Source organism: Chryseobacterium sp. CFS2 (assembly GCF_036543225.1).
Classification (GTDB): Bacteria; Bacteroidota; Bacteroidia; order Flavobacteriales; family Weeksellaceae; genus Chryseobacterium; species Chryseobacterium culicis_A.
In genome coordinates this window covers 631,536-689,206 of record NZ_JAZHQU010000003.1, presented here as the reverse complement: position 1 = coordinate 689,206, position 57,671 = coordinate 631,536, and the positions used below count along the sequence as shown (strand labels likewise).

50 protein-coding genes (2 of these 50 cut by a window edge) are annotated in these 57,671 nt (G+C 36.7%); 24 read left to right on the top strand and 26 right to left on the bottom strand.

The features are described 5' to 3' along the window. Positions 1-984, top strand: the final stretch of a protein-coding gene (locus ODR02_RS10010; protein WP_309512334.1) for a patatin-like phospholipase family protein. Its footprint begins 1,380 nt before the window's first position; 984 of the gene's 2,364 nt are visible here — the last part of the coding sequence; its start codon lies beyond the left edge, outside the window; the stop codon is at positions 982-984. A 109-nt stretch (positions 985-1,093) separates the two neighbouring features. On the opposite strand, the gene ODR02_RS10005 is transcribed toward ODR02_RS10010, so the two are convergent. The 8 genes from ODR02_RS10005 to ODR02_RS09970 all read right to left on the bottom strand — a co-directional run bounded on the left by ODR02_RS10005 (position 1,094) and on the right by ODR02_RS09970 (position 13,514). Further along, complete coding sequence (locus ODR02_RS10005) at positions 1,094-2,173, bottom strand: cytochrome-c peroxidase (protein WP_309512345.1); 1,080 nt, start codon at positions 2,171-2,173, stop codon at positions 1,094-1,096. 67 nt (positions 2,174-2,240) lie between these two features. Continuing rightward, on the bottom strand, positions 2,241-3,755 hold the full coding sequence (locus ODR02_RS10000) for a DUF6850 family outer membrane beta-barrel protein (protein ID WP_309512333.1): 1,515 nt from the start codon (positions 3,753-3,755) through the stop codon (positions 2,241-2,243). 1 nt (position 3,756) lies between these two features. Beyond that, entirely contained in the window at positions 3,757-4,977 is a 1,221-nt protein-coding gene (locus ODR02_RS09995) for a DUF4876 domain-containing protein (protein ID WP_209784785.1), read from the bottom strand. A 21-nt stretch (positions 4,978-4,998) separates the two neighbouring features. After that, a complete protein-coding gene (locus ODR02_RS09990; protein WP_309512332.1) occupies positions 4,999-7,794 on the bottom strand; it encodes a TonB-dependent receptor plug domain-containing protein in 2,796 nt (931 codons plus the stop codon). Positions 7,795-8,096: 302 nt separating this feature from the next. After that, positions 8,097-10,058, bottom strand: coding sequence for a T9SS type A sorting domain-containing protein (locus ODR02_RS09985; protein ID WP_209784783.1), 1,962 nt, complete (start codon positions 10,056-10,058; stop codon positions 8,097-8,099). A gap of 159 nt (positions 10,059-10,217) precedes the next feature. Then, entirely contained in the window at positions 10,218-11,396 is a 1,179-nt protein-coding gene (locus tag ODR02_RS09980) for an acyl-CoA dehydrogenase family protein (RefSeq protein WP_105682628.1), read from the bottom strand. A gap of 128 nt (positions 11,397-11,524) precedes the next feature. Next, positions 11,525-12,313 carry an NUDIX hydrolase gene (locus ODR02_RS09975; RefSeq protein ID WP_309512331.1) on the bottom strand — a complete coding sequence of 263 codons (789 nt, stop codon included), beginning with the start codon at positions 12,311-12,313 and terminating at the stop codon, positions 11,525-11,527. Positions 12,314-12,329: 16 nt separating this feature from the next. Next, positions 12,330-13,514, bottom strand: a complete 1,185-nt coding sequence (locus tag ODR02_RS09970) for an MFS transporter (protein ID WP_309512330.1) — start codon at positions 13,512-13,514, stop codon at positions 12,330-12,332. A 176-nt stretch (positions 13,515-13,690) separates the two neighbouring features. On the opposite strand from ODR02_RS09970, the gene ODR02_RS09965 reads away from it, so the two are divergent. From ODR02_RS09965 to ODR02_RS09940, 6 genes are all read left to right on the top strand, one after another. Beyond that, positions 13,691-16,612 (top strand): SusC/RagA family TonB-linked outer membrane protein, encoded by a 2,922-nt coding sequence (locus tag ODR02_RS09965; protein WP_309512329.1) that lies wholly within the window; start codon positions 13,691-13,693, stop codon positions 16,610-16,612. Positions 16,613-16,623: 11 nt separating this feature from the next. After that, positions 16,624-18,183: a RagB/SusD family nutrient uptake outer membrane protein gene (locus tag ODR02_RS09960; RefSeq protein ID WP_209784779.1), complete on the top strand. Its 1,560-nt coding sequence runs from the start codon at positions 16,624-16,626 to the stop codon at positions 18,181-18,183. A gap of 3 nt (positions 18,184-18,186) precedes the next feature. After that, positions 18,187-19,611: a glycoside hydrolase family 30 protein gene (locus tag ODR02_RS09955; protein ID WP_309512328.1), complete on the top strand. Its 1,425-nt coding sequence runs from the start codon at positions 18,187-18,189 to the stop codon at positions 19,609-19,611. A gap of 9 nt (positions 19,612-19,620) precedes the next feature. Next, positions 19,621-21,843 (top strand): beta-glucosidase BglX, encoded by a 2,223-nt coding sequence (bglX, locus tag ODR02_RS09950; protein WP_309512327.1) that lies wholly within the window; start codon positions 19,621-19,623, stop codon positions 21,841-21,843. A gap of 82 nt (positions 21,844-21,925) precedes the next feature. Then, on the top strand, positions 21,926-22,735 hold the full coding sequence (locus ODR02_RS09945) for a glycoside hydrolase family 16 protein (protein ID WP_309512326.1): 810 nt from the start codon (positions 21,926-21,928) through the stop codon (positions 22,733-22,735). 40 nt (positions 22,736-22,775) lie between these two features. After that, positions 22,776-24,215 (top strand): glycoside hydrolase family 30 protein, encoded by a 1,440-nt coding sequence (locus tag ODR02_RS09940; RefSeq protein WP_309512325.1) that lies wholly within the window; start codon positions 22,776-22,778, stop codon positions 24,213-24,215. 153 nt (positions 24,216-24,368) lie between these two features. Here ODR02_RS09940 and ODR02_RS09935 read toward each other — a convergent pair whose 3' ends face one another. Together ODR02_RS09935 and ODR02_RS09930 are read right to left on the bottom strand one after the other, a co-directional pair. Further along, positions 24,369-25,178, bottom strand: a complete 810-nt coding sequence (locus tag ODR02_RS09935; protein ID WP_034697597.1) for an enoyl-ACP reductase FabI — start codon at positions 25,176-25,178, stop codon at positions 24,369-24,371. A gap of 120 nt (positions 25,179-25,298) precedes the next feature. Beyond that, positions 25,299-25,598, bottom strand: coding sequence for a hypothetical protein (locus ODR02_RS09930; protein ID WP_047384507.1), 300 nt, complete (start codon positions 25,596-25,598; stop codon positions 25,299-25,301). Between the two features lie 139 nt (positions 25,599-25,737). On the opposite strand from ODR02_RS09930, the gene ODR02_RS09925 reads away from it, so the two are divergent. Further along, positions 25,738-26,298 carry a DNA-3-methyladenine glycosylase I gene (locus ODR02_RS09925; protein ID WP_209784774.1) on the top strand — a complete coding sequence of 187 codons (561 nt, stop codon included), beginning with the start codon at positions 25,738-25,740 and terminating at the stop codon, positions 26,296-26,298. A gap of 251 nt (positions 26,299-26,549) precedes the next feature. Next, on the top strand, positions 26,550-27,827 hold the full coding sequence (locus tag ODR02_RS09920) for a hypothetical protein (protein WP_209784773.1): 1,278 nt from the start codon (positions 26,550-26,552) through the stop codon (positions 27,825-27,827). Positions 27,828-27,904: 77 nt separating this feature from the next. On the opposite strand, the gene ODR02_RS09915 is transcribed toward ODR02_RS09920, so the two are convergent. Continuing rightward, positions 27,905-28,171: a hypothetical protein gene (locus ODR02_RS09915; protein ID WP_209784772.1), complete on the bottom strand. Its 267-nt coding sequence runs from the start codon at positions 28,169-28,171 to the stop codon at positions 27,905-27,907. 162 nt (positions 28,172-28,333) lie between these two features. Between ODR02_RS09915 and ODR02_RS09910 the strand changes: the two genes are divergently transcribed. Continuing rightward, positions 28,334-28,762 (top strand): MarR family winged helix-turn-helix transcriptional regulator, encoded by a 429-nt coding sequence (locus ODR02_RS09910; RefSeq protein WP_209784771.1) that lies wholly within the window; start codon positions 28,334-28,336, stop codon positions 28,760-28,762. Then, positions 28,759-29,520: an NAD-binding protein gene (locus ODR02_RS09905; protein ID WP_209784770.1), complete on the top strand. Its 762-nt coding sequence runs from the start codon at positions 28,759-28,761 to the stop codon at positions 29,518-29,520. The genes ODR02_RS09910 and ODR02_RS09905 overlap by 4 nt, the downstream gene beginning before the upstream one ends. Positions 29,521-29,819: 299 nt before the next feature. Here ODR02_RS09905 and ODR02_RS09900 read toward each other — a convergent pair whose 3' ends face one another. Both ODR02_RS09900 and ODR02_RS09895 read right to left on the bottom strand, forming a co-directional pair. After that, entirely contained in the window at positions 29,820-30,674 is an 855-nt protein-coding gene (locus ODR02_RS09900) for a nucleoside phosphorylase (RefSeq protein ID WP_209784769.1), read from the bottom strand. A 27-nt stretch (positions 30,675-30,701) separates the two neighbouring features. Next, entirely contained in the window at positions 30,702-31,187 is a 486-nt protein-coding gene (locus ODR02_RS09895; protein ID WP_209784768.1) for a hypothetical protein, read from the bottom strand. Between the two features lie 229 nt (positions 31,188-31,416). On the opposite strand from ODR02_RS09895, the gene ODR02_RS09890 reads away from it, so the two are divergent. The 3 genes from ODR02_RS09890 to ODR02_RS09880 all read left to right on the top strand — a co-directional run bounded on the left by ODR02_RS09890 (position 31,417) and on the right by ODR02_RS09880 (position 36,742). Continuing rightward, a complete protein-coding gene (locus ODR02_RS09890; RefSeq protein ID WP_209784767.1) occupies positions 31,417-33,246 on the top strand; it encodes a cytochrome-c peroxidase in 1,830 nt (609 codons plus the stop codon). A gap of 384 nt (positions 33,247-33,630) precedes the next feature. Then, positions 33,631-35,784 carry an alkaline phosphatase PhoX gene (locus ODR02_RS09885; RefSeq protein WP_309512324.1) on the top strand — a complete coding sequence of 718 codons (2,154 nt, stop codon included), beginning with the start codon at positions 33,631-33,633 and terminating at the stop codon, positions 35,782-35,784. Between the two features lie 58 nt (positions 35,785-35,842). Further along, the gene (locus ODR02_RS09880) at positions 35,843-36,742 is read left to right on the top strand and encodes a leucine-rich repeat domain-containing protein (RefSeq protein WP_309512323.1); all 900 of its coding nucleotides are present in this window, start codon (positions 35,843-35,845) and stop codon (positions 36,740-36,742) included. Positions 36,743-36,744: 2 nt separating this feature from the next. On the opposite strand, the gene ODR02_RS09875 is transcribed toward ODR02_RS09880, so the two are convergent. Further along, positions 36,745-37,068: a translation initiation factor gene (locus tag ODR02_RS09875; RefSeq protein WP_309512322.1), complete on the bottom strand. Its 324-nt coding sequence runs from the start codon at positions 37,066-37,068 to the stop codon at positions 36,745-36,747. Between the two features lie 192 nt (positions 37,069-37,260). On the opposite strand from ODR02_RS09875, the gene gpmI reads away from it, so the two are divergent. The 5 genes from gpmI to ODR02_RS09850 all read left to right on the top strand — a co-directional run bounded on the left by gpmI (position 37,261) and on the right by ODR02_RS09850 (position 42,201). Then, positions 37,261-38,802 carry a 2,3-bisphosphoglycerate-independent phosphoglycerate mutase gene (gene gpmI, locus ODR02_RS09870; protein WP_309512321.1) on the top strand — a complete coding sequence of 514 codons (1,542 nt, stop codon included), beginning with the start codon at positions 37,261-37,263 and terminating at the stop codon, positions 38,800-38,802. A gap of 150 nt (positions 38,803-38,952) precedes the next feature. Then, positions 38,953-39,930 carry an acyl-ACP desaturase gene (locus ODR02_RS09865; RefSeq protein WP_209784763.1) on the top strand — a complete coding sequence of 326 codons (978 nt, stop codon included), beginning with the start codon at positions 38,953-38,955 and terminating at the stop codon, positions 39,928-39,930. A gap of 99 nt (positions 39,931-40,029) precedes the next feature. Further along, positions 40,030-40,461 carry a BT0820 family HAD-type phosphatase gene (locus ODR02_RS09860; protein WP_209784762.1) on the top strand — a complete coding sequence of 144 codons (432 nt, stop codon included), beginning with the start codon at positions 40,030-40,032 and terminating at the stop codon, positions 40,459-40,461. Between the two features lie 163 nt (positions 40,462-40,624). After that, positions 40,625-41,434: a type I methionyl aminopeptidase gene (map, locus tag ODR02_RS09855; RefSeq protein WP_309512320.1), complete on the top strand. Its 810-nt coding sequence runs from the start codon at positions 40,625-40,627 to the stop codon at positions 41,432-41,434. Next, complete coding sequence (locus tag ODR02_RS09850) at positions 41,434-42,201, top strand: class I SAM-dependent methyltransferase (protein ID WP_209784761.1); 768 nt, start codon at positions 41,434-41,436, stop codon at positions 42,199-42,201. Before map ends, ODR02_RS09850 begins: the two co-directional genes overlap by 1 nt. Before the next feature lie 54 nt (positions 42,202-42,255). Here ODR02_RS09850 and ODR02_RS09845 read toward each other — a convergent pair whose 3' ends face one another. The 3 genes from ODR02_RS09845 to ODR02_RS09835 all read right to left on the bottom strand — a co-directional run bounded on the left by ODR02_RS09845 (position 42,256) and on the right by ODR02_RS09835 (position 44,273). Next, entirely contained in the window at positions 42,256-42,966 is a 711-nt protein-coding gene (locus tag ODR02_RS09845) for a T9SS type A sorting domain-containing protein (RefSeq protein ID WP_309512319.1), read from the bottom strand. A gap of 140 nt (positions 42,967-43,106) precedes the next feature. Next, positions 43,107-43,439 (bottom strand): DMT family transporter, encoded by a 333-nt coding sequence (locus tag ODR02_RS09840; RefSeq protein WP_309512318.1) that lies wholly within the window; start codon positions 43,437-43,439, stop codon positions 43,107-43,109. A 270-nt stretch (positions 43,440-43,709) separates the two neighbouring features. Next, on the bottom strand, positions 43,710-44,273 hold the full coding sequence (locus ODR02_RS09835) for a Crp/Fnr family transcriptional regulator (RefSeq protein WP_105682607.1): 564 nt from the start codon (positions 44,271-44,273) through the stop codon (positions 43,710-43,712). Between the two features lie 226 nt (positions 44,274-44,499). On the opposite strand from ODR02_RS09835, the gene era reads away from it, so the two are divergent. Both era and ODR02_RS09825 read left to right on the top strand, forming a co-directional pair. Continuing rightward, entirely contained in the window at positions 44,500-45,375 is an 876-nt protein-coding gene (gene era, locus ODR02_RS09830) for a GTPase Era (RefSeq protein ID WP_047384549.1), read from the top strand. Positions 45,376-45,441: 66 nt separating this feature from the next. Further along, positions 45,442-45,870 carry a DoxX family protein gene (locus tag ODR02_RS09825; protein ID WP_105682606.1) on the top strand — a complete coding sequence of 143 codons (429 nt, stop codon included), beginning with the start codon at positions 45,442-45,444 and terminating at the stop codon, positions 45,868-45,870. A gap of 64 nt (positions 45,871-45,934) precedes the next feature. On the opposite strand, the gene ODR02_RS09820 is transcribed toward ODR02_RS09825, so the two are convergent. Then, positions 45,935-46,084, bottom strand: a complete 150-nt coding sequence (locus ODR02_RS09820) for a hypothetical protein (RefSeq protein WP_209784759.1) — start codon at positions 46,082-46,084, stop codon at positions 45,935-45,937. Positions 46,085-46,201: 117 nt separating this feature from the next. Here ODR02_RS09820 and ODR02_RS09815 point away from each other — a divergent pair, with 117 nt between their 5' ends. After that, a complete protein-coding gene (locus tag ODR02_RS09815) occupies positions 46,202-48,604 on the top strand; it encodes an alpha/beta hydrolase family protein (RefSeq protein ID WP_209784758.1) in 2,403 nt (800 codons plus the stop codon). A 169-nt stretch (positions 48,605-48,773) separates the two neighbouring features. On the opposite strand, the gene ODR02_RS09810 is transcribed toward ODR02_RS09815, so the two are convergent. Further along, positions 48,774-49,463: an HAD family hydrolase gene (locus tag ODR02_RS09810; protein ID WP_309512317.1), complete on the bottom strand. Its 690-nt coding sequence runs from the start codon at positions 49,461-49,463 to the stop codon at positions 48,774-48,776. 76 nt (positions 49,464-49,539) lie between these two features. Between ODR02_RS09810 and ODR02_RS09805 the strand changes: the two genes are divergently transcribed. Both ODR02_RS09805 and ODR02_RS09800 read left to right on the top strand, forming a co-directional pair. Continuing rightward, entirely contained in the window at positions 49,540-50,103 is a 564-nt protein-coding gene (locus tag ODR02_RS09805) for a Crp/Fnr family transcriptional regulator (protein ID WP_309512316.1), read from the top strand. 501 nt (positions 50,104-50,604) lie between these two features. Beyond that, the gene (locus ODR02_RS09800; protein ID WP_309512315.1) at positions 50,605-51,108 is read left to right on the top strand and encodes a GNAT family N-acetyltransferase; all 504 of its coding nucleotides are present in this window, start codon (positions 50,605-50,607) and stop codon (positions 51,106-51,108) included. Between the two features lie 101 nt (positions 51,109-51,209). On the opposite strand, the gene ODR02_RS09795 is transcribed toward ODR02_RS09800, so the two are convergent. The 7 genes from ODR02_RS09795 to ODR02_RS09765 form a co-directional block, all read right to left on the bottom strand. After that, a complete protein-coding gene (locus ODR02_RS09795) occupies positions 51,210-51,698 on the bottom strand; it encodes a hypothetical protein (protein ID WP_309512314.1) in 489 nt (162 codons plus the stop codon). 101 nt (positions 51,699-51,799) lie between these two features. Next, complete coding sequence (locus ODR02_RS09790) at positions 51,800-53,161, bottom strand: MATE family efflux transporter (protein WP_309512313.1); 1,362 nt, start codon at positions 53,159-53,161, stop codon at positions 51,800-51,802. A 100-nt stretch (positions 53,162-53,261) separates the two neighbouring features. After that, entirely contained in the window at positions 53,262-54,446 is a 1,185-nt protein-coding gene (locus ODR02_RS09785) for a sigma-54-dependent transcriptional regulator (protein WP_209784753.1), read from the bottom strand. Between the two features lie 56 nt (positions 54,447-54,502). Next, positions 54,503-55,162, bottom strand: a complete 660-nt coding sequence (locus ODR02_RS09780) for a YggS family pyridoxal phosphate-dependent enzyme (protein ID WP_309512312.1) — start codon at positions 55,160-55,162, stop codon at positions 54,503-54,505. 73 nt (positions 55,163-55,235) lie between these two features. Then, positions 55,236-56,102, bottom strand: coding sequence for a polysaccharide deacetylase family protein (locus tag ODR02_RS09775; protein ID WP_209784751.1), 867 nt, complete (start codon positions 56,100-56,102; stop codon positions 55,236-55,238). Positions 56,103-56,399: 297 nt separating this feature from the next. Further along, the gene (locus tag ODR02_RS09770; protein ID WP_209784750.1) at positions 56,400-57,128 is read right to left on the bottom strand and encodes a DUF72 domain-containing protein; all 729 of its coding nucleotides are present in this window, start codon (positions 57,126-57,128) and stop codon (positions 56,400-56,402) included. Positions 57,129-57,132: 4 nt separating this feature from the next. Next, positions 57,133-57,671 carry the end of a heavy metal translocating P-type ATPase gene (locus ODR02_RS09765; RefSeq protein ID WP_309512311.1) on the bottom strand. Its footprint extends 2,323 nt past the window's final position, so only the last 539 of its 2,862 coding nucleotides appear in the window; its start codon lies off the right edge, out of view — the gene reads right to left on this strand; it ends in the stop codon at positions 57,133-57,135.

The window sequence follows — 57,671 nt, the reverse complement described above, 5'->3', positions numbered from 1 at the left end:
GAACGTTTCAAAGCTAAACTTGCTTACCAGCAATTCTTAGACAGCGGAGAACGTTTGTGGCTGGATCTGGAAGCGAAGATGGTTCATCTTAAAAGTAATGATCTGAATTTCAGGCTTTATGATATCAGTGAAGATGGCGGAGATCGTTTCCCCAACCATATGTACCGTAATATAACCGGAAAGATTGCACTGAATTATAATGTCAGTCCAAACGCTTATGTATCGCTGGGAACAGAATTCAGTACAGAAAGAATGTACAGTTTACTGGATAAAGTAGATCAGTCGAAAGTGGATAATTACAGTAAGAAACTATACAACCATAGTAATTTCAATACTTTTCTGAAATTTGAGCAGAACAATCTTAATAAAAGATATTTTACTACAAAAGGGAATCATCTTCAGGTGAGTACAAGATTTTATTACGGAGATCAGTATGAACTTTATGATCTCAATACGGTGCAGCCTCTTCTTTATCTGATTCTTAACCCGAAAGAATCTTATTATTCCGAGCCTAAAAACCTTGTTTCATTCACATTAAATGAGAACTTTTTCTATCCCATCACAAGAAGGCTGACGGTAAAAGCCAATGTGTTTTTGGGGGCAAGCTTCGGTGCTAAGAAAGAGGATCAGGTTCCGTATCTATTCCTGAACCAAAAGTATAACCTGGGAGGAAGTGAATATAATTATGACCTGCTAAGCCCTGAATTCAATGGTCTTCGTCAGAAAGAGCTTCCTATGACTTCGGTTGCAAAGGCAGCGCTATCATTTCAGTACAGAATCATGAAAAAGCTTTACCTTACCCCTTCCTTCAGTTATGGAAAAGTGAGTGAAGAACTTTCTCCTTTTAATGACAGTTTCGATATGTTTGGGTATGGACTGAATCTTGGATATGAATCTCTTATTGGCCCTATCAATCTGAATATTTCCAGAAACAGCCAGCTTGATTTTTCAAGGATTTATTTCAGTATCGGGTTCAAGTTTTAAAAAATAATTAAGAGTAATCCAGAAGGTATTAAAAATCCTTTTATCTAAACCTTTACTTTAGATAAAAGGATTTTAGTGTATCAGGATCAATTATTTATTCTGTTTTAATCTATTTTCTGGGAATCTCCGGTCTGGGCATTTTATAATAACTTCCGGACATACTTTTTAAAAATGAAACAATAGCATCCATTTCCTGTTCATTCAAATCTAAAGGTTTTATCAGATGATCGGTTACCGGAAAATTAGGATCAGCTTTCTTTTCTTCGGGGGTAGGATTAATCATCTGCATGCCGCTGTTGTATAAGCTGACCACCCCATGCAGATCGTCCATCAGTCCATTGTGCATCCACGGAGCGGTATAATCAAGATCTCTCAGAGAAGGAGTTTTAAATTTTCCTGTATCATCTGAGTTTTTGGTGATATGATACAGCCCAAGATCCTCATATTCCCGTTTGTAGTAGGTAAGTCCTATATTGTGGAAGGATTCATCTGTAAGATTTTTTCCGTAGTGACAGTTCATACACCTTGCTTTAGTCCTGAATAGATGCATTCCGTAAATTTCCTTGTCACTCATCGCTTTATAATCACCTTTCAGGAATTTATCCAGTTTGCTGGGTTGGCTTCTGATTGTTCTCTGGAAAGTTGCCAGAGCTTTTGCTATTTTATCAAATGTAATTTTGTCAGATTGATATACTTCTTTAAACAGTTGCCTGTACTCTTTAAGTTTCGATAGTTTTCCGGCCAGCTTTTCCGGCTTCATATTCATCTCGTTATGAGCAGAAATAGGTCCTACAAGCTGTTCTTCCAATGTTTTAGCTCTTCCATCCCAGAAATAAGAATGACGGTCTGCAATATTATAAAGAGACTGTGTATTTCTTTTTCCCTGCAAATGGTCTGTTCCCAATGCTACTTCCTGGCCGTCTCCCCAACCCAGTTCAGGATTGTGGCAGCTGCTGCAGGATACCTGGCTGGATGATGACAGTTTAGGATCAAAAAAGAGTTTTTTTCCCAGTATTACTTCAGGGAGTTCCTGCGTGTCATAATAGTTGGAATCCCAGTCTATAGCCTCAAATTCTTTCCAGTTCACTTCTGCATCCACTGTGGGTTTTGGCCAGAATTTTACAGGCTTTTTATATTGTTCTACCGTTTCTCCATAATCAACCCTGTACTTTTGAAAAGTATGCTGCATAAAGAAAAGGGAAATTCCCCCGAGAGCTGCGACTAATTTAAGATCTGAAAATTTTATCATAATATGTTTAAAAAATACTTCCTATACTGACTGCCAATAAAGTATTGCTGCCAGTTTTAAAATTACTGTACATGATCTTGCCTCCTACAAAAGCATTTTTAACAACAGGAAAGCTGAAATGAAAATGAACATCAAGTTTTGCCTGCCAGAAATCTGAAGACTGAAAAGCATAGTTTTCCTGAAGCATACTATTGATGGCTGGTTTTACTGAATTATTGAACAGAGCATTCTTTTGATAAACATTGGTTGCTGAAAGCCCTGCTACTACAGAAAGTGTCTGTTGATGGTTGAAGGTTTTCAGCCATTGATAATCTGCTCCATACATAAGTTTACTTAATTCTATTCTTGATGCCGGACTGCTATATTTTTCTTTTTCCTGAATCCATCCAAAAAAGGGAATTAAAGACGATTTTGTTTTTTCATTGCCCATTTGGATAAGAGCTTTAAAAATTATACTGTTGATCTTGTGATTGTATTTTTCCACACTTCCAATCTGGATATAATTTCTTGAGTTCTCATTCAGGAACAGGTTTTCAGTTCCTTTTCTTTCTGTGCTGTTTCCTTCAGCGGAAATTCCCCAGACTGTTTTTCCCGAGTTAAAGAATTTTCCGGCTGAAAAGGTAAATTGCTGTTCATTAATTTTTGAGGCATTGAGATCTGCATATTCAGTCAAGAGTTTATCAAGATTAAACTTTTTAATACCCATATTCAAGTACCAGTTTCTGCTGTCAGCTTCAAAAATTTGTAAACCTCCTCCATAAGACCAGCCTTCGTAATAAGCCTGGCGAAGTTTTCCGGAAAGCAGCTCATTATAATTTCCGAGCCCGCTCATATTATAGATCATAGGATATCCCTGATTGCTGACAAAGCTCAGATAATGTTTTTGAGTATATTTTTCAGCATTTGCATAGGCTCCAACTCTGAATTTCCCGAATACCAGTTTATCAGCTCCCATTGCCAAAGACAAATGAGCTGCTGTATTTTTCGGTCTAGGATCAATATCCCGATAGCTCAATGTTGCCTGATAGCTTCCTGTAATCCCCAAAGTATAGGTATTGATTTTTTTGGAATAGCCTCCTGAAAAACTATAGTTTTCAAATTTCATATCTCCGCCTACACTGTCCGCCGCTACATAAGGATAAATAAGGTCATAATCTGAATTTTCGTTCCATACCACCTGCTTATTTTTCCCCTGTGTATAGGAAGCATTGCCCCATACAGCTGTTTTATCATCAAGCTTCTGTAAGCTGTAAACTTCTGCGCCCCATAGGTTTTTACCTCTCCCTTTTTGTTGCAGCTGACTGGGAGTATTGCTTTTTTCAGTAAATACATTAAACGTTGTGATGCTGTACTTCCTTGCTGCATTATAGCTGGCTGGATTGAGAGTAATACTGTTTTTAATAAGCCTTTTAAAGCTATATTCTTCGCGTACTTTCTCTATGATGGTATCATTGATCTGAGCATGCAGTTTTACACCTGAAAAGGTAATAAGCAGGATGGATATGGAAAGAAAATATTTCATTTTAATTAAATAAAGATGGCTTTACACCATGTTCAAAGTCTGTTGTGGAGTTGTTGGTATCTTTAAGAATATTTTTACCCTCCATTGTTTTCCCTGTTACTTTTCTGCGCACAGCTTTTCCGAAACGATTTTTATCACCGTCAAAAGTGGTTACGGAAGTCCATCCCATATCTAAAGAAGGGGAAGTTACCTGCCATTGGAATGAATCCTGTACGCTTAAATTAACAGCATCTGTGATCCATTCATTAGGGATTTTAACTGCGGTTCCGTCCATAGGATATACATCACCGTTGATGGTAAGGTTGTAGGTATACGTATAGGTATTTTGGGCAACTAATGCTTCATGAGTCATTCCCTGTGGCATACGTGCCAAGGCATAAGCATAATATCCTTGCGTATGAATCACCATTTTATCAAAAACATTCATCATTTTCGGAACGGCAGGATTGTCAATGTCATCAGAGTCTTCCTTGAAAATCTGGAAATTGGCATTGGAAAGATTAATGGATGAAGGATTAAAATTTTTATGATTAATGGCATCTTCAGCGATAATAATAGATTCTCCTGCTTTTACAGGATACATTGTTCCATTTCCCGGAATTCTGATGATAGCACCTGCAGATAGAGTAGTTGCCATGATATTCGGGCTGTAATCCTGTTTTTCATTGGTCATGAAGCTGGATTGTATCAGAAGCATACCATCTGCATACAACGTTTTATCTGTATTATTGGTGATTTTAAAATACTGGTCACCAAAGTACATCGCTCCCTGCGGGGTTTTGGTTCCGGTAAAGAAGATTTCTTCAAGAATAAGATCACTGCTGTTGCCAGATTTTAAGGCAAGTTCTAAAGTTTTACTGGTTTCACTGCCATTGATGACCATTCCGTTCTGTACGCCGGCAACTTTAGCTTCTACCGATCCGGAGTTGTCACCATATACTATGCTTCCTTCTGCAGTAATATTGTACGTTCCTGAAGGAAGAACAACCTGCAAAACGTTGGTATTTTTAAGTTCCTGAGTGATGGTAAACCCTGAATTTAACTCTTTGAAACTTATCGTAAGGTTTTTGTATTCTTTAACCTGAATATTTTCGGGAATTACTTTAAGTTCCAGTTTTAATGAAGTTTTTGCTTCAAGAGCTTCATTCGAATCTGAAGAACAGGCTGTAATAGCCATCACTGTACACAATATGAACAGTGTTTTTAATACATGTTTTAACATAATTTATTGAATTGAAATTGTTTATAAATTGAAATTGATTTCCATTCCGAAGTAAGGATCGTATGCTCCTTTTCTGTTAATGGTAAATCCATTGATATTGTAAGGGGTATAATAACTGAATAATCTGTTCGCAAACATGGAGACCACAACCGTTTTATTTCTGAAGCTTTTGGTGACTTTCAGATTGAGGTTCATTTCCATAGGTCTTCTGGAAGTGTTGTATAGATCCTCATTCTGTGCGATAATCAGGCTTTCCAGAATTGTTCCTTTTACAGAATCCGGGTTATAGGGGAGAACAGTACCATTCTGATCCACATAATGACTGGGAACTCCGTTCATAGAAAGTACTTTCCTCATAGAATACCATGAAAACTGGAATGAAGAAGAAAAAACAAGATCCAGACGTGGAATATAGGTATCCATCATCAGATTGGTATTCAAAACTTCATTCACCGAATTTGGTTCCATTCCTTCGTATAATCCAAGATAAGGATAAGGTCTTCCATTGATCAATAAGTTTCTTCCTCTGTATACGGGCTGACTGTTTCCATATTTTGTGCGGAACCAGGCTCCGTTTAAAGTAAACCGTGTGTTGATCACGGGGATTCGGTTGGAGGAATATTGAAATTCAACACCTTCTTTGTCTACTTTGCTTCCATTTCGTTGGGTGGCATAAAGAAAGTTTTCATTCACTGTCTGGTAAGGAAGGGTATTCACATCCGGCGGAGAAGTTATAGCCTCATGATTCAGTCCTGAAGTGTCATATTTTTTATACTGATACAAAGCATATTCATTCATAGAACGGAATGCATTGCACATATTTTCCTTAAACACCGTAACAGACAGCTGATGTGCTCCCAGACTGAAATCAACTCTTGCTTCAAATTTTTCATTTACAGCAGGTTCTATGTCCGGGTTCTGAGGATTGTAAATCAGGGTTTTATAATTAATTCTTCTGTAGTCTGGATTATTGTGAAAATAATTCAGCTGCTGGATATCTTTGTAAATAAGTTCAGGATACAGGAGATTGAGATCAGCGAAGAGACTCTGCTTACCATATCCTAATGTTAACGCTAAGGTTGCTTTTTTATCCATCCAATCAAAAGAGGGAAGCTCCCACTGGAAGTTAGCTCTTGGGTCTGCATATAATTTTCCGTTCATTTTGAAGTAGGAAGGCAGGTTCATCATTGTATTTCCTCTTAATCCCAGTGCCAGTATAAGGGTATGTTGGCCCGCATGTAATGAGTTTACAGATTCCAGAAACAATGCAGAAGTCATATAGGCCGGAATATCGTGGTAAGCCCGCGGTCTGAATGAGGCTTTGGGATCAATCGGTCTGTAGATATCAAATAACTGTCCTTTGCCCCAGTTTTTACTCATTTGCCAGTCAAATCCTGCATTAAACTCATGCGTTACCGATTTATAATTAATCTGGAAGTTATTAACCATTTTAACAAACAGATCGAGAGGTTTCCCGTCTACTGTATAATTTGAGATGTAACGGGGCTCAGGGTAGTAACCATCGTATTCTCCTTCGTGTGTGGATAAAGGAAAGGCCATTGCGTTTTCCAGCTGAATAAATTTGGTCTGCTTTATTTTGTCGAATCTTTGGTTGGCAGTTGCCTGAATTTCCGTTGAACGGTAAAATGACGGCTCATTTTTAGTGTAAGTGAATAAGTTGGAAAGACTCAAAAAGTGGTTATTCACCTCATAAGAATTGAGTTCAGACAAGTCTATATCAGGATCCGACTTTGAACCATCCAGTGAACCTATATAACTAAGGTTGCTTTGCCACTTAGCAATTCCGTGATCCCATTTTTTCTCTTTTATGACAGCGAGATGGGCAATCATCCTTTTATAGCTTTCAAGGCGGTCTCTTGGGTCGGTTTTTGCATTCAGATAGTCCAGGCCTGCATTGATTTTCAGGTCACTTTCTTTATTTTCAAAACCTTTACTCACTGCAAAAAGTTTACTGTAGCCGTCTGCTTTAAATCTGGCTTTCCACTTTGTATATCCGGATTTATTCGTGATTTTTACAATTCCTGAAGTCAGATTTCCATAGATTACAGATGGGATTCCACGAAGAACTTCCACACTTTCAATCTGATCTGTAGAAATCGTTCGCATATCTACACCGCTGTTTATCGTAAGCCTTCGCTTGAGTCCGTTATTGGTTTTATCTAAAAAATCATAAGAATACTGCAGATTGGCATTGGAATTTAAAGGAGCTCCATTAACCAAAAAAGTAGTTCCCATTGAGGACGTGTTGTAATCTGTACCAGGTCTTCCGGTTTCACGGAGACTAATGCTGTTGACCTGATTAAGAAGCGGATCATTTGATCTTCCACCGGGAATAAGTTCCAGAAGATCAGAAAAGCTTGACGGCTGCAAATGCTGCATTGCCCGCTGGCTGATAATAGAGGAGGAGGTAAGTCCTTTTCCTTCTTTAGCAGTAATCACTACTTCTTCAATGGTATTGACTTTCTCCAGAAATGGCAGCGTGAAGGTCTCAGCCTTTGTCACAGATATTTTACCCGAATGTCCCAAAACCCCATTTTTCCATATTTCAACTTGATATTTTCCAGGAGAAAGAAGGATTGAGGCTGTTCCTTTTTCGTCAGTAGCTATTGAATAGGTATTTTCATGAGTGAAAATCTTGATTTCTGAACCTTTTTCTAAAGGCTGATCCTTGCTTTTTATTTCAAAGTTGATTGGGAACTGTAGATTTTGGGACTTGACTGCTGTAATCGTAATGATAAAAATAAGAAAACTGAAAAATCGGAGCCTCAAAGGGAATCGGGAGTCATTATGTACCATCTGGCATTATTCTTTCGGCAAAAGTAGCAGGCTCAGTATAAGATTGCTAATTTTATTTAGAATAATTTAAAATAAATGACAAGAATCATTTATGCTATTGTAAGAAGTTTTTTGCGAAAAATTAAAATTGGATAATGTAAAATGATTGTTAATAACGAATTACATAATTGTATGTTATTTTGAAACTGCTTTATCTCCAATTATTTTTTGTGGAGTTATCGGGATTGTATGATATAAAAAAGCACTTCATTGCTGAAGTGCTAAAAATTAACTTGAAATGAGATATAGAAGAGTGATTGATTTTACAGTTTTACTTTTTTATTAATGACTTTTCCATTGGAAAGCGTGATTTGTACCAGGTATACGCCAGGATCAAGATTTCTGGATTCAAATACCTGTTTATTAACTTCCTGCTGAATGATCAGAGTACCGGAAATACTATAGATGCTGATGTTTTTAATATCATTGCTGGATTTAGCTACAATTTGTTGCCTTTGAGTATAAATATCAGTACTGTTTTCCGGTGATAATGTACCTCCAACCGCTTTACTGAACTGAAGATTATAGTATGGGGTAACAACTTCAAATACATAATTTTTGTTTTCCATATCCTGAATGTTGATTCCTCCGGCTTCCTGATATTGTTTTTGAGAAATACTTTTGACAAGAGTTTTATTTTCATCAAAAATATTCACAGCAGTAAGTTCATCCTGATTTACTTTTAATTGTAAAACCGATGCATTCATAGATTGTACGATCTCGTTTTCAGCAACTTCTTTAGGAGTATTTTTGATGTATGGAATTATGGTATTTTCATTGTTTTCCGATACTTTAAGCAGATAGACTCCGTCTTTTAGACTTGATAAACTGCTGTAGTCACCAGCCATTCTGCTTTGTGCTTTTTCTTTATTGAAATCTGTAATTTCTACCAGCTGCATGGTTCCCAGCTCCGGTTTGATTTGCGAAGACAGGAAGGAAGGTTTTTCAGTGGTTGTTTCTACCGACTGTTTGCCGAAAATTGATCCTGCAATAGCCCACTCATTAAGAAGACCGCCGCTTCTCAGCGTATTGAACTTAGCATTGGAGGCTAATGTAAATGGTAGAATTCCCCCTACATGCCCGAGTGGCCCCCAGTAAAAAGAATCCAGTTTGTACTTATTCAGATCCCACCATGGATAATATCCACGTTGAACCTCAATGGTTTTAGAAGTATTTTCAGGCGGAATAGCAAGATCTATCGTAGAATGTCCTAATGTCATGGGAGTTTTATTGTACCAATCATACACATCCTTTGGTTTCATACAGAGTCTGAGCTTATTATTGGGATTATTGGTAACATCATTAACAAAGCTGGAGGTAAATAGTTTTCTCCATAAAAACGGGCCCCACAGAAGTCCGCCATTATCCTGAATAACATGGTAGTTGTACTTATCGAGATATTCCGCAGAAATAACTTCTGAAATGTCATTATTATAGGTTTTATATCCTGTATTGTTGCAGGTATGAAGAACATTGGCCAGGAATGAGGTAAATGGGTAAATATCCTTCTCCAAAACTCCTTTATTTAAAGTAACTCCGGAGAAATCATAAGGCCCGTCTCCCATATAGGCATATTTGAATTTGATATTATTGGGATTCGAAATACTTAATCTTTTTAATGTTGACATTGCAGCATGAGCGCCTTGGGAATATCCGGCTAAGAAATATTCATCATAACGTTTAATGTTCAGTTGTGCCAATACTTTATTTGCTGCCGTGATAAAATCAATGGTAGCTCCAGCTTCTGTGGCATAATCTACATAAGGCTGAGTTCCTTCTCCAGTACCCATCCCTACATAGTCGGGTGCCATTAAAATATATCCATTAAGTACGTAAGACAGCTCAACCACAAATCCAGCGGTTAAAGCTCCTTTAAAATTAGATGGTACATTATTTCTGCTGTCTGTGGTTCCATGATCTGACACAACTGTTGAGAGCTTGAAGGGTACATTTGGGTACATAAGCAATCCGGTGGCTTTTACCAGAACATTATTTTCGTTTTTGGTGTAATAGGTAATCTTATAACCTTTTAGGCCGATATTAAAACTATTGAGATAGTTGGAAAATTCCGGGGTATTCTGGTCTCCAAGATTATTGGCTATAAAATTGACGACTCCCTGTGGGGTTAAATCCAGTTTCTGTTCGGTACTTACAACATCACCAGCCTGCTGGGCAAAATAAAATGGTGCTGTAAGACTTAGTAAAAAAGTTGTGATTTTTTTCATATTGTTTGTTTTTGTCTGGTATTAAGGTAATAATTTCAATAAAACAACAAAAACTTTAGAGTATCAATAATTATTCAATGAATATCAATTCTCTGCAAAGTGAGTAAAATAAAAGAGTCTGACCATTGGCCAGACTCTTTATTTCTATTTTTATCTTTTTTAGAAAGCGTTGATTCCTGTAATATCTAAACCAGTGATCAGTAAATGAACATCATGTGTTCCCTCGTAAGTAATCACAGACTCCAGGTTAGCAGCGTGTCTCATCATCGGGAATTCACCCATGATTCCCATACCGCCAAGAATCTGTCTTGATTCTCTGGCAATTTCAATAGCCATGTGTACGTTGTTACGTTTAGCCATAGAAATCTGAGCCGGAGTTGCCTTGTGAGCATTCTTAAGATTTCCTAACTGAAGGCATAATAACTGAGCTTTTGTAATCTCTGTTAAGAATTCAGCCAGTTTTTTCTGCTGAAGCTGGTAAGAACCGATTGGTTTCCCAAACTGTTTTCTTTCTTTAGAGTATTGAACAGCAGTACAGTGGCAGTCAATAGCAGCACCAATTACACCCCATGAAATTCCGTATCTCGCAGAATTCAGACAAGATAAAGGTCCTTTCAGCCCGGTTACTCCCGGAAGAAGGTTTTCTTTCGGTACTTTTACATTATTGAATACCAGTTCTCCGGTTTTGGAAGCTCTTAAGCTCCATTTATTGTGAGTTTCAGGAGTGGTGAAACCTTCCATTCCTCTTTCAACGATTAATCCCTGTACTTTTCCTTCCTCATTTTTTGCCCATACCACAGCGATATCGCATAGAGGAGAGTTGGTGATCCACATTTTAGCCCCATTTAAAAGATAATGGTCGCCCATATCTTTAAAATACGTTTCCATAGAACCTGGATCAGAACCGTGGTTGGGCTCTGTTAATCCAAAAGACCCGATCATTTCTCCGGCAGCAAGCTTAGGAAGATATTTCATTTTCTGTTCCTCAGAACCGAATTCATTGATAGGAAACATCACCAATGAGCTCTGTACCGAAGCAGCAGAACGTACTGCAGAATCTCCTCTTTCCAATTCCTGCATAATCAGACCATAAGAAATCTGGTCTAATCCTGAACCGCCATACTGAACCGGGATATAAGGTCCCAGCGCTCCGATTTTCCCCAATTCTCTCATAAGATTAGGGATATCTGTATGATTTTGAGCGGCCTGATCTATCTGCGGCATTACAAAACTTTCAACCCAGTCTCTTACAGATTGGCGGATTAGTTTGTGTTCTTCGGTAAGTAAAGCATCAATTCCATAATAATCAGGGATGCTTGTAAGAGGATAATATGACATGATTTTTTGATTTGGTTAAAAGTAACATTTTTCGTGGTGTCATGAAAATTTTTTTGAAAACTTATATTTCAGTTGGTTTTCAGACAGATAATGCTCTTTTTCTTTATTTATAAGATAAATTCTTTATTTTATGACTCCTCATCATTGGAGATAGGATACTGATTGGTAGAGTTGTGAACCTTACTTTTAAATTTATACAGATAGGGGGCTTTATTCGCTGAACCGTCATACAGTTTTTCCATTCTGTCCAGAATATTTAAACTTAGAATTTTTCGCTGAAAATTATTTCTTCTGAATTTCTGTCCTAAAATAGTTTCATAAAGAGCCTGAAGGTCCTTCATTGTAAATTTTTCAGGAAGCAGGTTACTTGCTGCAACCTCTGTATTGATATTCATTCTCAGATATTCAAGACCTGTCTCTATAATTCTGTCATGGTCGAATGCCATTTTAGGAAGATTGTTTACTTCAAACCATTCGCAGCTTTCATTGAAAGCATCAGGGAAAGTATCAGTTAGTGAAAAATCGATAAGGCTGCAGTATCCTACTGTAACGAACCGCTGGAAAATCCAGTGATCTTCAGGAACGGTTATTCCTTTATTTTTAAGTAGAATCTGATGAACGTTGTTCTCTGTACGGTCTATCCTTCCAAAGGTGTGAAACTGTTTTAAAAATAATCCTTTCAGATGGGTTCTTTCAAACAAAACCCTTTCAGCAGCTTCTCTAAGGTCTTCATCATTGAAAACAAAACCACCAGGAAGTGACCATAGATCCAGATCATGATATTTTAAAAGCAGAACTTTCAGAATGTTATTATGAAAGCCGAATATGGTGCAGTCTACAGAAATATGCGCTACGAAATCTTTTGTGTCAATGAGTTCCCGTAGTGTTTCTTTACTTTTTGTGTCTTTGATTTTCATGGCAGTAAAAATAAAACTATTTTCTATTTGTGACAGTAAAATATATAAAACTAATCACAAAAAGCAGAATTACAGAAGATAAGATGTATAATGGATAATAATTCAACAATTGCTTTTCAAACAAAACAGCCATAATAATAGAGCTTACAGAGCTACCCAGAGAAGAAAAAATAACAATAAGAGAGGTGAAAAGATTAATTTTATCTTTATCCACCTGTGCAATCATTCTTGAGTTGATCACAGGATAGAGGGGTGAAAGGAATAATCCAATAACCGGAAATAAAAAAAGTAAGAATCTGGAATCTTCAGAATCAAAATATTGTATCCCCAGTATAATGACCAGTAAGGTGACAATAAGAGTCATACAAGTAATATAATATCTGGGTAATGAAAACCTTTTGATAATATTGGCAGTAACCGTTCGCCCGGTATATGAAAAAATGGATAGAAAAGAAGTGGCCTGAAGCGCAAAAAATGAATTGACTTTCAGGTGGTTTTTATAAAAAGAAGGAAGCCATGAATTGAATCCTTGCTCTACGAAGACGATAAAAAAGACTACTCCTAAAAACAAAGCTACTGTAGGGGTGGTAAACCCTGACAGTTCTGAGAGAATACTTTTGCTTTCCATAGGCCTGGACTCTACTATTTCTATCTTCGAAAGCAGAAAAATAGTCAATACAGATAATAAAGCAATCAGCAAGAAACCAAACTTCCAGAATTCCGAATACTGACTGGAAATCACCCATCCAAAACCCGTATTTACTACGAAAATTCCGATCATAAAAGAGGCTTCTACATTATTCATGGTCTTTGCCAGAGATTTTTCATCCGAAATATTATTCCTGATAATTCCGAAAACACAGATCTTGCCAATAGCGAAACAGGCTCCTATAATAGCAAACCACAATTTATAAAACCAGAAAACTTTTACAAAAGGAAGAAGGCAGGAACAGAATCCAACAATAGCCAGGGCCAGAATCAATGCTTTTTTAGGTCCGGTTTTATTGATAAAGCTCACGGCAAAAAGCGAAATAAAAGCAATGGGTAAATCTTTAAAAGATTCTAAAAGCCCCAGTTCCCCATAGGTAATTTTCTCTTCTGACAACTGCAGAATCACCAATCCCATACAGTTTAAAACCATTGAAAAAATGAGAAAGGTAAGTTTTAGTGGAAGAGAAATTTTGGATGGCTTGACGATCATTTTGGGAGATAACTTTATTAATTTTTTATGAAATTTTATGAAATATTGATGCGAAGATAGGGCTTCTAACCCTGAAAAATAAAAGAAAAATTAAAATATTTATGAATAGAATGTTAATTAATTAAAAAAAAATATATTTTTATTGTCTCAATTTGAGAATTAAACAATAACTGTATATGAATGTAAGAATATCAAGAAGCGTAGGAGTGGTTGCCGTCCTCTATTTTACGGCCAACTTCAGTGCCCAGACCAGCAAGGCGAAGGACACACTTGCGAAAGAAAACAAAATAGACGAAGTGGTAGTCATTGGGTACGGTACTCAGAAAAAGAGTAATGTAACAGGAGCTATAGCGAGTATTAAAGCCAGTGACATAGAAAACATTCCATCTGGTAAGCCGGAACAGGTTTTACAGGGAAGAGCAGCCGGTGTTTCTGTTGTTACGAATTCAGGACAACCTGGAGCTGCTGCCACCGTGCGTGTAAGAGGTATTACCAGTTTTGGAGCGGGAAGTAACAGTCCTTTGTGGGTGGTAGACGGTATTGTTGTAGATAATATCGGATGGCTTAACCAATCGGATATAGAAAGTATAGAAGTTTTAAAAGATGGAGCTTCATCTGCAATCTACGGAGTTTCTGCTGCAAAAGGAGTAATATTGGTTACTACTAAAAAAGGTAAAAAAGGAAAACTGACTCTTTCGTATAATGGATTCTATGGTTTTTCCAATGCTTCTAAAAAACTGGATCTCTTAGATGCCACACAATATGCAAAAATTATCAATGAAGGTTTTGTCAATGATGGACAAGCTCCCAGATTTACTAATCCTGAATCATTTGGAAAAGGAACCAACTGGCAGGATGCTATTTTCGGAACAGGGGAGAAATCGTCTCATGAAGTAAGCATTACGGGAGGTAATGAAAAATCAACCTACTATACATCATTCGGATATTTTGATCAGTCGGGTATTGTAATGAGTGATATTTCCAATTATAAGAGAATCAATGCCAGATTTAATTCAACCCATAAAGTTACAGACTACCTGACGATAGGTCAAACCTTTGCTTATACCCATGTGAAGTCTCAGGGGATAAGCGCGAATGAAGAATTTGGAGGACCGTTGGCTTCAGCAGTTAACCTGGATCCTATCACTCCGGTTGTCGTGACAGATTGGTCAATGGTAGATTCGAACGGTTATAGCAATCCTTATATCATCCGGGATTCTGAGGGACGTCCTTACGGAATTTCCCCATATGTAAATAACGAGATGACCAATCCACAGGCTTTCCGTCACATACAACAAGGCAATTATAACTGGTCTGATGATTTTGTGGGGAATGTTTTTGCAGAACTCAAGTTTCTTGATCATTTTACATTCAAAACAAGTTTAAATGGTAAGAAATCCTATTGGGGAAGCCGCTCCTTTACACCGAAATATTATTTAAGTCCAAATTTTAACAATACCGGTTTTAACAGTTTGAATAAGGTGGATGAAAATAAGTTCGAATGGAGCATGGAAAATACATTGACCTATCAGAATAAGTTTGGTGATCACAACATCAATATTATGGTTGGGCAGGGTGTTTACCGATACAACATTGCGGGAGGTGCCAGTTTGACTTACAGTAATCTTCCTATTGATAACTGGCAGGATGCTTCCTTCAACTTTGATATTCCCAGGGAAAATATCACAGCAAAAGGGTGGGACGGTATCGAGACCCGTAAAGCATCTTATTTTGGTAGAATCATTTATGATTACGCAGATAAATATTTATTTACAGGAACGATCCGTAGAGATGGTTCTTCAAAATTTGCTACCAATCAGCACTGGGGAACTTTCCCATCTATGTCACTGGGATGGAATGTTCATAAAGAAAACTTCTGGCCGGAGAACAATGTCGTTAATAACTTAAAATTAAGAGGAGGTTACGGAGTGTTAGGGAATGACGAAATGGATAACTTCAGATTTGCAAGTTTCATGGTTTCCGGTAGTAATTATACCAACTCCAGTAATAATATTATCATTGGATATGCGAAAAGTACCCTGGAAAACCCTAATCTGAAATGGGAACAGACCAGCCAGCTGAATATTGCTGCAGATTTGAAATTGTTCAACAACTTTACCTTAACAGCAGACTGGTACAAAAAGAAAACTACTGATATTCTCAGACAAATTAATATTCCCGGTTATGTAGGAGTTCCTGTTTCACCGTGGGCAAATGTAGGAGATATGGAAAACTCAGGTGTTGAACTTGAATTAGGCTACAAGAAAAATTGGGATGATTTCAGCATTTCAGTTAACGGTAACTTTGCAACCATAAAAAACAAAGTACTTAGACTAGAGGATGATATTGAATACTTCAACCTGGCTTCTTTCCAGACCATGGGAGCGGTATCCAGAGTAGCAGTAGGGCAGCCCTATGGATCATTTTATGGTCAGACCTATAGTGGAGTTTTCCAGAATCAGGCACAAATTGACAATTACGTAAATGCCAATGGTGTTAAATTATTACCGGATGCAAAACCTGGGGACTTTATCTGGCAGGATAATAATGGAGACGGTAAAATTGATGACAATGATAAAGTAAACTTAGGAAGCTCTATACCAAAATATACTTTTGGACTTACCGTGAATATGAGCTATAAGAATTTTGATCTGATGATGTTTGCACAAGGACAGGCTGGTAACAAGATTTTTCAGGGGTTAAGAAGATTAGATATTCCTGATGCGAATTACCAGACAAGAATCTTGGACAGATGGACAGGTGAAGGATCTACCAATGACAATCCAAGACTTACCCGTAATGATTCTAACCACAACTATTCATGGATGTCTAACTACTACCTTCAGAAAGGAGATTATGTGCGTCTGAAAATTGTTCAGTTAGGGTATACCATTCCAAAGGATGTTACCCAACGTTTTGGAATGAGTAAAGTAAGACTGTATATCACGGGAGAAAACCTGCTTACTTTCACAAAGTATACAGGATATGACCCTGAAATTGCAGGCAGAAATAATTCTGAGCAGGACATTATCGGTGTAGACAGAGCTTACTATCCACAAGCCAGAACATTCCTTATAGGAGCTAATATTCAATTTTAATGACCAATAAAATGAAAAATAATAATTTAATATATAAAGGACTTGCCGTAGCGTTGCTGACAGGTCTGAGTTTTACCAATATCGGTTGTAGTGATTCCTATCTGGATGATGTAAAGAATTCAGGATCTTTTAATACAGATTTGTATTTTCAGAATGAGCAGCAGTCTTTCAGTGCATTGATTTCCGTATATGATCCTTTAAGAAAGTATTCGGCTGGATTTGAAAATACCGTTACTTTCTTTAATGCAGGGTCTGATGATTTTTATTCCGGCGGGGGAAATTCCAATGACGGAGCGGGTATCCAGGGAATGAACAACTATATGATCAATCCCAATACAATGCCAGCCAGCTATTGGAGGGATTACTATCAGGGAGTTGCCCGTGCTAATCTTTTGATAGAAAGAGTTCCCGGGGCAAATATGAATGAGGATCTTAAAAAAAGATATATTGCAGAAGCTAAAGTTCTTCGTTCTTTATATTATTTTGAATTACTAAGAATGTTTGGAAATATTCCTTTGATTCTTAATACCATAAAGTTTGATGATAATTATTGGAACGTTCCACAGGCCAAGCCAAGTGATGTTTATACACAGATAGAAAGCGATATCGTTGCTGCTATTCCAGACCTTATGATGACACCGAGTATCAGTGATAAGGGGCGAATCACGCAGGGAACAGCCAGAGCTATATTAGGTAAAATTTATCTTTATGATAAAAAAATGCCCCAGGCCGCCGCACAATTTGCTGAAGTAAATGGTACGCCAGGAGGAACCAGCCAGTATGGCTACAAACTTGTGGCAAATTATGCTGATTTATTTAAAGTTGCCTTGGAAACTGACCAGGATCCAAATAAATATAAATTCTTATCAGAATCTATCCTTGAAGTAATGCATACCAATAAAGGAAGCTCTGACTGGGGATTCTGGGGGCAGGGAAAAGACGAAGGAAACTCTATCAATGTGATGGTAGGACCTCGTTCTTATTCATTAAAAAATATTCCAAATAATAATGCTCCGGATATTTATTCCGGTTGGGCATTTAATACTGTGACAGAGAATTATGTCAATTTTATGCAGGGAGATCCAAGACTGGACGTTACCGTTTTCAATGCAAAAAAATTGGTGACAGAAGGTAAGGTTACTTATGCTCCTGCTTTTGCAGATACTGGATATTTTCTTAATAAATATTTACCTACCAATGCTTTAAAAACATCACTTCCAGGGCCTCCCGAGCTTAACTTCAGACAGAATTATATTGCAATAAGATTAGCAGATACTTATCTGATGGAAGCTGAAGCTTTAGGAGCTTCAGGAGCAAGAGCTCAGGCTTTGTTAGATGCAGTAAGAGCAAGAGTTGGCTTATCATCAGTTCCTGTTTCTTTACAGGCTGTTAAAGATGAAAGAAGAAGAGAGCTTGCAGGAGAAGGACACAGATGGTTTGACCTTGTCAGATGGGGTGATGCTCCTTCTAAGCTTGCCTTCAAAGGATTTAAAGCCAATAAAAATGAAATTCTTCCAATTCCTTTCAATGAATTGCCGAATACAGCTTTAAAACAAAATCCTGGATACTAACACATGAAGTTTCACAACTTATATAGTTTCTTTAGAGGTGCCGCACTACTTAGTGGTGTGGCCCTTTTTCCTTTATCCTGTACATCAATTACATCCCATAAAGGAAATGAAGTACAGTACTGGCTGACAAAAGGTGATGAAAGCGTAAAATTACAGCAGCAGACTCCGGTTAAATTTGTAAATAATACCAACAGTTTTCAGAATATTGAAATTGATGATTCTCAAAAGTTTCAATATGTTGATGGCTTTGGATATACATTAACAGGAGGAAGTGTTGAGGTAATCAACCGATTGTCATCTGCCAAAAGAAAAGCATTGCTTCACGAACTTTTCGGGAATGACAAAAATTCAATTTCCATCAGCTATTTAAGATTGAGTATAGGCGCTTCAGATCTTGATGGTGAAGTTTTTTCTTACGATGATCTGCCTGAAGGACAGACTGATTCTTCTCTTTCAAATTTCAGTCTTGCAAAAGATAAAGCGTTAATTGCTATGTTGAAAGAGATTCTGATGATCAATCCTTCCATTAAAATCATTGCTGCCCCGTGGTCTGCTCCGGTTTGGATGAAAGACAACGGCAAATCAAAAGGAGGAAGTCTGAAACCTGAATTCTACGGAACATATGCGCAATATTTTGTAAAATACATTCAGGGAATGAAAAAAGAAGGCATCACCATTGATGCTGTAACGCCTCAGAATGAACCACTCCATCCGGGAAATAATCCTAGTCTGTATATGCCGTCTGAGCAGCAGGGGAATTTTATCAAAAATCATCTGGGGCCAGCTTTTAAAACCAATGGAATTACTACTAAAATTGTTGTATACGATCACAATTGCAATAAACCTGAATATGCTATTGATATTTTAAAAGATTCTGAAGCAAATAAATATATAGACGGATCTGCTTTTCATTTGTACGAAGGAGATATTTCTGCTCTAAGTACCGTACATAATGCTTTTCCAGACAAAAATCTATACTTTACCGAACAATGGACAGGCTCAAAAGGAACCTTTACTGAAGACCTGAACTGGCATTCGAAAAATGTAATCATCGGCTCGATGAGAAACTGGAGTAAAATTGCGCTGGAATGGAACCTTGCCAACGATCCGAAATTTGCTCCCCATACAGAAGGTGGATGCACGGAATGTAAAGGAGCAATTACTGTTTCTGACAGTGAAAATTTTACAAGAAATGTTGCCTATTATATTATAGCCCACGCTTCAAAATTTGTTCCTGCCGGATCTCAGCGTATCACTTCTACACAGACTGATAAATTGTCTACTGTTGCTTTTAAGACTCAATTTGGGAAAATAGTGTTAATTGTGCAGAACGATAATGAAGCAGATGAAAATTTTAATATTAAATTTGCCGGTAAAACCGCTGCTGTAACAATTTCTGGACGTTCTACAGCAACTTATATTTTTTAATTTGATACTATGAAAAGAGTGTATTTCTTACTGGCATTTTCTGCTTTTGGACTGAATGCCTACGGACAAATGACAACTGATCAGAAAGTAGCAGAGCTGCTGTCTAAAATGACCCTGGAAGAAAAAGTAGGGCAAATGGTTCAGTACAGCGGGTTTGAATACGCTACAGGGCCTCAGCATTCCAATTCAGCTGCTGTTTTGGAAGAAATAAAAAGAGGAAAAGTAGGTTCAATGCTGAACGTTGCAGGATCAGAAGAAACCAGAGCATTTCAGAAACTGGCGATGCAGTCGAGACTGAAAATTCCTTTATTGTTCGGGCAGGATGTTATTCATGGTTATCGTACCACATTCCCTGTGAATCTGGGACAGGCAGCAAGCTGGGATCTTGGGATGATAGAAAAATCAGAAAGAATAGCCGCTACAGAAGCTGCCGCTTACGGTATTCACTGGACGTTTGCTCCAATGGTGGATATCGCCAGAGATCCGAGATGGGGAAGAGTAATGGAAGGTTCCGGAGAAGATACCTATCTGGGAACAAAAATCGGACTGGCAAGAATCAAAGGATTCCAGGGCAGAGGTTTGGGAAGTCTTGATGCTGTGATGGCCTGTGCAAAACACTTTGCAGCCTATGGAGCAGCTGTGGGCGGAAGAGATTATAATTCCGTAGATATGAGTCTCAGACAGCTGAATGAAACGTATCTTCCACCATTCAAAGCTGCGGCAGAAGCAGGTGTTGCTACTTTCATGAATTCCTTCAATGATATTAACGGAATTCCGGCTACTGCTAATAAATATATCCAGAGAAACCTTTTAAAAGGAAAATGGAATTATAAAGGTTTTGTGGTTTCAGACTGGGGAAGTATTGGGGAAATGGTTCCACACGGTTATGCCAAAGATGCCAGCGAAGCGGCAGAAAGAGCTATACAAGGCGGAAGTGATATGGATATGGAAAGCCGTGTTTATATGGCAGAGTTGCCAAAACTGGTGAAAGAAGGAAAAGTAGATCCCAAACTGGTAGATGACGCAACAGGACGAATTTTAACAAAGAAATTCGAAATGGGACTTTTCGATGATCCTTACAGATTCAGTAATGAGAAAAGACAAAAAGAACAGACCGATAATCAGGATAACAGAAAATTCGGAAGAGAATTCGGATCAAAAAGTATTGTTCTTCTTAAAAATCAGGGAAATATTCTTCCACTTTCCAAAACAGTAAAAACGGTGGCTCTGATTGGTCCTTTCGGTAAAGAGACTGTAGCGAACCACGGTTTCTGGTCTATTGCTTTCAAAGATGATAACCAAAGAATCGTTTCACAATTCGATGGAATTAAAAATCAACTGGATAAAAATGCCACTTTATTATATGCTAAAGGCTGTAATGTTGATGATCAGGACAAAAGTCAGTTTGCAGAAGCAATAGAAACGGCAAAAAAATCAGATGTTGTCATTATGACATTGGGAGAAGGCCACGCGATGAGTGGAGAGGCGAAAAGTAGAAGCAATATCGGATTTACAGGAGTTCAGGAAGATTTGCTGAAAGAAATTGCCAAAACAGGTAAGCCGATTATTCTGATGATTAATGCCGGAAGACCTTTGATTTTCAACTGGGCATCAGACAATATTCCTGCCATTATGTACACATGGTGGCTGGGAACAGAAGCTGGAAATTCTATTGCAGATGTTCTGTTTGGTACTGTAAATCCTGGTGGGAAACTCCCTATGAGTTTTCCGAGAACAGAAGGTCAGATTCCTGTGTACTACAATCATTACAATACGGGAAGACCTGCCAAAAATAATACGGACAGAAACTATGTTTCAGCCTATATAGACCTTGATAATGATCCGAAATATCCGTTTGGATATGGCCTAAGCTATACTGATTTTACCTATTCTGATATCGTTTTAAATTCTGCAGCCCTTACAGGAAATCAGACCCTGAACATCAGTGTTACTGTTTCCAATACGGGAAAATATGATGGGGAAGAAGTTGTACAGCTTTATATCAGAGATCTTTTTGGAAAAGTAGTGAGACCTGTAAAAGAGCTGAAAGGCTTCCAGAAAGTATTCATCAAAAAAGGAGAAAGCAAAAAAGTAGATTTTAAACTGACACCTGAAGATCTGAAATTCTTTGATGACGATTTGAATTTTGACTGGGAAGGTGGAGCGTTTGATATTATGGTGGGAACCAATTCTCAACATGTACAGGCCAAAAGAATTAACTGGACGAAATAAATGCAATTCAATAGGAGCGGGTTTTAACCCGCTCATTAAAACGTCAAAAATGGCTTTAACCAAAACTTAAAACCTGATATATATGAATCTCAAAGCTAAAAATCTTATCAGAATTTGTGCAGCTGGAGCTTTCTTCCTTTCTGTTCTCAACTGTGCCTCACACAAACCTGATTCCCGCAGGACATTGATTTGGAGTGATGAATTTAATGGCAAAGGGCTTCCGGATTCATTAAAATGGAATTATGATACCGGAGGAAGCGGTTTCGGAAATGAAGAAGCACAGTTTTATACCAAAAACAGGCTTGAGAATGCCAGAATGGAAAAAGGAAACCTCATCATTGAGGCTAAAAAAGAAAATTGGGGAAATAATAAATACACTTCTGCAAGGCTTTTAACCAAAGGGAAATTTGCTTTCCAATATGGATCAATTGAAGTCAGGGCGAAACTTCCTAAAGGTCGGGGAACCTGGCCGGCAATCTGGATGATGAGTGAGAACATGAAGAAATGGCCGGATGATGGTGAGCTGGATATCATGGAACATGTGGGGTATAACCAGGGCTATATCCATGCTTCTGTGCATACTAAAAAATATAATCATATCCAGGGAACACAAAAAACTGATACCCTGTTTGTAAAAGATGCCAGCGAAAAGTTTCATGTCTATAAAGCAGACTGGACACCGGAAAAGATAGAGGTTTATATCGATGACCATAAATTTTTCACCTATGAAAATAAAGAGAAAAATAATGAAGCATGGCCTTTTGACAGACCTTACTTTATCATTTTAAACCTTGCCGTAGGAGGATTCTGGGGTGGAAAAGAAGGTATTGATGATGCTGTCTTTCCACAGAAGTATTATATAGATTATGTAAGAGTCTATCAAAATAAATAATGAAAATGAGGATCAGATAGATCCGGAAACAGAAAAAATCATGAGAAAACTAATTGTAAGTTGTTTTGTAGTGGGCGTTGTTATCAATGTCAATGCTCAGAATTATTGGAATAAAAATGCAGGAAAAACAGCTAAAGTAATCCTTACCAACTCGAAAGCGAATGAGAAGATGGCGGATAAAGGACCCGTCAAATTTGAGCAGTTCGGGCAGCCTAAAGAAACGGATGCCTGTATTTTTGTGGCACCCAATTTTAAATATCAGAAACTGATAGGAATAGGAGGTGCTATTACAGATGCTTCAGCAGAAACTTTTTATAAGATGCCAAAGAATAAGCAAAAGGAAATTCTTGATGCCTATTTTGGAAAAAACGGATTGGGGTATACCGTTGTTCGTACCAATATGAATTCCTGTGACTTTTCCAGTGATTCATATACCTATGTAGAGGATAATGATACTTCTCTGAAGACTTTTAATATTGCTCACGATGAGAAATATAAAATTCCAATGATCAAAGAAGCTCAAAAGGCTATAGGAAATAATTTTACGTTTTATTTCTCCCCATGGAGCCCGCCAGCCTGGATGAAATCAAATAAAAGTTTGTATAAAGGGGGAAGATTGGAAAATCAGTACTATCAAACGTGGGCAGATTATTATATCAAATTCATTAAAGAATATGAAAAGAGAGGGATCAATATCTGGGGTTTAACCGTTCAGAACGAGCCTATGGCTACCCAAAGCTGGGAATCTTGCATCTATACCGCTGAAGAAGAAGGAGAATTTCTGAAAAACAATCTCGGACCAACCCTTTGGAAAAACGGATATAAAGATAAAAAAGTAATGATCTGGGATCATAACAGAGATCTTATCTACCAAAGAGCAACCACCACATTAAGCGATCCTGAAACATCAAAATATGCACATGGTATCGGTTATCACTGGTATGAAACATGGAACAATAAAACCCAGCTTTTTGACAATTTAGCGGAAACCCACAGAGCCTTCCCGGATAAATTCCTTGCCTTTACTGAAGGATGCAAAGAACAATTCAATATGGATAAAATCTACGATGTAAGCCTGGGAGAACTCTACAGCAAAAATATGCTGAATGATTTCAACAAAGGAAATGCATTATGGACCGACTGGAATATTCTGTTGGATGAAACCGGCGGACCTAATCACAAAGGAAATTTCTGCTTTGCCCCGATTATTGCAGGCACCAAAACCGGTGAAGTTTTCTATACCTATGAGTACTATTATATAGGACACGTCTCAAAATATATCAAACCGAATGCCCAGAGAATCGGAAGTTCTTCCAACAGAGCAGCCCTGACCTCTTCTGCATTTATGAACGAAAACGGACAGCTGGTAACCGTTATTATGAACGACTCAGACAATGATATCGAAACCAATCTATGGATAGAAGGAAAAGCAGCAAAATTGAATGCACCTGCGCATTCTATTCAGACTGTTATTTTATAATTTCATATTAATATTATTTTTGACGAATCCGGCGGCCTCTTCGAGGCCGCCGGATTTATTTGTGAACGATGATAAAAACAGAAAACCCATGAAATCTTTTCATGGGTTTTATTTATTGTAAACGAAACTGTAGCTCGTTATTTTTTAGATGAATTATTCAGCATCATACTTGCTGATTACTTTCTGAGTAACCCCTGAACTGCTGAAACCACCATCATGGAAAAGATTCTGCATCGTTACTTTCTTCGTAAGATCAGAGAATAATGTTACACAATAGTCTGCACATTCAAGAGCCGTAGCATTTCCTAGTGGAGACATATCTTCTGCATATCCAAGGAATCCTCCGAAACCTTTCACTCCGCTACCGGCAGTTGTCATGGTAGGAGACTGAGAAACTGTATTAACACGTACTTTTCTTTCACCCCAATAGTTTCCGAAAGTTCTTGCAATACTTTCCAGATAAGCTTTATTATCAGACATATCATTATAGTCCGGGAATGTTCTTTGAGCAGCAATATAAGTAAGTGCCAAAATACTTCCCCATTCATTCATACAGTCTTTTTCCCAAGCCACACGCATTACTTTATGGAAAGAAACAGCGGAAATATCCCAGCCTTTTTCCAACCAGTCGTAGTTCATTTCTGTATAATGTTTTCCTTTTCTTACGTTGATAGACATTCCGATAGAATGAAGGATAAAGTCGATTTTTCCAAATTTTGCAACAGCGGCATCAAAAAGTTTTTCAAGATCTTCTATAGAAGTTGCATCAGCACCTATTACTTCAGAACCTGTTTTTTCTGCTAAACCATTAAGTTCCCCCATTCTCAAAGCAATAGGAGCATTGGATAAGATAAATTCAGCACCTTCTTCATGACATCTTTCAGCAACTTTCCATGCGATAGATTGTTCATTAAGGGCTCCAAAAATAATTCCCTTTTTGCCTTTAAGTAAACCGTATGACATAATTTTTTAATGTTTATTATAATACAAATGTAACAATAATTGTGCTTATGGCATAATAAAAAATGGAGCCTTATCAATTTAAGACTCCATTTTATTGAAAATATTTATATGACTGAAATACTAATTGGTTTTCTTATTCCATTCTGCCTTTACATCCTCTGCCGCATCTTTGGTTTTTTCCCATGCTTCATCTGCTTTATCTTTGATATCCTCCCAAGCATCGGATACATTAGCTTTTACCCTATCTAGCCAGTCTTCCTGGCTGGCTTCCTGATCATTATCCCTTTTCTCATTAATATAATCTTTAGCCTTGTCTGCCAATTCATTGATTTTCCATTTGGCTTTGTCCGTTGCATTTTGTAAAGAATTTTCTACATTGTTTACTGCATTTTCCGCTTTGTTGTACTCTGAATTGTTCATAATAGTATAAATTTTAGTTTGGTATCAGTAATTAAACAATAACCATTCCTAAAACTAAACCTCTCTGTTAAACTTTTCATAATCTTTTGTTGTCTTTTTCAAAATCAGTAGTAACTTTAACTAGCAAAAATTGATAGCTATGGAAAAAATACGTTGTGGCTGGTGTGAAAAAGATGATCTCTACCGAAAGTATCATGATGAAGAGTGGGGAAGACCTGTTTACGATGATGAGACTATATTTGAGTTTCTGATTCTGGAGAGTTTTCAGGCCGGGCTGAGCTGGTATACTATTTTATCTAAAAGAGAAAACTTCAGAAAAGCTTTTGATCATTTTGATTATAGAAAAGTAGCAGCGTATTCGGACGAAAAGATTGAAGAATTGATGAATAATTCCGGAATTATCAGAAACAGGCTTAAAATTCTTTCAGCTGTCACCAATGCTCAGAAATTTATAGAAGTTCAGAAGGAATTTGGAAGTTTCTCCAAATATATCTGGGGCTTTATAGATGGAAAACCCATTGACAACAGTCCCGAAACATTATCTGTTGTTCCTGCCACTACAGAAATTTCGGATCTTATATCCAAAGAACTTAAAAAGAGAGGTTTTAAATTCGTAGGTTCTACAGTAATTTATGCCCATATGCAGGCTACCGGAATGATCAATGATCACTTAAAAAACTGCTTTACCAGAAAAATTTAGTTAGCTTTTATTCAAAATTTAGTGAAGTTTATTGTCAATTATACAATGTAAAGAATTAAACACAAAATGGGAGATATCTGCAAAGTCTAATGGATGTTACTTTTGGTAAATGATTGATATTAAACATTTTTCATTGTTTCGTGAGTAAGTTTTGTATTATTCACTTTGTTGTGTTTTTAATTATGATATTTTCAGTATAATTGTTATTTTGTTGAAAATTTGTATATTTGCAACTGCAAAAAATGCAAGTAATGCAAAAAGACTATAAACATCAATATACACTTCTCTTATTCTTTATAAGTATTTTCACATTTGCTCAGGTTGGGATTGGTTTACCGAATCCGGACCCTTCTGCGATGCTTCATATTAACGCCAATAATAAAGGGGTACTCCTTCCAAGTATTGCGCTTACCACTACAACAGATAATATTACAGTACCTTCTCCGGCAGACGGACTTATTGTTTGGAACAATGGAAACTCTACTCTGAAAGAAATTGGTTTCTATTACTGGTTCGAATCAAAATGGAATAAAATTTTAGCAAACGGCGGGAATACCACTAAAACAGAGGATGGAACCAACTGGAACCTTACAGGTACGAATGTAGGAAATTATGGAGGAGCAAATACAACCCTGGCTTTAGGAACAAAAACATATGATGACCTGATTTTTAAAGTAAATGCCTTAACAACCGGAAAACTGGGAGTTGATAATTCTGTAAGCTTTGGAATAGGATCAAATGCCGGACAGAATGGGATTGCTATAGGAAGCGCGAGCTCTGCATTTATGGGAATAGCTATTGGAAGCGCAACAGTTGTTTCCGGAAATGAAGCTTTAGCGGTAGGAAATAAAACTACAGCAGCAGGATTCAGATCTACAGCCATAGGATTTCATGCCCAGACCAGCAGTAATGAATCTGTAGCTATAGGAAATAGCTCCTCAGCGGATGGATTTCAGTCCATAGCATTAGGATACAATGCGAAAACAAATACAAATAGCGAAACGGCTTTAGGATATAATGCGGTAACAAATAGCCAAAACTCAACGGCTCTAGGCTCAGAAGCCAATGCGTTGGGACAATATTCCACAGCAGTAGGATATGGAGCGGTTACTTCACAGGCCAATGCTGTTATTCTTGGAAATAATAATGCAAATGTAGGTATTGGTACTGGTACTCCGAATGTCTCCGCAAAACTTGATGTAAACGGCCAGTTTAAATTGGGCGAGAAGGGCAGTGTGCAGAAAAATCAGATCAGTTTTGAAGTATGGCCGGGAATATCCATCAATAATTTGCCTCCGGGAAAATCGACAACAATTGATATTCCTGTTCCGGCAGGATATCAGCCCGGTTCTACAAGAGCTGTGGTGGTAGTTTCTCCGGCAGGAGACTTTCCGGGAAATTCCTCATTTTCCATCTCGAATCCAAGAATGGCTTCTGCTTCCAGTATTACAATTAATCTCACTAATATTTCGGGAAGTGCCAACAGCCTGTACTCCGGACATTTTTATGTGATGATCAATGAATTTTAAATAATAGGTTTTTTATTATAGTTGATATGGTGTAAAGGACTTCCGGATTGGAAGTCCTTTTTTATAGATTATCCATTTTAACTAGACTTACGGGACTGAAGTTCCTTACGTGCATTTTGCCAGCTTTTCCTGATAATAAGATAGAGTGGAAAAAAAGCCAGTGGAAGCGGCGTTATACCATTGAAACCTTTCTTAATTGTCATATAGATGCAGGCTACTACCAACATTCCCATAATAATACAAAAGGAAATATGAGCAGCGGAACGTTTTTTTTCTTCTTTTGTAAGTTCTTCAATAGAGAGTTCCGAAAGCTTATTGTCTTCAGGTTGATTATCGTTTTTCATGTTCACGGTTAGTTTATTGTTTTTAGTTGGGCTAAAATAATAAAATAACCACAACCTGAATCTGACAGGTATTTCATTTTTACCAATTCATTAAAAAATAAATATTTTAAACAAAAATATTGTGCACAAAATAAATAGACTATATTTGTTCCTAAAAAAACGATGATCCCTTTATCAGAACATTTATGCTTTAAAACGTATGCTGTTTCCAGATATATTACAGGTTTATATAAGCCTTATCTGGATGAAATTTCATTAACGTATCCTCAGTATCTTGTGATGACAGTTTTATGGGAGCATGGCGGAATGAATATCGGAAAGATCGGTGAACATCTTCATCTGGATAACGGAACATTAACGCCGTTATTGAAACGTATGGAAAAAAACGGATTGATCATCCGAACCCGCAGTGCAGAAGATGAAAGAGTTGTATTGATTAATCTTACCGAAAATGGAACAAACCTTAAAGAAAAAGCGAAACATATTCCCAAAGCTGTTCAGCAGTGTATGAATCTGAGTGAGGATGTAAAGACTCAACTAATGGCTTCTTTAGATAATATATTAACAATACAATCTGTTTCTGGCATATGAAGAAAATAGGAATTATAGGCTGTGGCTGGTTGGGAGAAAGAATAGCCTCTTCCTTATCCGGAAAATACGATATAGCAGCAACCACTACAACAGAAAATAAAGTAAAGGATCTCAACAGTAAAGGAATTCATGCTGTACTTGCTTCTTTCCCGGACTATCAGCTGGCAGAACCGTATAATGAATGGTCCGAGATTAAAAATGCTGATGTTTTAATTATTACCATTCCTGTCAATGAAAAAAGCTGTTGTGTAAGTTCTCTATATAACAGGATTCAGAATTTGTCATCGTTTATCGGAGATTTTAAAGGACAGATGTTCCTGATGAGTTCCACAGGGGTTTATCCCGATCTTCCCAAAGAATTTACAGAAAAAGATATTCCTTTGGAGAAAGTATCAGGGGAAAGAATGCTGAGAAATAGATATCCGCAGCTTAATATTCTGAGGCTTGGAGGCCTGATGGGAGACAACAGACTTTTAAAAAACTATAATGTAGGGAATCTTGATCATGCAGTGAATCATATTCATTATGCTGATATCAGTGGGATTATTTCGGAAATGATTGAAAAGAAAGCTGAAGCTAAACTTTATAATGTTACTGCCCCGATTCATCCTGCAAAAAGCCACGTGATTAATGCACAGAAAAATATACCTGATGAAGAAGTTTTCGAAGTAAAAGGTAAGAAGGTCTTATCTTCAAAACTGGTTTCAGAGCTGGATTATGTATTTCAGTATCCGGATCCGAGAACGTTTCATTTGTAATTATTGACCACCGGTTTTTAACCCATTTTTGTTTACGAAATTTCTTTTAACACCTTTGTCATTCCGCAGGAATCTCTACGTTATTTTTAAAGTTTTGTATTTAAATTCCTACGGAATGACAAGGTGAGTGATGAGCTACATTCATGGTGAAAGGAACAAAATTCAATAGTATAAATTCAATAGGAACGGGTTTTATCCTGTTTTCAGAATAAATCAAATTCCATAGGCTTTAGCCAAAACCTATAAAAAACCTCCGGAAAAGCTTCCGGAGGTTTTTATTTTATCGTAAACAGAATTGATTACTTAATAATTCTTTCCAATACCCATTCAATAAGGTTTTTTTCAGAAGCATGGTGGTCTGCAGAGAATTCTCCACGTCTTCTGTTGGCAATAACGTTATTTACGGTAATGGCTTTATGTCCTAATAATTTTGAAAGGGCATAGATTGCTGATGTTTCCATCTCAAAATTGGTGATTCCAAGATCATTTAACGTTTCCAGGAATTGATCATCCACTGCTTTTAAACGAAGCTGTCTTCCCTGTGGTGCATAGAATCCCGGGAAAGTTGCGGTATTTCCATGGTATTTGGCATCTTTGTAATAGTCACCCATTTCTGCTTCCCAGTCTGAGAAATAAAGCATAGGCTTGATTTTTTCGTAAGGGAATTTTTCTAAAAAGCTTTTAGAAAACTCATTTTCGAAGTTGTAGTCCTGATAGAAATGCATCAGACCGTCTAAACCTACTACATTCTGGGTTACCAGCATATTGTCAACCTGTACATCAGGGTTTACACTTCCACAAGTTCCCATACGGAAAAGCTCAAGAGCTTTATGCTCAGTTTTAAATTCTTTATTTTTAAGATCGATGTTCACCAGGGCATCCAGTTCGTTCATTACGATATCGATGTTTTCTGTTCCGATACCGGTAGACATTACTGTGATTCTTTCCCCGCGAAGCGTTCCTGTATGTGTATAGAATTCTCTTTTATTTTTTTTGATCTCTACGGTATCAAAGTATTTTGAAACTTTTGCCACTCTGTCAGGATCTCCTACAAGGATGATTTTGTCAGCAATGTCTTCGGGTAAAAGATTCAGGTGATATACACTTCCGTCTTCATTCAGAACAAGTTCTGAGGCTGCAAGTTTGTTTAGCATAATAGGTATATATTTTTTTTAAGTTTTTTAATTAATCATAATCGCTTCTTTATAAGGAGAAGCCATAACCTCGTAGATGTCATTGTATTCTTCTACAATCCTTTTCTGGCCGTTCATTACCTCGTATACGGTAACAACAGTTTTTTCAATGTTTTTAGGATCTTTCCTCTGGGAAGTGATTTCGTAGAAGTGATCATCTTTTTTAAGAATAGAAATCAGTTCTTCCTTCGTTGAATTGTTGGAAGTCATCATTCCCGGGAATTCCATCACAATATCCTTCAGATCAGTATAATCTTTATAGCGCTTGGTAACTCCGTTGGAATACAGATAAACATTAGGTATATTTTTATCCTTTTCCAGGCGGATTAAATAATAATCAGAACCTCTTTTCTCTGCATATACAGCCATTTCCTGCTGCTTTCCGGATTGTTTTTCCGGTTGCTTTTTTTTCTGTGAAAATGCGGTAAGCGAAAGGAAACTTGCCATAACAGCAAACCATAGTTTTGTTTTCATACTCCTATTTAGTTTTTTTGATGTGTTGAATTTAGTTTAAAAAATCCTCTCCCAATAATCTTCCGCCATTATTTTTACCGGTATTTCGAAGAACCGTTTCTTTAGAATAATGAATTTGATTTCGGGGTTTAAAATTAGTGAAAAATATAATAGCAGAAATATAAACATTATTTAATCTGCTATTAAAACTGAGATAACATCAGATTAATAGTTTTGCCGCTAAAAATTCATGAGATCTTATCCACTGCTTGTAATCGTCCTTCTGATAGGATTTGCAGTAATGTCTTTTAATCCTGTTTATAAAGGAAAAGAAAGCGAAAATACATTTGTCAATAAAGGATTGTCCAACTTTAAAACCAAACTTGAGCAGCTGAAATCAGACGCCGATAAGTTCTCCGAAGACCGTATTTCCCTGGCCGAATTACAGAAATCACTAAGCAGTACAAGAAACTCATTCAAGGAAATAGAATTCTATGTTGCCTACCATTATCCTGAATTTACGAAAACCCATCTGAATGCAGCCCCTTTATTTCATATTGAAGCTGCAGGGACATCATCATACACCCTTCCACCTGAAGGATTGCAGGTATTGGATGAACTTATATTTTCTGACGAAGCAGGAAATGAAAAGGAAAAGATTAAAACCATTACTACTTTTTTGTATAACAGCTATTCAGGGTTCTATTTAAGTGCATTAAAAAATGGACTGAGTAAAGGGAATAATAAGACATTACCGTTACGTATAGAACTGATAAGGATCTATTCACTTGGCGTATCAGGTTTTGATACACCGGGTTCACTGAATATTTCCGAAGAAACAAGCCATGCTCTTTCCGGAATGCAGAAATACATTAGTGATGATCTTTATTTTAAAAATTATAATACGCAGAAGGCTGATCAGATTTTAACAGAAGCAATTCATTACCTTTCAAAAAATACAGATTTTGAAACTTTCGACAGGATCGAGTTTTATAAAAAATATGTACAGCCTTTATATGAAGAGCTGGGAAAATGGGATGGAAGGCCTGATGATCTTAAAGAATTCTCAGGATGGAATGTGGGAAACAAGAACTTTTTCAGCAGTGATTTTTTAGATCCGTATTTTTATACTTTATTGAAATCTTCAGAAGATAATCCTGAACTCCATAATCTTGGAAAATCTATTTTCTATGATCAGAACTTAAGTGGAAACGGGAAGATGAGTTGTGCTACCTGCCATCTTCAGGAAAATGCTTTTACAGACCTTACCACCAAATCACAAAGCAATGTGGAAGGGAAAACGGTTCTGAGAAACTCTCCGTCTTTATATAATGCTGTTTTTGCCAAGAGGTTTTTCTATGATCTTCGTGCTTTTTACCTTGAACAGCAGGCAGAACACGTTATTTATAATGAACAGGAATTCAATACGAGCTATGAAAATATTATTCAGAAACTAAAAACAAAACCTGAATATAAAAAGGCTTTCCGTGCAGCTTTCAAAGATGGAAAGATTAGTAAAGAGAATTTTTCAAAAGCATTAAGTTCTTATGTAGCTTCATTATATTCATTTGACAGTGATTTTGACCGTTTCATGAGGAATGAAAAGGATGTTTCTGATGATGTGAAAAAAGGTTTCAATCTGTTTATGGGAAAAGCCAACTGTGCAACCTGTCACTTTGCGCCCCATTTTTCAGGATTGGTACCTCCGTTTTTTAATGAAAATGAATCTGAAGTACTGGGAATACCCACAAGGCCCATCAACCAGCTTCCTGTGGAGCTTGATCAGGATCTTGGAAGAGGAAACAGCCCGGTAAAAAAAGAAAAATCATGGATTTATGATTACTCTTTCAAAACAGTAACCGTGAGAAATATTGCTCTTACTAAACCTTATTTTCACAATGGTGCTTTCAACACATTAGAAGAAGTCCTTGATTTTTATAACGAAGGAGGCGGAGAAGGATTAGGATTAAAAATGAAAAACCAAACCCTTGCCCCGGATAAATTAAACCTTACCGAAACAGAAAAAAAACAGATCATAGCCTTCCTGAATGCACTTACAGATGTGAGTAAAGCGAAGTAAGTGGAGTTGGAGAGTTTTAGTGTGGGAGGGTTTTAGAGTGAGAGGGTAGAGATTTGGGATTCGGGTTTCGAGTTAGGGGCAAATGTGATTCGAGCTTTATGATGGATAGTTGGAGATGGATTACTTTTATTCATCAATATGATTTTAAACTATTTTTATCCTATACTTTCGGTGCGTATCCCGAATCTCGCAACTTCAACACTCCAACACTAAAATACTCCCACCCTCAAACCCTAGAATTTCCGCCTTATTTAACAAAAAATTAATCCCCTTAACATTAGGTTTTTGATAAGTTAATATTTAGCGATTTAGATTTAAAATCCTATTAACAGAGGAGAAGTTCTAAAAAAATAGTTTTGCAAGGTCTAATAAATCAAATAAAAAATGAAGAAAAAACTACTAACAGTGGGAGCTTTGGCTATACTGGCCAGTTCTGGTATTCAGGCACAGACTCTTGTATTCAACAAGAATGCGTCATGGAGCTATAAAGATAACAATCAGGCGCAGCCAGCCGGTTGGAATGCACAGACCTATGATATTTCAACATGGGCAGTAGGAAACGGTCCGCTAGGATACGGAGATCCTGTAACAACGACAATCAATTCAGGGCTTACTACCGCTTATTTTGCTAAGGATTTTACGGTAGATCTTTCAACGCTTTCCGATACTATGGAACTTGGAGTAATGAGGGATGACGGTATCATTGTATACCTTAACGGAGAAGAAGTGGTAAGAGATAATATGCCTGCGGGTGCTGTAACATTCAATACTTTCTCCAGTACTACTATTGATGGGGCAGCAGAGAGCGTTTATAATATTTTCTCTATTCCAAAGTCAAAATTTGTGAACGGGGTCAACAGATTTTCTATTGAGCTGCATAACAGAAGTACAACCAGTTCAGATTTAAGAATTGATGCTTACCTGAAAACAACAACCAATACAACAACTCCTGTAACTTGTAACGGAACACATATCAGCTGTTTTACTTCCATTGTTCCTACAGCACAGACCAATAAACTGATCATTCCTGCTGAACACAAATATCAGCTTATTCTAAAAGAAGGAGACAGCTATACCGAAGGAGGCGGACTGGTAGGTGGTCAGAACGACTTTACCGCTTATGTTCCCAAAACAGGAAGCAGTACCAACGGATATCTTTCTGTAAACCATGAAACTAATCCTGGAGGAGTTACTATGGCTGAAATTAACTATAACGCGACTTCAAAACTTTGGCAGTTGACAAAATCAAGAGCGGTAAGTTTCTCAGATCCGAGTTTAGTACAAACCATCAGAAACTGTTCAGGAGGAATTACGCCTTGGGGAACTGTGGTGACGGCTGAAGAATCTGTTACTTCCAATGATGTGAATAATGATGGATACAAAGATTATGGTTGGTTAGTAGAAATTGATCCTGCAACAGCACAGGTTATTTCTAAAAATGCTGACGGTACCAAAGGGAAACTGTGGCAGATGGGAATCATGAACCACGAAAACGTAGTAATCAATAATGCAGGAACTGTAGCGTATTATGGAGAAGACGGTGGAACTCACATGGTATACAAATATGTAATGGATACTCCAAATGATCTTTCCTCAGGAAACCTTTATGTGTTGAAACTGGATCAGGGATTAACAACTGCAGGAGATCCGGTAGGAACTACAGCGACATGGATTCAGGTTCCGAACAAAACAAAAGCAGATCAGAATAATACCAATAATAATGCTCTGACTGTGGGAGGTACAAAATTCAATGGAGTGGAAGATGTTGATATCAGCCCTTTGGATGGAAGAATCTATTTTACTGCAAAAGGATTAGACAGAGTATACCGTTTACAGGATAACGGAACTACCGCTTCTCAGGTGGAAACATTTGTAGGAGGAGGTTCTTCTGTATATTCTTTCAATACTGCTCAGGGAATGAAATCTGAAGCTTGGGGAGACGGAAATGACAACCTTACTTTTGATGAACTTGGAAACCTTTGGGTACTTCAGGATGGTGGTAAAAACTATATCTGGGTAATTGCTCCGGATCATACACAGGCAAACCCTAAAGTAAGACTGTTTGCTTCCATGCCGGCAGGTTCAGAGCCTACAGGACTTACATTTACCCCTGATCACAAATTCGGTTTCTTCTCTATTCAGCATCCGGATTCAACCATTTCTACAGATGTGGATGCAACAGGGAATACAATTGATTATAAAGGAAAATCAGCAACAATTGTTATTGCCCTTAAAAGCAACCTGGGAATTGAAGGAACTTTAGGAACTATTGATAGTAAAATTGAAGAAAATACAGTAACAGTAGCTCCAAATCCAACTTCAGGAATCGTAAAAATCAATTCTGCAAAAGGATTGAAAGATATTTCTGTAACAGCTTATAGCATGGACGGAAAAATCGTTTATACAAAGAAGTTCAACGGTACAAACAAAGTATTGGACCTTGACTTCACACAACAGTTGGAAGGATCTCGTGTTTTAGTTTTAAATATTGAAGCTGAAGGAGGTTTCCAGAAAACAGTTAAACTTTTAAAGAAATAAATTATTTATAATTCTTGTCTGTCAGTGACTTCTGTTGCTGGCAGGCTCTTTTATGTTTATGAAAAAGCTTTTCTTACTTATTTCCATATTATCACTTTCTCAGATCAAAGCACAGATTGATCCGGTGAAATATCCTACTTTTACCAATATTGAAGATGCTTTAAGCAGTAAAAAAGCCGTGTACAGTATGAGTTTCAGAGAAAAGGGATTGTTCAACCTTCCCCCTCAGATCGTGAAACTGGATTCATTATTCTTTCTGAATATCATGGCCAATAAGCTTGAGAAAATGGATCAGGAACTCTTTGAATTAAAAGGACTGGAAATTTTAAATGTGAATGAAAACAGCATTAAATATATTCCCGATGAGGTAAGCAATCTTAAGAAACTAACCACTTTTTCAATGAATCTGAATAGTCTGACAAGCATTAATCCTAATCTTGCACAACTTCAGAACCTAAAAGTAGTACATTTTGATGCCAACAATCTGAATACCTTTCCGGAAGCCTTAATGGAAATTCCGACCCTGGAAGAAATTAATCTGCAGGGGAATCAGATCAGCTTCATTGCAGACAGACTTAAGCAGATCAAAAACCTGAAATTCCTGAACCTTTCAGATAATCAGATCAATGACCTTGGAAATTTGTCTTTTCCTGAAGATTTAAAATATCTTGAACTGCAGCAGAATGCTATTATCAGGCTTCCTGAGAACCTTTTCAAAGCCAAACATCTTGAATTCTTAAATGTCAGTGGAAATAATATCACAGAAATTTCACCCAAAGTAAAAGGGTTGAAAGATATCGTCAGTATGAATCTGGCCAACAACAATCTGAAAGATATTCCTGAAGAAATCAAACAGCTTAAAAACCTGAAAACGTTGATTCTTACAGGAAATCCTATAGAAAAATCTAAAATTGAAAACTTAAAAACCTTACTGCCGGAAACCCAGATCTATTTCTAAATCTATCCGCCAACACGTTTGGTTTTATATCCCATTTCTTTAAGGATATTCATTATTTTATCACGGTTATCCCCTTGAATGATAATCGTTCCATCCTTTTCAGAGCCGCCTATACCCAGGGTGGTTTTTATTTTCTTTGAGATTTTTTTGAGGTCTTCCTCATTGCCTTCCCAACCTTCAACAATTGTTACAGGCTTACCATTTCTTCCTTTTTTCTCAAATTTGCATACCAAAGGCTCTTTCTGCTTGAATTGCTCTTCAGGCATCTCAAAATCCTGCTCTTCATGCTCAGGAAAAAGATTCTTCAATTGATCTCGTAAATCCATACTGCAAAATTAAAAAGATTTACCGATTAATGAAGGGAAATAATCAACGAAATTTCAATTTTTAAACCGTGTCAAGGTTCAAAACCATGACACGGTTGGATGACTTATCATCATCAGTCCATAAAATTCAAGTCTTCAAATTCTTCTATTCATAGGAAATTAGGTAAATTTGTCTTACAAAAGTTTTACAAAATGTCAAAAAAAGCAATACTGGCCATTCTTGACGGATGGGGATTGGGAACAAACCCTGACGTTTCTGCAATAGATAAAGCAAATACTCCATTCATAGACAGCTGTTACCAAAAATTTCCACATACTACGCTTGAAGCAAGTGGGTTGGCTGTTGGTCTGCCTGCCGGACAGATGGGGAATTCTGAAGTAGGACACATGAACCTGGGAGCCGGAAGAGTAGTATACCAAAATCTGGTGAAACTGAATATGGCAGTGGAAAACGGAACACTGGGTCAGGAAAAAGTGATTCAGGATGCTTTTGAATATGCCAAAAGAGAAAATAAAAAAATACACTTTATCGGATTGGTTTCCAATGGAGGAGTACACTCACATATCAATCACTTAAAAGGATTACTGACTGCTGCAAAAGAATTTGGATTGAATGAGAACGTTTTTGTTCATGCATTTACCGATGGTAGAGACTGTGATCCACACTCTGGATTTGGATTTATCGATGAGCTTCAAAAACATATGGAAGCAACTACAGGAAAGCTGGCAACAGTGGTAGGAAGATATTATGCCATGGACAGAGATAAAAGATGGGAGCGTGTAAAACTGGCTTATGATGCCCTTGTAGAAGGAGTAGGAGAGCCTGCAACAGATGCATTGGCAGCTATTAAAGCTTCTTATGATAATAATATTACCGATGAATTCCTGAAACCAATCATTCTAATGAACACTACTGCTACAGGAAATGTAGTACCGGTGGCAAAAATCATTGATAATGATGTGGTGATCTGTTTCAACTTCCGTACAGACAGAGGGAGAGAAATTACAGAAGTACTTTCTCAGAAAGATTTCCCGGAATATGATATGAAAAAGCTAAATCTTTATTATATCACATTAACGAATTATGATAAAACATTCCAGAATGTACAGGTTGTTTTTGATGAAAACGTATTAACGGAAACCATGGGTGAAATTCTTGAGAAAAATGGAAGAACCCAGATCAGAATCGCAGAAACTGAGAAATATCCGCACGTTACTTTCTTCTTTTCAGGAGGAAGAGAGGAAGAGTTTAAAGGCGAAAGAAGATTATTGTGCCCAAGCCCGAAAGATGTTCCTACTTACGATCTGAAGCCGGAAATGTCAGCATATGATATTACCAATGCTATTGTGCCGGAACTGGAACAGGGAACAGCTGATTTTGTTTGTTTAAATTTTGCCAATACAGACATGGTAGGGCATACAGGTGTTTTTGAAGCAGCTGTAAAAGCCGCTGAGGTGGTAGATCTGTGTATCGAAAAAGTAGCTACCGCTGCTTATGAAAACGGATATGCTGTTTTTATTCTTGCCGACCATGGAAACTCTGATGTCATGATGAATCCGGACGGAACTCCTAATACCCAGCATTCTACAAATCTGGTTCCTTTTATCGTTATGGATAAAGACCAAACCTGGAACTTAAAACCCGGAAAACTGGGAGATGTGGCACCTACCATTCTTAAAGTAATGGGAGTGGAAATACCAGATGCAATGACAGGAGATGTTTTGGTTAATTAATATGCAATAATATTGTTAAAAGAATGCCGTTATATCTCTATAGCGGCATTCTTTTTATGATTTATGTCAGATAAGGTATGACTTGCATACTTTATTATGCGCTAAATAATAAATAAATCATATCTTTGTAAATTAAAACTGAATAGTAAAATGTATCAAAAGCTTGTTAGGAAAGAAGTAATGGGATTATTGGAAAAGGAAGTAGGTTCTTTTCTTGATAAATTTTTAACGCCAATTGAAAAAATCTGGCAGCCTTCCGATTATTTACCAGATCCTTCAAGCGATGAATTTAAACACGACTTAGAAGAAATTCAGACTTTTGCCCGTGAAATGCCTTATGACCTTTTTGTAACACTAATCGGAGACTGTATCACAGAGGAAGCTCTTCCTTCGTATGAGTCTTGGTTGATGGGAGTTGACGGAATTAATCAGGAAGAAAGATTAGGCTGGTCCAATTGGGTAAGAGCATGGACTGCTGAGGAAAACAGACACGGAGATTTATTAAACAAATATCTTTATCTGTGCGGAAGAGTAAACATGAGAGAAGTTGAGATCACTACTCAATATCTTATCAATGACGGATTCGATTTGGGAACAAGTATGGACCCGTACAGAAACTTCATTTATACAAGCTTCCAGGAAACAGCTACCAATATTTCTCACAGAAGAGTAGGTACATTGGCTAAACAATCCGGAAACGGAAAATTAGCAAAAATGTGTGGAGTAATTGCTGCAGATGAAGCAAGACATGCTAAAGCATACAAACATTTCGTAGCAAAAATTCTTGAAGTAGACCCTTCAGAAATGATCCTTGCATTCGAAGATATGATGCGTAAGAAAATTGTAATGCCTGCTCACTTAATGAGACAGTCCGGACAAAAAGCTGGTGAACTTTGGGGACATTTCTCAGATGCAGCACAAAGATGTATGGTGTACACAGGTCAGGATTATATCAATATTATGAAGGACCTTTTAGATGAATGGAAAATTGAGCATGTAAAAGGACTTACAGAAAAAGCGGAAAAAGCTCAGGAATATCTGATGAAGCTTCCTGCAAGACTTCAGAAGATCACAGACCGGGTTTCTACTCCGGATCTTCAGTTCCAGTTTAGCTGGGTGAAAAGCTAATAAGATCTATATTATTATTTAAAATATAAAAGTAATTGAGTGCCTTTCTTTTGGGCACTCTTTTTATTTCTTATCTTTGCAAAGCTAAAAAAAGACAAAATGTTAAATAATAAAAAGATCGCTGTTGACTTTGACGGGACTATTGTTGATGATGCTTACCCGGCAATTGGTAAACCGAAAACTTTTGCATTCGAAACGTTGAAGAGACTTCAGGCTGAAGGATTCAGATTGATACTTTGGACATACAGACACGGAAAAACTTTAGATGAAGCGGTAGAATTCTGTAAAAAAAACGGAATAGAATTTTATTCTGTGAACTCAAGCTTCGAAGGAGAAGTTTTTGATCCTGAAAGTCAGTCCAGAAAATTAGATGCAGACTGGTTTATTGATGACAGAAATTTAGGAGGATTTCCAGGATGGGGTGAGATCTACAATATTATTCAGGAAAGAATAGAATTCCGTGTAGAAGGAAAAGAAGTTCTTGCTTATTCAAAACTTAAAAAAGAAAAGAAAAAAGGACTTTTCTGGTAAGATATAGAAGTTAGAAGCTAGATATTAGAGGTTAGTTTTTTAATATCAAATGCTTTTGGTCTTTTATAATTTATAATAGAAAGTTCTGTAGATGTTGGGAAGTAAAAATAAGCATAACGCTGTAATTTAGCTTCTAACATCTAACATCTAATATCTATATACAATGATTCAATTAAAAACGATAGACGAATTACGTCTCATGAAGGAGAGTGCCCGATTGGTTTCTAAAACATTGGGAATGTTGGCAAAAGAAATTAAACCAGGGATTACTACTTTATATTTAGATAAACTGGCTCATGATTTTATTAAAGATCACGGTGCTGAACCTGCATTCTTAGGGTATGGAGGATTTCCAAATTCTCTTTGTATCTCTCCGAATGAGCAGGTAGTTCATGGTTTTCCTAACAACGATGTAGTGAAAGAAGGAGATGTTCTTTCTGTTGACTGTGGAGTGATCCTTAATGGTTTCGTAGGAGATCATGCCTACACTTTTGAAATCGGGGAAGTAAAACCTGAGGTTAAAAAATTACTGCAGGTTACCAAAGAATCTTTATACAAAGGAATTGAGCAGGTTGTCAGAGGAAAGAGAATAGGAGATATCTCCCATGCAATCCAGGCACATTGTGAAAAAGAAGGATATGGAGTGGTAAGAGAGCTTGTAGGACACGGATTGGGAAGAAAAATGCACGAAGACCCACAGGTTCCTAACTACGGAAGACAAGGAAGCGGAAAAGTAATTAAAGACGGTTTGGCAATTGCTATTGAACCAATGGTGAATATGGGTACTGAAAAAGTAAAGTTCCATAATGACGGCTGGACGGTAACTACTTTAGATAATTTGCCATCTGCTCACTTCGAACATGATGTAGCAGTAATCAACGGTAAGCCGGTATTGCTTTCTACATTTGATTATGTATACGAAGCTTTAGGGATTGTAAGTGATGAAGAGAAGCAGTTCCAACTGGATTTTTAATGAAAAAGGTAACTAAGCTTTTACTGAATAAAATTCCACGTCCGATGCTTATCAAAATGAGCATCTGGGCAAGACCGCTTATTTATCAGTTTTTCAAAGGAGATCAATTTTTGGATCCCATTGATGGAAGATCTTACAGGAAATTCCTTCCCTATGGATATGGAAAACAAAGAGAAAATGCTCTTTCACCAGGAACTTTAAGCTTGGAGAGACACCGTCAGATGTGGCTCTATCTTCAGAATGAAACTGATTTTTTCATTAAAAATTATAAAGTACTGCATATCGCTCCCGAACAGGAATTTTTAAGAAAATTCAAGAGAATGAGTAACCTGAATTATATTTCGGCAGACTTATATTCTCCCATTGTAGATGTGAAAGCAGATATCCTGGATTTACCTTTTGAAAATGAAAGCTTTGATATTGTTTTCTGTAACCATGTTCTGGAACATATTGAAGACGATGCAAAAGCAATGAGCGAGCTCTACAGGGTAATGAAACCCGGTGGATGGGGAATTCTTCAGGTTCCGATGAAAAATTCATTGGAGAAAACCTATGAAGATTTTACCATTAAAGATCCAAAAGAACGTCAGAAACACTTCGGTCAGTATGATCACGTTCGTTGGTACGGAATGGATTATTTTGACCGCCTGAGAAAAGCAGGCTTTGAAATAGAACCCAACTTTTATTCCCAGAAATTCTCTGAAGAAGAAATTAAAAAATACGGACTAAGGCATAATGAAATTTTACCTGTAGTCTATAAAAAATAAAATAAAACCCGTTTCAACATTGAAGCGGGTTTTTATATGATGAAATGTTCTCTTTTATTCTTTGACAAAAGGATAGGACTTATAATTTTCTATCGTTATCATGTACTGCCCTTTCTGCAGACTGCTTGTATCAATCGAGGTTTTGTCGCTATGGGTTGTCGTTTCAAATACCAGTTTCCCTGATAAATCGTAGATCTTAAGAGGAAGGTTTCTCTCAATGTTTTCAAGATGTAAAACCTCTTTTACAGGGTTTGGATACGCTTTAAAGGTTTTCGCGGCTGCTTGAACTTCTTTAGTGCTCAGTTGTGGAGTATTGTTATAGTATATTTTGTTCCCTGAAGGATCTGTGATCGTAAGTGTTTTAATATTGCCATTATTTGTGATCTGATAGCTGTATATAGATCCGTAAGCTCCTAAAACATACGCATCACAGTTTTTCTGATCGTAGGCACGAACAGGTGCCGCATTTCCTCCGTTATAAAACAAAAGAGTACACGAGCTTGCTGTTTTGATGAGATTATTACCTCCGGGTATGACCCCGAAACTCATCATAGAGATGTTATAATATCTGGAGTTAATCACATAGCTTGTTCCTCCCGCAGAATTAAAGGTCGTTGCGGGAACTCCATTGTCAATCACAGGAGTATTGGTTGTTTGGCCGCCGCTGGTCACCATTTTAGAAATATACCAGTTGTTGGAAAGTAATTCGGAGGTTTGCTGGGCAGTTAATAAACTGCTTGCTAAAAGGAGTAAAATTTTTTTCATAGGTTAAAAAGTTTTCCGTAAAGATAAAAGAATTTCGTCCTTCTCAATTCCATCAGATTAAATAAAAATAGAAATGCAAAAACCGCCTTCAATACGAAGACGGTTCCATTTTTAAATATAGATAGAAGTTTATGCGCTTTTTAATGGGAGGAAGAGACAGCCTTTAATCCTACCACAGAACCAATAAGGGTTACAATAAAGAAAACTCTCCAAAAGCTTACTGGATCCTTAAAGAAAATAATTCCCATTAAGGCAGTTCCTACTGCTCCGATTCCTGTCCATACTGCATAAGCCGTACCGATAGGCAAGGTTTGAGTCGCTTTAATTAGCAAAAGCATACTGATGGTCATGGTGATCAGGAAACCGATATACCACAGGTACATTTCAGTTCCTGATGTTTCTTTTGCCTTTCCCAAGCATGATGCAAAGGCAACTTCAAATAATCCTGCAATAACTAATATGATCCAATTCATTTCTTAAATTTTTCTCCAGCAAATTTCAGCATTTAACGGGAGAAAAAATTTTACAATTGTTAAAAAATGAAATTAAAGAAAGGGAGATGGGAGCAGGAAGAATGAAGATGGAGACTGGAAGATGGAAGAAAAGACAACGGTCATATCAATAGGAGCAGACTTTAGTCCGCTTTCAATATGAGTAATCATTCCATTGGCTTTAGCCAAAACATAAACTAGGAAATCATAGAATTTTTAAATCTTTCAATCCTTAAATCTTTCAATTAAAATCTACTTGATTTCCGCCCGTATCCTGCTTAAACTCACCTGCGTAATCCCAAGATAAGACGCAATATAACCGAGCTGAACTCTTTTAAGCAAGTCCGGCTGGTAAGTGATGATGTCTTTGTAACGCTCCAGAGAAGTTTTGAACTGTCTGGAAATAATGAGTTCTTCAGATTTTATCATCTCAGCTTCTGCCAGTTTTCTTCCCCAATTAGCAATATGAATATCTTCATTAAACAGTTTTCTGAGACTTTCTGTTTCCATTCTGTAAAGATCGCAGTCTTCCAGTAATTCGATGCTTTCATAGCCTGGTTTGTCTTCTACATAGCTTTTCATGGAAAGAATACATTGTCCTTCACTCCCGAACCAGAAGGTAATATCATTATCAGAAGTTGAAGAATAGGCGCGCGCAATCCCTTTTCTTATAAAATAAAGATAAGGAATCACTTTATCGGCTTCCATCAGGCAAAAGCCTTTAGGGTGCGAAACTTCAGTGATGTGTTCTTTTAAACTGTTTTTTGATGTTTCAGGAAGAAGGTAAACCTGGTCAAGAATCTGGTCTATATTCATAAAGATGAATTCTAATATTCAAAAATATCAGTTTTAGGTAATGCAATACAAAATAATCCTATGTTTTTTTGCAATCTTGTAATGACATGAGCATGGTAACAGCTTTTAATTTTCTTTTATTACAGCCATTTAAGGCTGTATAACTCTCTTTTTTCTTTTAAATATTGAGATTAACCGTAAAGACCAATTTTGTTTTACTAACTTTGCAGTTCGTAATATTATTTTTATGCACAAAGCTGGATTTGTAAATATAGTTGGAAAGCCCAATGCGGGAAAATCGACCTTGCTAAACCAATTAATGGGTGAGAAATTGGCGATTGTAACGCAGAAAGCTCAGACAACCCGTCACAGAATTTTTGGTATTTATAATGAAGATGATCTTCAGATCGTATTTTCTGATACTCCCGGAGTATTGGATCCAAAATACGGATTGCAGGAAAAAATGATGGATTTTGTAAAGGACTCTCTGCAGGATGCCGATGTGTTCCTGTTTATTGTAGATGTTACCGATAAAGCAGAACCTTCAGAATTTTTAATTGATAAATTGAATAAAATTCCTGTACCCGTTCTTCTTTTATTAAATAAAGTAGACCAGACTGATCAGGCAGGTCTTGAAAAATTAGTAGAAGACTGGCACAATAGAATTCCAAAGGCTGAGATTCTGCCTATCTCTGCGTTAAATGCTTTCAATACAGAAGTTATTTTACCAAAAATAAAATCTTTACTTCCTGAAAACCCACCTTACTACGATAAAGATCAGTACACTGATAAGCCTGAAAGATTTTTTGTAAACGAGGCAATTCGTGAGAAAATCCTTCTGAATTATGATAAAGAAATTCCATACTCTGTGGAAGTGGTGACTGAACAGTTCAAGGAAAAAGAAGGGATTATCTTTATAGACTCTATTATTTATGTAGAAAGAGATACTCAAAAGGGAATTATTATCGGGCACAAAGGAGAAGCCATCAAAAAAGTAGGAACTGAAGCAAGATTGGATCTTGAGAAATTCTTTACCAAAAAAATTCATTTAAACTTATTTGTAAAAGTGAAAAAAGATTGGAGAAAGAACGACAGAGATCTTAAAAATTTCGGTTACCGATAAACTAAAACAGCCGGAATCCCGTTGTATTAAAAGATTTTTATTACCTTAGTATAAATTTTTTAGTAAATGAACTATAATAATTCAAATTCAAGCTCAATACTTAAAGATATTATTTTATTAGTTGTGAGAGTGTTTGTAGGTTTTGCAATGCTTTCTCATGGTTTTCCAAAGCTTCAGATGCTGTTGGCAGGAGGTAAAATCGAGTTTTTCGATTTTATGGGTCTTGGTCCTCAGATATCACTGATTCTTACCGTTTTTGCTGAATTTGTGTGTTCAATACTCCTTATATTAGGACTTTTCACAAGAGTTTCTTTAGGATTTCTGATCTTTACAATGATCATTGCCGGCTTTGTTGTACATGGTGCAGACCCTTTTGAAAAAAGAGAAATGAGCCTTATTTATCTTTCTGTTTATCTTTTGCTCATCGTGATCGGAGCTGGAAAAGTTTCGGTAGATCATATGATTGAAAGAAGAAAAAGAGCTTCAGACTGGTAATTTTACAATAAGAACAATACAATATAAAAGAAAGGCACTTCAAAAAATGAAGTGCCTTTCTTTATTAATAATTACAGTTAGGTAAGCATTCCCAGATCAGATTTCCGTTTTCGTCTCTTACTCTGCAAGCCATAAATCCCGGATCACATAATGGAGCACTTCCTCCCATAACGGTCTTTAGATTTTTCTTCGTTAATTTTCTTAAATTTTTCATATTATTTTAATTTGTAAGATAAATGTAATGAAAAAATAAATATGACACCAAAAAGAGTCTTATTTTTTAATGTTAAAATTCTTTTAAATTCACTACATTCGTAAAAAATGAATTTATATGAAGATAAAACTGACTATTTGCCTTTTGGCATTTCTCAATTTTTATGATGCACAGGAAAATATTACGTATCAGAAACCTTCTGCTGAGATTTTAAAACTGGCAGATTATCAAAGACCTCCAAGTGTTCTGATGAACAGCAAAAAAGACTGGGTGGTTTTCACGTACCGTCCAACATATAAAACACTCGAAGATCTCAGTCAGAATGAAATGAAGCTTGGTGGACTTAGAATCAATCCGGTTACTAATATTTCAAGCAGTATCACTTATTCTAATGATCTGAAGATCAGAAAAATTAACGATAAAAATGAAATTCAGGTAAAAAACCTGCCTTCCAATCCCAAAATTGGCTATGTTTCATTTTCTCCGGATGAAAAGAAACTGGCTTTTACCAATACTACCAATAAAGGTGTAGAACTTTGGATTGTAGATATGGAAACGGCTTCTGCCAAAAAAATTACAGCGGATAATCTGAATGCCAATTTAGGAATGCCTTATGTGTGGTATAATGATTCTCAAAGCTTATTGATCAGAGCAATTCCACAAAACAGAGCTGCGCTTATTGATGCAAGCAAAGATCTTCCTACAGGACCTATTGTTTCAACAGCAGATGGTAAAGTTTCCCAGAACAGAACCTACCAGGATCTTTTGAAAAATCCTCAGGATGAAAAAAACTTTGAAACCCTTACGGCTTCTGAAATTTATACTGTAGATCTTACCGGTAATCTTAAGAAACTGAAAGATCAGGATATGTATGCCGGCTTAAGTTTTTCTCCGGACGGGAATTATCTGATGGCTACACTGATCAAAAAACCATTTTCCTATATCGTTCCACTTAACCGATTTCCATCCACAACAGTAGTGTATGATATGAAAGGAAATACCGTGAAAACAGTAAATGATGTTCCTTTGAATGAAATCATGCCGAAAGGATTCTCATCGGTAAGAACCGGAAAAAGAGATATGGCATGGAGAAGTGATGCGCCTGCAACTCTTACTTATGCCGAAGCTTTAGATGGAGGAGACCAGTCTAAAACAGCAGAATACAGAGACGAGGTATTTACTTGGGAAGCTCCGTTTACAGCAGCTCCTAAATCTTTCTTCAAAACAAGACAAAGATATGATGATGTAGTTTGGACTAATGATCATTATGCTATTGTTTCTGAAGGCTGGTATGATACCAGAAATACAAAATCTTACCTGATAGATACTAATAACGGGGAATCTAAAGTTTTCGATGATAGAAATTATCAGGATGTTTACAGTGATCCGGGGAATTTTAATACAACAAAAAATCAGTACGGAAGATATGTTATCGACATGAAAGGAGGAAAAGCCTACCTGATTGGAGCTGGATTCACCAAAGACGGACAGCATCCTTTTATCGATGAAATGGATGTAAAATCCCTGAAAAAGAAAAGACTTTACACTTCGAATATAAAGAATGGTAAAGAAGAAATTATTGATATTCTTAATGCTTCAAAAGGAGAAATTCTTACCATTCAACAATCGCCGAGCATTTATCCTAATTACTTCAAAAAGAATATTAAATCTAATAAAGCAGAAGCTGTAACCACCTTTGCAAACCCTTTTGAAAGTATTAAAGACGTTTATAAAGAAGTGATTACGTACAAGAGAAATGATGGTGTTACCTTAACCGGAACCCTTTATCTTCCTGCTAATTATGACAGAAAAACGAAGAAAGAAAAGCTTCCTTTGCTAATTTGGGCTTATCCTACAGAGTATAAAGATAAAAATACAGCAGGGCAGAACACTCAGAACCCGAACGATTTTACATTCCCATACTACGGATCTTTTGTATACTGGACAACAAAAGGGTACGCTGTTCTTGATGATGCCGCTTTCCCGATTATTGGTGAAGGAAAAACAGAGCCTAATGACTCTTTTATTCCACAGTTGGTAGCCAATGCTGCTGCTGCCATTGATGCTGTTGATCATCTGGGATATATTGACAAAAAGAAAGTCGCAGTAGGCGGGCATTCTTATGGTGCATTTATGACTGCAAACCTTTTGACACATTCTAACCTTTTTGCATGTGGAATTGCAAGAAGTGGTGCTTACAACAGAACGTTGACGCCATTCGGATTCCAGAGCGAGCAGAGAAACTATTGGGATGTTCCGGAGATTTACAATACAATGTCCCCATTCATGCATGCAGACAAAATGAAAACGCCTCTTCTTCTGATTCATGGTGATGCGGATAACAATCCGGGAACATTTACTTTGCAGACTGAAAGATACTTCCAGGCATTGAAAAACCTTGGAGCTCCGGTAAAAATGGTTCTTCTTCCAAAAGAAGCCCACGGATACCAGGCGAAAGAAAATATCTTACATCTTTTATGGGAGCAGGATCAGTTCCTTGAAAAATGTTTGAAGAAATAAATAACAAAAGAGACTGCTTGTAATAAGCAGTCTTTTTTTTTGATTAAAAAATATAATAAGGAAATAAAAGATAGTAAATAAAACTTTATAGAATAGCACTAGGCTTTTCCTTAAAGCGAAGCTCATCTTAATAATCTTACTTTCTTAACAGACCTTAATGGTTTAAATATTAAAGATGCTTTAAGATTTCATCAACACTCTTAAGCTCCATAAAATTCGGATGCTCCAGGTTAACTTCATGCTGTTCATGAGTCCATGTGACATGATAAGGAATATGGGCGGCAAAACCTCCAATTTCCAGCACTGGTAAAATATCTGATTTTATAGAATTGCCAAGCATTAAAAAATTTTCAGGTTGACAATCCAGATGTTTCAGAAGTTTTTTATAATCATTTTCTTTTTTATCACTCATGATTTCAATGTGATGGAAATAGTCCTGTAACCCTGAATTTTTTAATTTACGCTCCTGATCCAGAAGATCTCCCTTTGTCGCGACAACCAGTCGGTATTTTCCCTTTAAGCTTTCAAGGGTTTCTGTAACCCCATCCAACAGTTCAATAGGTTTCTGAAGAAGATCCTGACCCAGCTGAATCGCTTTATTCACTAATTCTAATGACGCCGTATTATTGGAAACTCTGCCAATAGTTTCAATCATGCAAAGCATAAATCCTTTTACTCCATACCCATACAAATGAAGATTCTGCATTTCCGTTTTAAATAGTTCCTGTGACACAGAATGTTGCGGAAGATAATCTTCAAGCAGCATACAGAATTCTTTTTCTGCCTCCTGAAAATAAGGTTCGTTGATCCAAAGGGTATCATCAGCATCAAAGGCAATCGTGGTAATATGATTATTCATTTTTGTTTTGTAATTTCCTGGTGTCAAAATTCAGTATAAAAACTCAATAAACAAAGGACATTTGTCCCGAACACCTATGTTACGAACAAATCAGGAATTTCTAAAGTATTTCGAAGAACTTTACATGAAGCAGGAGGGTAGAGAAGAGGTGATAGTAAAGGATTTCTCCCGGGAAGAAAATATATTGATACAGCATCAGCCACTGTCAAAGGTTATGTTGATTAAAGAAGGTGTTGCCAAATGTTATCTTACTGAAGAAAACGGAAAAGAATATATTGTCGAATTTCTGGGAAATGGGGAAATCCTTGGAGAAGTAGAATTGATGAAGAATATCAGCTGTTTATGTGGAGTAAAAGCAGTCTCTGAGGTGACCGTTTATGAAGTCAATGTTTTCTATTTCAAATCTTTGATTAAAAATGATCTCGCTCTTAACCATTTATTATTGGATTCGTTTGCGGAAAGAATTATCAATACTTCCAGCAGGGCATCTTATCAACAGCTTTATACGGTAGAACATACTGTAACACAATTACTGAACATGCAGTCAAAGCAAGGTATTCAGATTTCTAAAGAAGATATGGCTGCCTATCTTGGTATTACAGTGAGAAGTTTGAATAGAATCTTAAAGGATTTGAAATAATTTCGTTGACAAGCAAAAAGATGTAAAGATTTTCTCGATGCTTATTTATAATTTTAAACATCATTCTTTTGTTGGAAAATCGCAAAGATGCAAAGTTTTTTTAATCCCTATTTATAATTTTAAGGCACAAGAAGATCAAAGATTTTCAGCAAGCGATGACTATGAATTTTTCTGCAAGTTGCGGAAACTGTGCTAGCCCATTTTTAATTAGAATTTGCTTAATTAAAAGAATCTTCAAGTGATTAAAAAATAACCGGTATTCAATTTTATCGAAGATAAAATCTTTGTGCCTTAAAATATTTGATCTTCAAATTCCATTGCGTCTTTGCGTATATCAAAAAAGTTTCGTTTTTTTTTTTTTTTTTAACTAATGATATTTTGATGTGTTTTTAAGGGGTGTTTTGTTTTAAATATTAATATTTAATAATTTAAGTATTGATTTTGATGGGGTGTTTTTGAAATTTAGTATTTTTGTGTAAAATTAAGTCGAATATTCGTCAAATGGAAAAATTAAAGTTCAGAAATGCTGAATTGGCAGATTTAAATAGAATTGTAGCCATTTATAATTCAACAATAGCCTCCAGGATGGTGACTGCAGATATGGAAGAAGTTTCTGTAGAAAGCAAACTAAAATGGTTTGAGGAACACAATCCTCAGACAAGACCACTTTGGGTAGTTGAAGATGAGCAGAATGAAACCGTAGGGTGGGTGAGCTTCAGTTCATTCCATGAAAGAGCGGCATACAATGGAACGGTAGAAGTAAGCATTTATCTGGATGAAACCTGCAGAGGAAAAGGATATGGAAAAACTATTCTTCAGTATTGTATTGATAACGCTGGAAAGTTTGGGGTAAAAAACCTTGTAGCTCTTATTTTTCTTCATAATGAGCCCAGTTTGAAGCTGTTCAGATACTTCGGCTTTGAGGATTGGGGAAGCCTTCCTAATGTAGCAATCCTGGATGGTGTGGAGAGAAGTCTGAAGATTTTAGGGAAGAGAATAGATTAATGCGCTTATAGTGCTTAACCAGTAAGATATGTGAGAAAGTATAAAGATGCTGGTTTGCATTTGAAACACTTTTAATTGTATTCTTTAGAGCTACTTTGTTCTTATTCCTGATAATATATATTAATAATTTTAGTTCTCCAGTTTTGCATTTGTTTTATAATTTTCTCAAGATCTTTTTGAGGGTTTAATGCAATAATACCATTGTACACAGGGTAATCATGAATATTTAAATTATAATGACTTAAAGCTTTTTGCGGAAACTCCAACTCATTTTTTATATACTTCGCCAGAATAAAAATCAATGAAATATTGGGCTCGGAATAGTAGAGTTGAGAGTTGTCCTCTTCGTTAACGAGTTTATAATCCTCTATGGTTGTTTTTAGATAGTGTTCAAAAGCGAGAATTGCTAGATTATATATTGATTCATATTCATATTTTTCATCTATCGTTCCCCACCAGTCAATACCTTGTTCCTCACATCTCAGATATACCAAAGCATCGTTTAATCCTTTGATAATGATTTGCAGTCTGGATGCTGCCATATCAAAATTAATTGAAGAACTCCGAAGTTGTTCAATAGTTAAATCCATCAGTTTTTTATTATTTCATCATTGCTAAATTAAAAATAATAAAATTCAATAAAAAACGCAGAGCTAAAAAACTCTGCGTCAATATGTACTTATATTTTTATTTATGAATTCTGCTTAATTCTTTTCGCAGACATATTCAGGAATCGTTTCACCAGGAAAACGGCTGATACGGTCAGACCTAATCCAAGTGCGATCCACATTCCGAAAGCTCCCATTTCCAAGGTTACACAGAAGAAATACCCCAAAGGAATGGTAATTACCCAATAAGCAATAAAGGTATAGATAGATGGAATTTTCACATCCTGAAGCCCTCTCAGCATTCCTAATGCTGTCACCTGAATTCCGTCAGAAAGCTGGAATAAAGCTGCAATGACCATAAGTTTTGCGGCCAGTGTAATGACTTCCACTTCTTCTTTTTTCGTGAAGAATGTAGGGAGTATATTTCTTCCTAGAATAAATACCAATCCACAGATACACATGAAAATAAAAGCAATCTTCAGGTTGTTGACTCCTACTTTTCTCAGTTCCACAAAGTTCTGTTCACCCACTTTTCTTCCGATCATTACTGTAGAAGCAACACTAAACCCAACGCATAGGTTGAAGGTGAAGGAAGCCATACTTAAAGCGATCTGGTGAGAAGCAATATCATGAGCAGAAATTAGTCCGCAGATAAATGCAGCCCCGGCAAATGCTGTTACTTCAAAGAACATCTGTAAAGCTGTAGGCAAACCAAGTCTTACCATTTTATCAAACATTTGCTTTGAGAAATCCTGAATTTTTAAAGAAAAATCCTTGATATAGCGTCTTGTTCTTTTTTCTTTAAGCAATACAAAATACAGGAAAACCACCATGAAAACTCTGGAAATCAAGGTTGCTAAAGCAGATCCTTGTACACCCATTGCAGGTATTCCCCAAAGTCCTTTGATAAAGACATAGTTTAATGCAATATTGATGATATTGGCAATAATGGTAGCTTTCGTAACACCAATGGTATAAGACAGTCCTTCAGAAACTTCACGAAGTGTCTGGAATGCCATGAACGGAATCATACTGATCACCATTATACTTAAAAATCCTACGGTATCAGGAATGATCTTGGCGGGTTGTCCGGAGTGATAGAGTAGTGGCATTCCCAAAAGTAGAACCACCATAAGGATAATCCCAACAGACATATTGATAATGAAACCGTGGCTGAATACGGAATTAATCGTAGCATGATCCTCTTTTGAGTGTGCTTCCGAAACCAATGGCGGGATTGCAAATGAAAAGCCCAGGGCTAATACAAATATGGAGAAAAACACAGCGTTACCCAATGAAACGGATGCCAGTGCATCGGCACCCAAAAGTTTTCCGACAATAATATTATCGAATAAATTTACTGAAACCTGCCCTACCTGGGTAAGCATCACAGGCAGAGCCAAAGTCAGGCATTCTTTTGTATAGTTTTTATTTAAAAAGTTCATAATATTTTAAGATTCATATAGTTTATAATTCAAATAGGGGCAAAAAAAAATTTGCAGTGGTAACACTGCAAATTTTTATATATGGTAAATAATAACTTTATTATTTCCTTACAAAACTTGCAACGTCACCTTCAGAAACAGTGTTTCCACCAAGAATAATCAATCTTTCCACAACATTTCTTAATTCCCTGATATTTCCAGTCCATGAAAGAGCTTTTAAAGCATCAATAGCTTTATCGTCAAATTTTTTCGTAGCTGTACCATGCTCATCAGCAATCATACCTGAAAAATGTTCAACCAGCAATTTGATATCCTCTTTTCTTTCATCCAAAGGCGGAACATAAATTTCAATTACAGAAAGTCTGTGGTAAAGGTCTTCTCTGAATTTTCCTTCCTCAATTTCTTTCTGCATATTCTTATTGGTTGCCGCAATTACTCTTACGTCAACTTTAATTTCTTTATCACTTCCTACAGGAGAAACTTTGCTTTCCTGAAGGGCTCTCAATACCTTAGCCTGAGCGATAAGACTCATGTCTCCAATCTCGTCAAGGAAGATTGTACCATTATTAGCCTGTTCAAATTTTCCCTGCTTATCTTTAATAGCACCTGTAAAAGATCCTTTTACGTGTCCGAAAAGTTCAGACTCAATAAGTTCAGATGGAATAGCCGCACAGTTTACCTCTACCATAGGACCTCTTGCACGCTCACTTTGATTATGAATTGCATGGGCTACCAATTCCTTTCCGGCACCGTTAGGCCCGGTGATTAGAACTCTGGCGTCAGAAACTGCTACTTTTTCGATCATATCCTGAATCTTTTGGAGAGCAGGAGAGGTACCAATCATCTGGTATTTTTTACTTACTTTTTTCTTTAAGGTTTTATTTTCAGTCTGAAGATTTTTGTTTTCTTTCTTCAGAGTTTCTTTAACCAATGCATTTTTCACACTTGTAATAAGTCTGTTGATATCAATTGGTTTGGAAATAAAATCGTATGCACCGTCCTTCAAACAGGAAACAGCAGAATCAATATCTGCGTGGCCTGAAATCATGATAAAAGTAGTTTCTGGTTTTAATGCAAGACTTTGCTTCAACAGTTCGGTTCCTGAAAGTTTAGGCATCTTGATATCAGAAATCACCAAAGCGAAATCTTCTTTTTCTACCTGTTTGTAACCTTCAAGGCCGTCTTCGGCGATAACAAATTCATAATCGGTTAGTTCATCCGAAAGAATACTGTGAAGTACTCCCGAGATTGCTTTTTCGTCTTCTACTATAAGGATTTTTTGCATAGTTGCAAATTTAAATTTTTTGTTTCAATTATTAGCAAAAACTGTACCTAAATATTCTATTTTGAGTAGTCTCTTCTCCCAAAAATCGCAGATCCAACCCTCACAGAGTTAGCACCACACTCGATCGCTATAGGGAAATCATCGCTCATTCCCATTGATAAGGTGTTTACAGTTTTTAATTGATTTAATTCGTCAAAAAGACTCTTCAAGGTTAAAAATTCATTTCTTACCTGCTGCTTATCATCCGTGAATGTTGCCATTCCCATTAAGCCGGTAATTTCAACATGGGGAAACTTACCTTCAAGATATTGCTGGTAAGCATCTTTAGCCTCAGAAATTTCAAATCCGAATTTACTTTCTTCTGCGGCAATTTTTACCTGTAAAAGAACTTTAATGACTCTGTTTTTCTTTCCTGCTTCTTTGTTGATTTCTGTCAATAATTTTTCGGAATCCACACTTTGTACGGTATCTATGAAAGGAGCTATGTATTTTACTTTATTGGTTTGTAAATGACCAATCAGGTGCCATTGGATATCCTGAGGAAGCAGCGGTGCTTTCTCCATCAGTTCCTGTACTTTATTCTCTCCAAAAACTTTTTGTCCGAGATCATACACTTCCTGAACTGCAGAAGCCGGATGTGTTTTCGAAACAGCAACCAGCTGAACACCGGATGGCAGCTGATCTTTTATAGCGTTGTAATTTTCTTTAATACTCATAGATGCAAATTTCCGAAATTTCCCTGACAGTTCCCAGTCATGAATACATTTCCCTTATACTTTTACAGTGAAATTAATTCAAAACCTCATTAATTTTAGGATACTGAGAAATTTTTCTGAAAACAAACTTGTTGCTTCTCTGTAGCTTTTCAATAAACAGATCCAGCTCGTTGATAGAGTCCGCATCTCTCAGATATTGGTCATGGGTAAGGAAAACAAGGTGTCTGGAAGTTTTCTCAAGGTCGTTTAAGAAAATACTGTCCACTTTCTTGATCATGGCTTCATGGCTTCCTTTCAAAGTCATTTTCTGGGAAGGTCTCCATTCGAGATCCCAGCCGATGACTTTATAACCTGCTTTCTTAAGGCCATCTGCTGCTGCAGTAGAACTTTTGATATCAGTTACGTTAATATTGTTGAGTCTCCAGATATTTCTTCCGGGAGTTCTTGCTATTTTATCAGTAAGCTTCAGACTGTCTTTGGCGATATCAAAATCATGGACTACTGATTCAGCATTTTTATAAAAATCTGTGTATTTGTTGTGGGCATGACTAAAGCTATGGTTGGCAAGTTCTACAAGAGGGTTTTGCTTCAGCAGCAGCAGATCATCTTTCTGTTTTTTGCTTCCGTAGGCATGTTTTCCTACCAGAAAGGCGGTTGCACAAACATTTCTTTTGTCCAGGATTTTTAAAAGATTTTCGGTCCCCTGATTGGGGCCGTCATCGAAGGTAAGGTAGATCACTCTTTTATCCGGGTCTACACTTTCATCATCCATTTTAGGGACTATTTCTGCGGAAGGATGTTCCTGTGAACTGACGACGGGGTCGTTATTCACTTCATTTTTAAAATTACAGCTATACAATAAAGCCGAAGTTGCACTCATCAATGCAAACATCCCGAGAAAAGTCGCATTTTTTGACTTTCCCGCAAAAATTTTTCTCATAAAGATAATGGAATTTCAATTGTTAAAAATCGTTAAAAATAACAATTGAAAGTTAACAAATTATATGCCATGCTGTGCAGTTTATTTTCTTTTTAAGTTTATTTTAAGAACTTTATTTTAAAGGCGATTTCCAATAAGAATTGAATTGTAACCTTATGATTTTGTTTTCCTTATTTTTTAACATTTATAAATGTGAAACTAATAGTTTTTCTCTATATATGTTGATGTTTTAATATTCTTCATTGAATGGAGAATTATTTTATTTTAACAAAAAAAAAGATAATTTTTATAGCGTCTTTATTTTAAGATGCTTTTTAAATACAGGGAATTTTTAATAGCTGCTATTCCCCAGGTATTATTGAAGAAAATAAATGAGGTTTGCGTGGTATTTTTAATCTTTTCAGCCAGTGCATCCATAAAATCTTTAGTATATTCTGATTTGTAAAGAACAGGTTTCCCGTGAAGTCTGTAATAAAGTATCTCCGAATGATTAATAATAAGGTCTTCGGGAAGATTGCCGGGAAAACTTACACCTGAGAAAATAATATTATGTTTTTTTAAAAGATCAAATACTTCTTTTTGCCACCATGAGTTGTGTCGGAATTCAATGACGTTCAGGAATCTATGATCCATATTGTCCATGATCCGCTCTGTATTTTCTGCTGTGTTTTTAAAGGAAGGAGGAAGTTGATATAGGAATCCGGAAAGTTTATCCTTCAGACCGTTCTGAATATGGTCGCAGAATAGAGCAATCTCATCTTTGGAATTTTCAAGCCGGTTTTGATGGGTGATGGCTTTTGGGATTTTAATGAAGAATCTGAAATCATCAGGGGTTTCATCATACCATTTCAATAATGTTTTTGAAGTTGGTTTTCTATAAAATGTAGAATTGATTTCTACAGCATTGAACGTTGTTGAATATAAAGAAAGAAAATCTTTACTTTGGGCATTTTCAGGATATAAAGACCCTTTCCAGTCATTATTATAAAATCCCGAACATCCTATGTAAAGATTTTCTTTTGTCATAATGTTATTTTATATCCAGATTCACGGAGTTGAGCCTCAATGAATTCAGTATCACAGACAAGGAACTGAAGCTCATTGCTGCAGCTGCTATCATGGGTGATAAAAGAATTCCAAAGAATGGATACAATAATCCTGCCGCAACCGGAACTCCCAAAACATTATAAATGAATGCAAAGAACAGGTTTTCTTTAATGTTTTTGAGAAGCTTTTCACTCAGTAACTTTGCTTTTGCAACGCCTAAGATATCTCCTTTTAATAAAGTGATCTCAGCACTTTCAATGGCAACATCTGTTCCTGTTCCCATAGCAATTCCCACATCGGATTGGGCTAGGGCAGGAGAGTCATTGATGCCATCTCCGGTCATGGCTACTATTTTACCCTGTTGTTGTAGTTTTTTTACCTCGTTGAGCTTATCTTCAGGAAGGCAGTTGGCTTTGAAATGTTTAATTCCTAATTCATCTGCAACAGCTTTTGCAGTATGTTCATTGTCTCCTGTCATCATGATGACGTCTATTCCTTCACTCATCAGCTGTTTCACTGCTT

Coding starts and splice junctions, on each gene's coding strand:
- ODR02_RS10005 (WP_309512345.1), bottom strand. CDS start 2,173: ATGCAGCATACTTTTCAAAAGTACAGGGTTGATTATGGAGAAACGGTA.
- ODR02_RS10000 (WP_309512333.1), bottom strand. CDS start 3,755: ATGAAATATTTTCTTTCCATATCCATCCTGCTTATTACCTTTTCAGGT.
- ODR02_RS09995 (WP_209784785.1), bottom strand. CDS start 4,977: ATGTTAAAACATGTATTAAAAACACTGTTCATATTGTGTACAGTGATG.
- ODR02_RS09990 (WP_309512332.1), bottom strand. CDS start 7,794: ATGGTACATAATGACTCCCGATTCCCTTTGAGGCTCCGATTTTTCAGT.
- ODR02_RS09985 (WP_209784783.1), bottom strand. CDS start 10,058: ATGAAAAAAATCACAACTTTTTTACTAAGTCTTACAGCACCATTTTAT.
- ODR02_RS09980 (WP_105682628.1), bottom strand. CDS start 11,396: ATGTCATATTATCCTCTTACAAGCATCCCTGATTATTATGGAATTGAT.
- ODR02_RS09975 (WP_309512331.1), bottom strand. CDS start 12,313: ATGAAAATCAAAGACACAAAAAGTAAAGAAACACTACGGGAACTCATT.
- ODR02_RS09970 (WP_309512330.1), bottom strand. CDS start 13,514: ATGATCGTCAAGCCATCCAAAATTTCTCTTCCACTAAAACTTACCTTT.
- ODR02_RS09965 (WP_309512329.1), top strand. CDS start 13,691: ATGAATGTAAGAATATCAAGAAGCGTAGGAGTGGTTGCCGTCCTCTAT.
- ODR02_RS09960 (WP_209784779.1), top strand. CDS start 16,624: ATGAAAAATAATAATTTAATATATAAAGGACTTGCCGTAGCGTTGCTG.
- ODR02_RS09955 (WP_309512328.1), top strand. CDS start 18,187: ATGAAGTTTCACAACTTATATAGTTTCTTTAGAGGTGCCGCACTACTT.
- bglX (WP_309512327.1), top strand. CDS start 19,621: ATGAAAAGAGTGTATTTCTTACTGGCATTTTCTGCTTTTGGACTGAAT.
- ODR02_RS09945 (WP_309512326.1), top strand. CDS start 21,926: ATGAATCTCAAAGCTAAAAATCTTATCAGAATTTGTGCAGCTGGAGCT.
- ODR02_RS09940 (WP_309512325.1), top strand. CDS start 22,776: ATGAGAAAACTAATTGTAAGTTGTTTTGTAGTGGGCGTTGTTATCAAT.
- ODR02_RS09935 (WP_034697597.1), bottom strand. CDS start 25,178: ATGTCATACGGTTTACTTAAAGGCAAAAAGGGAATTATTTTTGGAGCC.
- ODR02_RS09930 (WP_047384507.1), bottom strand. CDS start 25,598: ATGAACAATTCAGAGTACAACAAAGCGGAAAATGCAGTAAACAATGTA.
- ODR02_RS09925 (WP_209784774.1), top strand. CDS start 25,738: ATGGAAAAAATACGTTGTGGCTGGTGTGAAAAAGATGATCTCTACCGA.
- ODR02_RS09920 (WP_209784773.1), top strand. CDS start 26,550: ATGCAAAAAGACTATAAACATCAATATACACTTCTCTTATTCTTTATA.
- ODR02_RS09915 (WP_209784772.1), bottom strand. CDS start 28,171: ATGAAAAACGATAATCAACCTGAAGACAATAAGCTTTCGGAACTCTCT.
- ODR02_RS09910 (WP_209784771.1), top strand. CDS start 28,334: ATGATCCCTTTATCAGAACATTTATGCTTTAAAACGTATGCTGTTTCC.
- ODR02_RS09905 (WP_209784770.1), top strand. CDS start 28,759: ATGAAGAAAATAGGAATTATAGGCTGTGGCTGGTTGGGAGAAAGAATA.
- ODR02_RS09900 (WP_209784769.1), bottom strand. CDS start 30,674: ATGCTAAACAAACTTGCAGCCTCAGAACTTGTTCTGAATGAAGACGGA.
- ODR02_RS09895 (WP_209784768.1), bottom strand. CDS start 31,187: ATGAAAACAAAACTATGGTTTGCTGTTATGGCAAGTTTCCTTTCGCTT.
- ODR02_RS09890 (WP_209784767.1), top strand. CDS start 31,417: ATGAGATCTTATCCACTGCTTGTAATCGTCCTTCTGATAGGATTTGCA.
- ODR02_RS09885 (WP_309512324.1), top strand. CDS start 33,631: ATGAAGAAAAAACTACTAACAGTGGGAGCTTTGGCTATACTGGCCAGT.
- ODR02_RS09880 (WP_309512323.1), top strand. CDS start 35,843: ATGAAAAAGCTTTTCTTACTTATTTCCATATTATCACTTTCTCAGATC.
- ODR02_RS09875 (WP_309512322.1), bottom strand. CDS start 37,068: ATGGATTTACGAGATCAATTGAAGAATCTTTTTCCTGAGCATGAAGAG.
- gpmI (WP_309512321.1), top strand. CDS start 37,261: ATGTCAAAAAAAGCAATACTGGCCATTCTTGACGGATGGGGATTGGGA.
- ODR02_RS09865 (WP_209784763.1), top strand. CDS start 38,953: ATGTATCAAAAGCTTGTTAGGAAAGAAGTAATGGGATTATTGGAAAAG.
- ODR02_RS09860 (WP_209784762.1), top strand. CDS start 40,030: ATGTTAAATAATAAAAAGATCGCTGTTGACTTTGACGGGACTATTGTT.
- map (WP_309512320.1), top strand. CDS start 40,625: ATGATTCAATTAAAAACGATAGACGAATTACGTCTCATGAAGGAGAGT.
- ODR02_RS09850 (WP_209784761.1), top strand. CDS start 41,434: ATGAAAAAGGTAACTAAGCTTTTACTGAATAAAATTCCACGTCCGATG.
- ODR02_RS09845 (WP_309512319.1), bottom strand. CDS start 42,966: ATGAAAAAAATTTTACTCCTTTTAGCAAGCAGTTTATTAACTGCCCAG.
- ODR02_RS09840 (WP_309512318.1), bottom strand. CDS start 43,439: ATGAATTGGATCATATTAGTTATTGCAGGATTATTTGAAGTTGCCTTT.
- ODR02_RS09835 (WP_105682607.1), bottom strand. CDS start 44,273: ATGAATATAGACCAGATTCTTGACCAGGTTTACCTTCTTCCTGAAACA.
- era (WP_047384549.1), top strand. CDS start 44,500: ATGCACAAAGCTGGATTTGTAAATATAGTTGGAAAGCCCAATGCGGGA.
- ODR02_RS09825 (WP_105682606.1), top strand. CDS start 45,442: ATGAACTATAATAATTCAAATTCAAGCTCAATACTTAAAGATATTATT.
- ODR02_RS09820 (WP_209784759.1), bottom strand. CDS start 46,084: ATGAAAAATTTAAGAAAATTAACGAAGAAAAATCTAAAGACCGTTATG.
- ODR02_RS09815 (WP_209784758.1), top strand. CDS start 46,202: ATGAAGATAAAACTGACTATTTGCCTTTTGGCATTTCTCAATTTTTAT.
- ODR02_RS09810 (WP_309512317.1), bottom strand. CDS start 49,463: ATGAATAATCATATTACCACGATTGCCTTTGATGCTGATGATACCCTT.
- ODR02_RS09805 (WP_309512316.1), top strand. CDS start 49,540: ATGTTACGAACAAATCAGGAATTTCTAAAGTATTTCGAAGAACTTTAC.
- ODR02_RS09800 (WP_309512315.1), top strand. CDS start 50,605: ATGGAAAAATTAAAGTTCAGAAATGCTGAATTGGCAGATTTAAATAGA.
- ODR02_RS09795 (WP_309512314.1), bottom strand. CDS start 51,698: ATGGATTTAACTATTGAACAACTTCGGAGTTCTTCAATTAATTTTGAT.
- ODR02_RS09790 (WP_309512313.1), bottom strand. CDS start 53,161: ATGAACTTTTTAAATAAAAACTATACAAAAGAATGCCTGACTTTGGCT.
- ODR02_RS09785 (WP_209784753.1), bottom strand. CDS start 54,446: ATGCAAAAAATCCTTATAGTAGAAGACGAAAAAGCAATCTCGGGAGTA.
- ODR02_RS09780 (WP_309512312.1), bottom strand. CDS start 55,162: ATGAGTATTAAAGAAAATTACAACGCTATAAAAGATCAGCTGCCATCC.
- ODR02_RS09775 (WP_209784751.1), bottom strand. CDS start 56,102: ATGAGAAAAATTTTTGCGGGAAAGTCAAAAAATGCGACTTTTCTCGGG.
- ODR02_RS09770 (WP_209784750.1), bottom strand. CDS start 57,128: ATGACAAAAGAAAATCTTTACATAGGATGTTCGGGATTTTATAATAAT.